Genomic DNA, 49,027 nt, shown 5'->3' with positions numbered 1-49,027 from the left:
CCACCCGCTACGGGCAACGCGCCCAGGCCGAGACCACCATCAGCATGCTCAAACGCCTCCTCGGGCCCCAGCTGCGAGCACGAAAAAAGCCCATGCAGCGACGCGAAGCCGCCCTCAAGACCCTCACTCTCAACCTCATGATCCTCTAAACATCTAGAAGCTTTCTACAGAGCTACAAAAGTCCGCCCCCGGTTTCCCCGGCGGATCGCTCAAGCACCTTGTTTTGTAGGGTATTCGCGTCTCTCTCCTGAAGGTGCTCCCCGACTTTTGTCCAGCGTGTGCGCCCCACAGGGACAAAAGTAGGTCGGACCGATTCTTAGCCTATCAACCAGCCGATCGCCGCCCGACGGCGGCTGAAGTCCAGCAGGCAACACCCCCTATTAGACCGCGCTGGGTGGCCGGTTTCTACAACGAAATCGGGGAAGTACGGCTCTCTGGTCAGGGGCATTCGATCGCGCGTCGTCGTACGGTCCTAAGAGGCCGGGGAGGCGAACCGGCGTTTCTAACTCACACAACGATGGGGTCCTATCTCACGCTCGACAGGAAGCCTTGACGCGCAGGCACCGCGGCTCTAATATTTCGCTACTTGGCGAAATGACGCATCGGAGAGCGGCCGTGAGAGACCTACTAGCAATCACCAAAGCGCTGGCCGACGAGAACCGCCTCCGCGCGCTGGGGCTCCTGCGTGGGCAGGAACTCTGCCTTTGTCAGGTTGTCGAGGTCCTGGGTCTCGCATCGTCGACCGTGTCGAAGCACATGTCGATCCTGCACCAGGCGCGCCTGGTGGAGTCCCGCAAGCAGGGGCGGTGGGCCTACTTCCGGCTGGCCGACGACGACGCGCCCGGCGAGGCCCTCCAGGCCCTGGAGTTGGTGCTCGCGAGCCTGCAGCAGGACAAGCAGGCCAAGGCCGACCAGCGGGCGCTGAAGGCCGTGCTGAAGCTAGAACCCGAAGAACTCTGTCGAAAGCAGGCGAACTGCAAATGTTGAAAGTCTTGTTCCTCTGCACGGGCAACTCGTGCCGCAGCCAGATGGCCGAAGGGTGGGCCCGCTCGCTCAAGGGCGACTCCATCGAGGCCTACTCCGCCGGCGTCCAGACGCACGGCATGAACCCCAACGCGGTGGCGGTCATGGCGGAGGCCGGCGTGGATATCCATTCGCAGCATTCCAAGCACGTCGACGATCTGTCGGGCGTCGAGTTCGACTACGTCGTGACCGTGTGCGACAACGCGGCCGAATCGTGCCCGGTGTTCCGCGGCGCCGCCCGCGTGGTGCACCAGCCGTTCGACGACCCCCCGCGGCTGGCCCGCGAGGCCGCGAGCGAAGCGGAGGGGTTGGAACACTACCGGCGCGTCCGAGACGAGATACGCAACTACGTGGCGACCCTCCCGGGCGCCCTGACCGGAGGCGACCATGGCGACTGACGCGACCACCAACTCCTGCCCGTCCGCGGCATGCCCGGACGGGCGGCTGGGCTTCCTCGACCGGTTCCTGACGCTGTGGATCTTCCTGGCGATGGCGGTGGGCGTCGCGTGCGGCAGGTTCGTGCCGGGCGTGGAGGCGTTCATCGACCGGTTCCAGGTGGGGACCACCAACGTGCCGATCGCGCTGGGCCTGATCGTGATGATGTACCCGCCGCTGGCCAAGGTGCGCTACGAGGAACTGGGCGACGTGTTCCGCAACTGGCGCGTGCTGGGCCTGTCGCTCGTGCAGAACTGGGTGATCGGCCCGGCGCTGATGTTTGTGCTGGCGGTGGCGTTCCTGCGGGATTACCCCGAGTACATGACCGGCCTGATCCTGATTGGACTGGCGCGGTGCATCGCGATGGTCATCGTGTGGAACGACCTCGCCAAGGGCGACGCCGAGTACGCCGCCGGCCTGGTCGCCTTCAACAGCGTGTTCCAGGTGCTGTTCTACAGCGTGTACGCGTGGTTCTTTATCACCTGGCTGCCCCCGCAGCTGGGGCTGGAGGGGAGCGTCGTGGCGGTGGGCGTGGGGCAGATCGCCCAGAGCGTGTTGATCTACCTCGGCGTGCCGTTCCTGGCCGGGCTGGTCACGCGGCTGGTGCTGCTGCGGGCGAAGGGCCGCGAGTGGTACGAGCAGAAGTTCATCCCCCGCATCAGCCCGCTCACGCTGGTGGCGTTGCTGTTTACGATCCTCGTGATGTTCAGCCTGAAGGGTGACCAGATCGTCCGCATCCCGGGCGACGTGCTGCTGATCGCGGCGCCGCTGCTGATCTACTTCGTCGCGATGTTCCTGGTGAGCTTCCTGATGGGGCGGCGGATCGGCGCCGACTACTCGCAGACCACAGCGCTGGCGTTCACGGCCGCGAGCAACAACTTCGAGCTGGCAATCGCCGTGGCCGTGGCCGTGTTCGGGATCGACTCAGGGGCCGCGTTCGCCGCGGTAATCGGTCCGCTGGTTGAAGTGCCCGTGATGATCGGACTGGTCAGCGTGGCGTTCTGGCTGCAGCGGAAGTGGTTCGCCGCGCCGGCGCCCGCCGCGGCGGGCGAGCGGGCGGCCTAGCGGCGGGCCCCGTTCGGCTCGTGTCCCTGCGTTGCCCGATGCGAACTTCATTGAATGAGGCTCCACCTATGAACAACAAGCCGTTGGTCCTGTTCCTCTGCACCGGCAACTCATGCCGCAGCCAGATGGCGGAGGGCTTCCTGCGGTCGCTAGCCGGCGACCGCTTCGACGTGCTGAGCGCCGGCACGAGCCCCGCCTCGTCGGTGCACCCCCTGGCCGTCGAAGTCATGGCGGAGCGGGGGGTCGATATCAGCGATCAGCAGCCGCAGGACTCCGCCGACTATCTCGGGCGGATCTCGGTCCGCCACCTCATTATCGTTTGTGCGGGCGCCAACGAGACGTGCCCCCGGATCTTCCCTGGGATGCTCAACCGCCACTTCTGGCCGTTCGACGACCCGGCGTCGTTCGAAGGCGCGCCCGAGGCGGTGCTGGAACGGTTCCGCACGGTGCGTGACGAAATTGAAACACGGATCACCGACTGGCTGGAGGACGAAGCATGAGCCTGCAAGACACGGTTAAGTCGAAATACGGCAGCGTCGCATCGAGCGGACTGTCCAGCTCTCACGAAGGCGTCAAGGCGGTCGCTCAGGCGTTCGGCTACTCAGCGGAAGAGCTTGGCTCGATCCCCGCCGAAGCCAACATGGGCCTTTCGTGCGGTAACCCCACAGCGTCGGCGTCGCTGCGCCCAGGCGAGGTGGTGGTCGACCTTGGCTGCGGCGGCGGACTCGACGTGTTTCTGGCTGCCCGGCGGGTGGGGCCAACCGGCAAGGCGATCGGCGTGGACATGACTCCGGAGATGCTGGAGCTCGCGCGCCGCAACGCCGAGCGGTCGGGGGCAAGCAACGTCGAGTTCCTGCACGCGCTCATCGACAACCTGCCGCTGCCCGACGAATCGGTCGATTGCGTGATCAGCAACTGCGTGATCAACCTAGCGCCCGACAAGCCCGCGGTGTTCCAGGAGGTCGCGCGGGTGCTCAAGCCTGGCGGCCGGTTGGCGGTCAGCGACATTGCGCTCAAGGCGGAATTGCCGCCCGAGCTAGGAAGCGACCTGATGGCCTACGTGGGGTGCATCGCCGGTGCGATCCCGATCCACGACTACCGCGCCGGGCTACTGCGGGCCGGCTTCGCCGCGGTAGAGATTGTCGACAGCGGCAGCGACCTGAACGCCTACGCCAAGGTAGAGAATCAGTCAGGCTGCTGCGGCGCTTCTGACGAGGCGGGCCTGCCGGTCGTCTCGGCCGGCGACGACGGCCTGCACTCGCGTCTGAAGGACCTGCTGTTGCGCTACAACGTAAACGACTACGCCGCCAGCGTGAAGGTGTTCGCGGTTAAACCTGAGGGGCCCCGTGCGGAGCCCTCTGCGTGATGTCTTACGTCACAGCCCACGGCTGGTTGGGATAGAGCTGCTCTCAGAAGTCGACTCGCCGCAGTGAGATCTCCGAGCTTTCTCAAGAGTTTGAGACAGCCTGATCCTTGCAGGCGATTTTGCCTTCGACTGCGGGATCGGAGCTGGTCGTCTGCGGCGGAGTTAGCGCGTCCGCCTGATTCCTGCTGTCGCTGGGCTAACGCCCATCGACGCGGGCCGCTGCCGCGGCGCCACGGCCGAGCCGTTCGAACGCGGCGAGGTACTCACCCAGGTCGGTCTCGACGGGCGTGACCTGGTCGGCGCGGACGAAGCCGATTGTGCCGCTCCACGGGTCGGGCGCGCCGGGCAGGTAAATGGTCACCTGGCCGGCGGCCGTCCGCTCGATCTCCAGCACCGGGCGGGTGACGCCCTCGATGTGCACCAGTGCCGGCTTCATGCGGCCCTCGAGCGCCGCGGCGTTGAGCCCGCCGGCCAGCTGGTCTTTGTAGATGGAGTACCGCGGGAAGATGAGCGTCAGGTTCCGCTCGATGAAGCCTCCGATCCGCTTGCCGATGGTCCACCGCGCCACGATTCCGGCGGCGAAGCAGAGCAGGACGATCACCGCAACCGAAAGTCCCAGCAGGATCAGGTAGCCGGTGGCGGACTGGAACCCGAGGGTCTCGTTGAGCGTCTTGGCGATGCTCAGCACGACGGGGACCAGCTTGCCAACCAGGTAGCCGATCACGATCAGCGGCAGCAGGAAGACCAGCCCGCCGATGGCGGTGGTCTTGAGGAACCCAATCTTGCGCGTGACGTGGTGGATCATCGGCTTGTCCTGCGGGGCGGCGAGCACAGGACAAGATACGGCGCAGCGTGGGATCGGGCGATAGCGGTCTCGGCCCGCTCCGTGCCGGCTGTCAGTCGGTCGCGGCCAGAAAGCAGAATCCGCCGGGCGGGAGCTGCGCCTGCGAGCCGGGCGGGTAGGGCTCGCCGGTCTGCAGGTTGTACAGCGTGGCGTCCAGCTGGGGCACGTCGAACGACTCCTCGTCCGGCGAGAAGTTGACCACCGTCAGGATCCGCTGGGCGCCGTCGACCGCGGTCCGGAGGAACGCGAGCACGCGGTCGTTCGCGAGGTCCACGACCCGCTGCTTCGCCTCGGGGTGGAACGCCGGCTGCGCGATCCGCAGGGCGAGCAACTCGCACAGGCCGTCGTAGATGAGCCGCTGCAGTGAGCCCGGGTGCGAGAGGTGCTCGTCGAGCTCGGGCAGGTTGTACTTGTGGCGGTTGATGCGGCGGTTCTGCCCGCTCGCCTCGACGCCGGCGTAGTCGTTCCGCGTGCCGACCAGGCTGTGGAAGTAGACGGCCGGCATGCCCTGCAGCGCCAGCATCACCGCCTGGGACGCGAGGAACCGGCGGACGTGGAGCTCGGCGTCCACCTGGCCGTCGGCGCCCGGATCGGGCGCCATGGCGTCGACGTAGGCGATGTTCAGCTCGTAGGGCGTATCGGTCCCGTCGGCGGCGCGGCGGGTGTTGATCTTGCCGCCGCGGGCCTTCACCGCGGCGATCACCTTGTCGAACCGCTGCGGCGAAACCAGCCCTTCCAGCGGCCGCACGCCGACGCCGTCGTGCGAGGCGGTGAAGTTGAAGAACGTGCAGCCCGGGGGCGGCGGCGCTAGCTTGCTCAGCCACGCGCGGATGGCCGTGGCGTCGCCGTTGACGAACGCGTCCAGCAGCAGCGGCGGCAGGCTGAAGTTGTAGACCATGTGGGCCTCGTCGCCCTGGCCGTCGGCGGGGTCGACCTGCCCGAAGTAGCTGACGTTCTCGGCGTGGGGCACGTTGGTCTCGGTGAGCACCAGCGTGCGGGGAGAGGCGGCCTCCAGCAGGTCGCGGCACAGCTTGACGATCTCGTGCGTCTGCGGCAGGTGCAGGCAGCTCGTGCCGATCTGCTTCCACAGGAACGCCACCGCGTCGAGCCGGACGATCCGCGCCCCACGCGCCGCGTACTCCAGCAGCACCCGCAGCATCTCGGCCAGCACGGCGGGCTCGCCGTAGTTGAGGTCGACCTGGTCGGCGCTAAACGTGGTCCAGACGTGCTTTTCGCCGCCCGCGGTCTGGTAGGGCGACAGCAGCGGCAGGCTGCGGGGCCGGACCACCTGCGACAGGTCCTGATCGGGCGAGGCGTCGATGAAGAAGCGGTCGTAGGGTGGCTCGCCGCGGAGGTAGGCCTGGAACCACGCGTTCTGCTGGGAGCAGTGGTTCAGCACCAGGTCGAACATGAGCTGGAAATCTTCGCCGAGGGCGGCGATGTCTTCCCACGTGCCCGCGTCCGGGTCCACGGCCAGGTAGTCGACAACCGAGAACCCGTCGTCCGACGTGTACGGGCAGAACGGCAGCAGGTGGACCGTGTTGAGCAGCCCGTCCAGCCGCTCGCGCTTGAGCCAGCGGTGCAGGGCGCCCAGCGGCGTGGCGTCGGCGGAGCTGAGCTGATCGGCGTAGGTGATCAGCACGATGTCGCCCTCGGACCAGCGCGGGGCGGCGTCGTCCGCGTCGGCGGCTTGGGCGAGGCGCTCGGCAACCGGCGCTATCGCTTGTTCGACCAGCGCGGCGCCCTCGTCGGCGCGGGGACCGTAGACTTTTTGCAGTCGCTCGACGACCGGACGCGGCAGCGGCGTAGCAGGCAAGGCGGGGCTCCTGGGGCGGAGGGCTTCAGCAGGCGGGGCCGGTATTGTTGCACATCCTCCCGCGGTTGGCGATGCCCTCGCCCGCGGCTATCCGCCTGGTCGGCCTCAGCCGCCCGCCTCGACCGCCTGCTCGACGCAGTAGAGCCGGTCGGACGAGCGGATAAAGATCTGCCCGTCCACGATGGCCGGCGTGGCGCTGTACTGGCCGCCGTCGGAGTCGAAGCGGTTGGCGGCGAGCTGCTCGAAGTCGTCGCCTAGGGCCAGCACAAAGCAGGTGCCGCCGCGGTTGACGAAGAACAGCTTGCCATCGGCGGCGACCATGGAGGAGTAGTCCTGTCCGCGTCCCCGACCGCCGCCCGAGCCGCTGTTCAGGCGTTCCTGGTACACCTCGGCGCCGTCGGCGAGCCGGATGCAGTTGGCCACGCCGTTGGCGACCCAGTACAGGTTGTCCCCGTGCGCCACCGGCGAGCCGATGCGGGCGCGGTGGCGCTCTCGCCACACGACGTGCGAGTCGGAGACGTCCCCCTTGCCGCCGATCTTGACCGCGATCGAGCCGCCGTCGCGACCGCCGACAAAGTACACGACGCCGTCCTTAACCACCGGGCTGGCGCAGGCGGAGTTGGAGTCGACCGACTCGCAGTACCACCGCAGCTTGCCGGTGTCGGGGTTGATGCCCCAGATCTCGTAGGGGACCGCCAAGACCAGCTCGGGCCCTTCCGGTCCTTCTACAAGGATCGGGGTGCTCCACGTGCCCGCCAGGCTATCGGCTTCCTGCTTCCAGACTTCCTCGCCGTTCTTCTGGTCGAGCGCGATGATCGACTTGCTCTCCGCGGCGGCGGTGATGATCACCATGCCCTTGTAGAGGACCGGGCTGGACGAGGTCCCCCAGCCCATCATGCCGTCGCCGACGCCGACGCTGGCCTGCCAGAGCTTCTCCCCGTCCATGTCGAAGGCGATGACGCCCGTCTTGCCGAAGAAGGCGAACACGCGCTCGCCATCGGTCACCGGGGTGTGCGAGGCGTAGCCGTTCTCGGCGAACATGCCGCGGAAGGGCTCCTCGGGCTGCACCGCGGCGACCTCCTTGGTCCAGATCGTCTCGCCCGAGTTCCGGTCGATGCAGACCAACGCCCGCTTCAGGTCGTCGATGTTGTCGCTCGAGCCCTCGCCGGCGGCGTAGCCGGTCCAGCTCGTGAGGAACACGCGGTCCCCGTGCACGACCGGACTGGAGAGGCCGGGGCCGGGCAGCTCGGCGGTCCAGCGGAGGTTCTTGGTCTCGCTCCACTCGGTGGGGACCGGCTTGCTGTCGGGGCTGACGCCGTCGCCGTCGGGGCCACGGAAGCGGGCCCACTCCGCGGCGTCGACGCCGCTGGGGATGGCAAGCAGAAGCAACGAGGCGAGGGTCAAACGCATCGGTCCATTCCTCCGGTGAAGAGCAGTCGCCAGGACACCGCGCAGGCGCGCAGTTTGGCTATAGAACCCGGGGCCTTGCGGACGGCGCCGCAGAAAATGCGGCCTGATGAGAATCGCGGAATGAATTCAGTTTCAGCGCGGCAGCGTGGCGGCCCGCCGCTGGGGCCGACGGCGCGCCGCAGTCGCGGCCGACGCCAGCATCAACAGGGCCGCCGCGGCCGGTTCGGGCGCCGCAGCAGCGGTGGGCGCCGTGCTTGTGCGGCCCAGGTTGTCACGCCAGACGGTGTAGTCCGCCGCGTCGACGACGCCGTCGCCGTTCCCGTCGGCGGCAAGGCCGCCGGATTGGCCGTACCGCGAACGCCACTCGGCGTAGTCGTCGGCGTCCACCGTGCCGCTGCCGTCGTAGTCGCCGGGGATCTGGATGGAGGTGTCAATGCGGAACACGCCGCCGCCGCGGGCGATGACGTACACGTTCCCGTCGGCGTCCTCGCCGAACGACGTGGGGATAAAGATGTCGTTGCCGGGGTCGAGCAGCGACTCGATGTTCTGCACCGTGCCGTCGGGGTCCGAGGGCTCGAACGACCACAGCCGAGAGCTGTTGGAATCGGCGAAGAAGTAGCGGCCACGCACTTCGGGGTCGGCGCCGCGGTAGACGTACCCGCCGATCACCGCCTCGCCGCCGAAGGGGAACGATCCGTTCGATACGTAGTCGTACACGGGGCCGACGTGCCCTGGCGGCTCGGGGCCGCCCACGCCGCCGGTCGGGGTGGCGATGTCGCCCTCGCGGAGGCGCCACCCGTAGTTCTCGCCCCCCGGGCTGTCGGCGGGCTGGAAGTTAATCTCTTCCCGCGCAAGCTGGCCGACGTCGCCGATCCAGAGGTCGCCTGTCTGGCGGTCGAAGCTGGCCCGGTAGGGGTTCCGCAGGCCGAAGGCCCAGATGTCGTCGAGCGTGCCGGGCGAGCCGTCGACAAACGGGTTGTCGGCGGGGACGGCGTAGTTCTCGGTGCTGTCGGCGGGGAAGTCGTCGCCGTGGACATCAACGCGCAGGATTTTGCCCAGGCGGGTGTTGAGGCTCTGCCCGCGGTTGTTGGGGTCGTCGCCGCTGCCGCCGTCGCCGGTTGCGATGTAGAGGTAGCCGTCGTTCGGGCTGAACCCAATCCAGCCGCCGTTGTGGTTGCTGAAGTCCTGCTCGAAGTCCAGCACCGGGGTGCGGCTGCGCGTGCGGGCCAGGGTGTCGGTGAGCGGGTCGGTCAGCTGGTAACGCTCGATCTGCGTCAGGTCGGGCCCGGGCCCAGGGTCGCGCGTGTAGTTGACGTAGAAGTAGCCGTTGTTGACGAAGTCTGGGTCGAACGCCAGCCCCAGCAGACCCTGCTCGTTGGCCGCGTCGTCGACTAGCGAGGTGATGTTCAAGAACGGCGTGCTGTTGAACTCGCCGGACTGCAGATTGAGGATCTGGATCATGCCCCGCTGATCGACCACGAACAACTCATCGGGCCGCCCCGGCGCGTGGGTGGCGAACACCGCGCTGACGCCCGACCCCGGAACCGTGCCGACGAGCGAAGCCCCCGTGACCTCGGCCTTTGCGGTGGAGGTGGCCGACAGAACCGTCGCGCACACCCCGAGCACCAATGCCTTCCACTCTTGCCGCACACCCAACATAGCGGTTCGCCTTCTGTTCCCAGCTGTGGTCGTTCCTTGCCGGCCCTGAGGCCGGCGTCGTCACTAAGCAGCCTAGAGTCGCGGAAGTTGCGAGTCAACAAATCCAAGCGGCGATCGACCGACGCGTGCGGGCTAGCGCCGACGCGCGGAGTTGACAAGCCCTTGCTCGACCCAAGTTGGTTGGCATGAGCTTTGCCCCTCAATTCACCTACGCGGAATCTTCACAAATGGGTCTATCCGAATGCACAGGAGGTAAGCACCGATGTCAAAGCGACTTAACACTAAGAAGATAGCGGTCCTCGCGACCGATGGTGTCGAGCAGATCGAACTTGAGCAGCCGTACAATTCGCTCATCGACGCGGGAGCCAAGGTCGAGCTGGTTTCCCTCAAGGCAGTTTCCATTCAGGGCGTCCACCATGACCGACCCGGAGACAGGTTCGGGGTCGACAAGACCATCGATGAAGTTAGCGCCGAAGACTACGACGGCCTCGTGCTGCCGGGCGGGGTGTTTAACCCCGACGCGCTCCGCATGAACGACACCGCCGTGGACTTCGTCCGCGACTTCTTCAAGCAGGGCAAGCCGGTCGCCGCCATCTGCCACGGACCGTGGATGCTCGCCGAGGCCGACGTGCTCGAAGGCCGGCGGGTGACGTCGTGGCCGAGCATCGAGACCGACCTGCAGAACGCCGGCGCCAACTGGGTCGACCAGGAGTGCGTCTGCGACAACGGCCTGGTAACCAGCCGCAAGCCCGACGACCTTGACGCGTTCTGCGACAAGATGATCGAGGAGTTCGCCGAAGGCGTGCACGAGGAGCAGGCCGTGTGACCACCGCACGCCGCAGATGTAAGACCCCTGAACGTCGCCCGTTGCAGCGGGCGACGTTTTTTTTATTAGTCGCCCAGTCGCAGTTCCTTGGGCCGGTAGAACAACGCGATCGGCAGCATGATGGCGGCTGTCGATAAGAAGACTAGGTTGCGCGGCGCCTGGAGGTGCTCGAGCAGGCTCATGACCACCCCGAACAGCAGCGCGCCGAGCAGGATGCCCACCCAGTTGGACTGGTTCATCAGCGCGATCATTCGGCCCTTGTCTTCCGGCGGTGGTAGCACCTGCAGCGACACCTGGATCGGCACTACGAACATCCCTGTGCAGAACCCGAGGATGATCAGCACCGGGACGCTGCCCCAGAACCCGAGCAGGTGCCCCTTGGGACCGCCGGGCAGGCTGAGCAGCACCAGCGTGATCACGATCCCCACGGCGCCGGTGACAACCACCCGAGGATTGATGCGGTCCTGCGAAAGCCGCCCTCCCAACAGGCACCCGAACGGGATTCCCACGCCGAGCATCGCGGTCAGGATGCTGGTGCTGTCGCCCAGTCCGAGCTGGGTCTTGCCGAGCGCGTTCACGCCCGCCTGCACCATGCCGCCCAGCATCCAGAAGCTGCTGGTGACCACTAGCGCGAGAAGCAACTGCCGGTCACGCAGCACGAGCCGCAGCATCTCCGGCGGCACGAAGAGGTCGCTCGAGCGCAGCTTGGCGCCGGGGTTGGCGATCCTGGTAGGCCGCACGAACAGTGAGGTAAACGTCCCAATGACGGCCACCACAATGCAGAGGACGCCAACCCTCCACGCGTGGGCCGGGTTGTTCCCAAACAGCGCCACCAGCGCCGTGCCGAAGATGATCGCCAGGAAGGTGAACATCAGGAACACGCCGTTCGCCTTCGGCAGGTCGTGGTCGTGCAGCATCTCCGGTAGGATTCCGTACTTCGGCGGGCCGAAGAAGGCGCTCTGGATGCTCATCAGGAACAGCACCAGCATCAGCCCCGTCAGGCCGAACGAGTCGTAGTAGATGAACGCGAACAGGCCGAGCGCCATGATGACGATCTCGGCGACCTTCGACCCGATGATCAGCTTCCGCTTCACGGTCCGGTCGGCCAACCAGCCGGCGAACCCGGAGAACATCAGGAACGCGGTCGCCATGACCGCCAACGCGATCCACTGCTTGTCCTCGCCCGGCTCGGCGGCGCCGGGCGTGGCGAGCAGCAGCAGCCGCTGCTTGAACAGGTTGTCGTTGAACGCGCCCAAGAACTGCGTCAGGTTCATCCCCCAGAACGACTTGTCCCGCATCAGCGGGGGGAGCGCGCCCTCGACTCGGGTCGAGGAGGGCGCGAGGGGCGACTCGTGGGGGGCGGCGTCGGACATGCGGCGGATTATCGGCGCAAACCACCGTGTGGGGAAAGGGTGATTGGGGAAACGCTGTCACCCCCGCTTCCCCCGCCTAATCGCCGTACCGCTCACGCATCGCCCTGCGGACCTCCTCGAGGGGGTAGTCCTTGATCGGCAGGTCCTGGTGCGCGAGCTCACGCAGGCGTCGCCAGCCGCGGGTGACGAGCCCTTCTTCGGCGGCGACAAACGCCGGGTCGAGCTGGCGCTTGTCGAACACGCCCTCGCACACGATCGGTTTGAACTTCTCGTCCACAATGTACTGCGACAAACTGGGCACGCACCGCAGGTGACGCTCGGGCGAGGTGTGCAGCACCTCGGGGTCCACCCGGCCGATCACGTACCGCAGGTAGAGGTCCGAGTCGACCATCGCGCCGACGTCCTGCCCGCAGACCTCGCAGAGGTAGCCCTCGTCGCATTTGGCCATGAGTGGGCGGTTGGAAGTTGGAGGTTGGGGGTCGGTAGGGCGCTGATGGTGGTTGGCAAGCAACCTCCAGCCGACAGCTCTCGTATGAGAGCCGCTATCTCAACCCCAGCACGTCCTGCATGTCGTACAGGCCGGCGGGCTTGCCCTGCAGCCACTTGGCGGCCGTGAAGGCGCCGGTGGCGTAGCAGTCGCGGTTGCTGGCCGCGACGCGCAGCTCGATCGTCTCGCCGAGCAGGCCAAAGATGATCGTGTGCTCGCCCGGGTTGTCGCCGGTGCGGACCGCGTGGTAGCCGATCTCGTCGCGGGGCCGTTGGCCAGGCCGGCCGCTGCGGCCGTGCGTGGTGCCGGACAGCCCCATCGCGTCGCCCACGATCTTGCCGAAGGCGAGCGCCGTGCCGCTGGGGGAGTCTTCCTTGTAGCGGTGGTGCCGCTCGATGATCTCCACGTCCACCCCGGAGCTGTGGTCCTTGAGCGTGCGGCCGGCGATCTCGGTCAGCTTCATCGTGAGGTTGACCGTGGCGCTCATGCTGGCGGCCTTCACGATCGGGATCACTTCCGCCGCCGAGCGGATCTTCTGCTCCTGCTCGTCCGAGAGCCCGGTCGTGGCGAACACCAGCGGCCAGCCCCGCTTCACGCACTGCTGGATAAGCGCGTCGGTCGCCTCGGGCACGGAGAAGTCGATGACCGCGTCGCAGGCGTCGGGGTAGTCGGAGGCCAGCGGCAGCGCGAGCTTGCCGGCCCCGGCCAGCTCGCCGGCGTCCTGACCCAGCTTAGGCGACCCGGACGCGTCGACCGCTCCTACCAGTTCGACGTCCCGGTCTTGGGCGCCGACCGCGATCAGCCGCTGGCCCATCCGTCCGCCGGCGCCGTGGATAACTGTTCTGACTGGCATGGCTCGCTTGTTATTCGCTCAGGTCGCGGAGGCGGAGGTTGCGGAACTCAATCGTCATCGGCGGGCCGACGTGCACCTGCACGCCCAGCTTGCCGTCCAGGCGGCGATTGACCGGGTCATTGTCTACCACACGGCTCGCCAGCACGCCATTGACGTAGTGTTCCAGCCGCGGGCCGCGGGCGACAATCCGCAGCTTGTTCCACCCTTTCGGATGGACCTTGGCCCGCAGGTCGTCGGCCGAGTGGGGCAGGGGGGTCACCTCGCGGACGGACCAGGCGTTGCCCTCGACGTGGGCCAGCTCCTTGGCGCCTTCAGACGGGGGGACGACCGCCGACTCGCCGATCCGCGCCAGGGTGGTGCGGCGGCGTTCTTCGTAGTTGCTGCCGGTGTAGCGGAGCCCGCCGTCGATGTCGCACTGGTAGCCGCGGAGCGCGTGGAAGTCGACGCCGTCGACCACCTCGCTGCGGTAGTTGACGCCGCTGTTCCCCCGGGGCGAGACGCGGTACTCGGCCTGGAACTCGAAGTCGCCGGGCAGCTCGCCCTGGTAGATCAGGAAGCGGTTCTTGTCGATCCGGGTCGCGTCGGTGATGCGTCCCACGATGGCGCCGTCCTTCACCGACCAGTAGGTCGGGTCGCCCTCCCAGCCGGCCAGCGTCTTGCCGTCGAACAGCGGCCGGAAGGACTCCTCGCCGTCCGCTGGTGAGCCAACTAGGAGCAGGGCGGCCAGCAGAGCAATCCGGGAGACGACAATCATGCTATCTGTCCAATCGGTGGTTTGGCCGGGCTCACGCGGCCGCCGAGGTGGTTGCGCGGTCGACCGCCAGGGTCGGCACGCTGCACAGCACCCGCAGGCTGAGGAAGAGACAGACAACGCCGATCGGGCGCGTGGCCAGGGCGATGAATGGCCCCACCTGTGGCAGGGCCGGCATGCCGAAGTAGCAGACCAAGAACAGCAGGAACGCGTTCAACGACAGCCGGTGCCGACGCGGGTCGCTGATTCGGTCGCGGAAGAAGGACGCGGCGATGAACGCCGCCGCCATGATCAGGGCCAGGCCCGTAAAGAAATCCATCGTCGCTCGAAGGGGTGGGGGGAGCGCGCCGAGGGGAGCCGCCCGGGCTGATCGGCGCGGGCGGGCTAAGCAATGCTTAGAGATGTCTGCGAAGTGTCAGGCCGGCTGGGTTCGAGCCAGGCCCAGGTGGAGTGCGAGAGCATTACTCAATCCCACTTAGCTGTTCAATTGGATCGCTCGCACGATCTCGTCGAGGTTGTTTTCGACCTGCACGGCGCGGTTGGCGAACGCCGCCCGGGTGACGCCGCGGCTGCCCAGCACGCGGTTGAACTCCTCCTGGTCGGCCGTGTGGTACGCGACCGTGGCGGTGGGGTCCTTGAGCTGGTGCCCGGTGAGGATGCACACAACCCGGGAGTCGGGGTCGATGACCCCCTCCTCGCGCAGCTTCTTGGCGCCGGCCACGCTGGCCGCGCTGGCGGGCTCGCAGCCCATGCCGCTCGCTCCGACCTGGGCCTTGGCGTCCAGGATTTCCTGGTCGGTCACCTCGCGGACGACGCCGTCCATCCACTCGAGCGCCCGCAGGCACTTCTCGAGGTTCACCGGGCGGTTGATCTCGATGGCGCTGGCGATGGTGTCCGCCCGGCGGCCGCCCGTGTCGAGCTCGACCGCGTAGCCGTCGATGATCTTCTGATCGGGCTGCCCGTTATTCCAGCGGAGGCCGCGCTTCTCGTAGAGCTCGTGCAGGGTGTTGGCGCCGGCGGCGTTGATCACCGCCAGCCGCGGCATGCGGTCGATCAGGCCAAGCTGCTTCAGCTCGTAGAACGCCTTGCCGAACGAGCTGGAGTTGCCCAGGTTGCCGCCCGGCACCACGATCCAGTCGGGGACCTGCCAGTTCAGGCTCTCCAGCACGCGGAGCATGATGGTCTTCTGGCCTTCGAGCCGGAACGGGTTGACGCTGTTGACCAGGTAGATGCCCAGCTGCTTGCTGACCTGTTGGACGCGCTGCATGGCGTCGTCAAAGTCGCCGGCGATCTGCACGGTCAACGCCCCGTAGTCGAGGGCCTGGCTCAGCTTGCCGTAGCTGATCTTGCCGCTGCCGATAAAGATCACCGCCTGCATCAGCTTGCTGCTGCAGCAGTACAACGCCAGCGAGGCGCTGGTGTTGCCGGTCGACGCGCACGCGGCCCGGGTCGCGCCCACTGTGTGCGCGTGCGTGAACGCGGCGGTCATGCCGTTGTCCTTGAAGCTGCCCGAGGGGTTCATCCCCTCGTACTCCAGCAGCAGGTTGCCGCGGTTCATCCCGATGTACTCGCCCACGCCGTCGGTCATGATCAGCGGGGTCTGGCCCTCGCCGATCGTCACGACCTTGTCCGCCGGGGCGAAGGGGAGCAGCTCGTGGAACCGCCAGACGCCGCTGCGCGCGAGCGGCTCGTTGCGGCGCGACCACTTCTGCTCGAACCAGCTCAGCTTGTCCGGCACCGGCAGGGCGTCCCAGTCGTATTGCACGTCGAGCAGGGCCCCGCAGGCATCGCAGCTCGTGCGGACCTCCTCGACGCCGTAGCTGGCGCCGCAGCCGGGCATAATGCACTGCTGGTAGGCGAGCCGGGTGCTGGTCGTGGGGGCGGCGGCCAAGGTCTGGTTTCCTTCGAACGGGCGGCGGCAACGGCCGGGGTTAGGCCCCGTGGGGCCCGGCTTAAGGCTATATCGTCTAGGAACTTACGGCCATATTAGCCCACCTTTCCAGGTGGGACAACCTAACCGCTACAAACCGATAACCTAGACCGATATTTTGCCGCGGATTATGATAGATGATCTATGCCCAATGCGTGAGCACGCACCGGGCGGTTTGCTACCGGATGGTTTAGGAACACGACGCCAGATGAAGACAGCGGACCTGAAAATCTACAAAGAGAAGCTCCTTATCCTACGTGCTCGGCTGCGCGGCGATGTCAGTGCGATGGAGAACGCCGCCCTGCGGAAGGGCGGCGATGGCGAAGGCCACTCGATGCCCATCCACATGGCTGAACTAGGGAGCGACAACTTCGAGCAAGAGTTCACGCTGTCTCTCATGGAGACCGAAGGCGACACGCTGGCGGAGATCGAAAACGCCCTGCAGCGCATCGAGAGCGGCGACTACGGCAAGTGCGACGACTGCGGCGGGGTGATCCCCAAAATGCGGCTCAACGCTTTGCCCTTCGCCCCGCTGTGCGTGAAGTGCGCGTCGGCCCGCGAGGTCTAGCGGCCGGTCTAGCTTGGCTCACCCCTCCTCTTCATTCATTGGCCGGCCCCCGGCTGGGGCGCCAATTGCACTACGGGTACGGACGCCGTTCTGCTAGAAACGGGCGTTCTGACCGCCCAGGGCGTGTCGCCCACCTTGCTCGCTCCAGAGTCCCCTTTTCATGCCCGTCGTGCCTCGAAGCCGGATCGCGCTGTTCCTGGTCGTCGCGGCGTTGGCGACGCTGGCCGATCTGTGGTCCAAGCACGCGGTGTTCAGTTGGCCACTGCTGCGAACCAGCGAGTACTGGCTGGTGCAGGACCACGCCGGGTTTCAGCTGAGCCTGAATGAGGGGGGGCTGTTCGGGATGGGGCAGGGCGCCCAGTTCTGGTTGGCCGGGTTTAGCGTGCTCGCGGCGCTCGCCATCCCCATCTGGCTGTTCCGTTACAAGGCCGCCGAGGACCTGGTGCTGACCGTGACGCTCGCGTTTGTGATGGGCGGCATCCTGGGAAACCTCTACGACCGGCTCGGTTTGCACGGCTTGATGTGGGGCGCCTTCTCACCCAACCGGGCCGGTCCGGTCTATGCTGTGCGCGACTTCATCCTGCTCGCATGGCGGTGGGACCCGGACCCCATGAAGCGGGTGGTGTGGCCCAACTTCAATGTGGCCGACTCGTTCCTGGTGGTCGGCGCCGCCGTGCTCTTCTTCCGCGCCATGGCAAAGCCTGATGGCGCGAAGCCGCCAGCCGATTCCGAGCAAGGTTGAGAACGGTTCTCGTCTGTCGCTGCGCACCGACCAATTGCCGCAATCCTCGTGTGATTCGTGGCTTAAGGCGCCTCAACTGGAGTTGAGTTCGTCGCTGCGCTTCCCAACCCCGTCGGGCCGATTCCGCACGCCGGCGGTTAATGGGGGAAATTTATTGCTACCCGGCGGAAAGAGATTTGACATCCAGCTCTAATATGTACATAAGTGCTTGCAGGCCGGGTCGCTCATCTCTCATCGGCTGAAGGTTATCTCATCTTGCTTGGCGGCCGTGGTCGCTTGCTGCTCGTCAGAGCCCTGCTGGCTAGTCTGTTCGTGGCGCTGAAGGCCGGGTGGTTGCCCTGCGCCCAGAGACTGCGGCTCCTTTGGCGAGGCGTTAGACACGGGGCATAAGTGTTCTAGCGAAAGGACGAGTCATGAAGGTTTCTCGCACAGTGACCTACGCCGTGCAGGCGCTGCTCCAGCTGTCCCAGTACCAGGGGGGCGCGCCGATCCCGTGCAACCGGTTGGCGCGCGAGGGGCGGATGCCCGAACGGTTCTTGCTGCAGATCCTGCGGGACCTGGTTAACAGCGGGATCTTGCAGTCCGTCCGCGGCGTCGAAGGCGGCTACCGCCTCGCTCGATCAATTGACGAGGTCACGCTGGAGGACGTCTTCGAGGCCGTCGACAGCCCGCTCATCGCCAGCGTGCCGCCCCTCGATGAGATGCCCGACAAGGCCCGCGAGACGATGCTGCGCACCGTGAACCAGATCGCGGCTAGCGTGCGTGAGCAACTCCGCAGCGTGCGTCTTGCCGACCTGGTCGACAGCCAAGCGGAAGAGCAAAAGAGTGCGGTGCTGCGGGCGATCTAGACCCCGCCCGACGTGCAACGCAACCTACTGGGCGGCAGACTGGCTGCCCTCGGGAGACCCGCCGATCAGGATCCCCTCGGGGAGCGGGCGGCCCGCGGTAGGGTACCCCAGCTCGTACAGCGCGCGCTTGAGCGTGCGGAATTCGTTGAAGCTGTCCGGGTAGGTCCAGACGGTAATGGTGGTCGTGGCCGGCCGCGCCTTGACCAACCGCATCAGACGCGAGTCCGGCAGCACGGCCTGCTCGACCGGTTCGCCCTGGGCGGTGGCGTCGGGCAGCAGGCGCCAACGCTCCAGCCGGATCAAAGTCCCCGATGCGCCGGATCGCGCGGTGAAGTTTGCCCTGCGGAGGGTGTAAACCAATCGGAACCCGTCGATCGGGCCGATGCTGACGCTGGCTTGTTCCCGTGACTCTAGCCGCCACAGGTTCGCCTGGGCGTCCTCCTTGAAGTCGGCCAGGAGCTGATCGAGTGGGATCACCGCCGCATGGCCGTCGGCCAGGCGGATGTGCAGCTCGTCGCCGCTAACGGTTTGGGCCAGCGGCGTGGGCAGGCTCTCGATCGACTCAACCTGCGGCTTGAACGCGGCGAGCGTCACCTGCGTGCGGGCCAGCTCTTCCAGTTCATCCTGCGCCGCAACCAGCTTGGTGCGGAGCTCCAGGTCCCGACGCTGGTCGCTGCTGAGCTTGAGCTTGGTGTCCTCGAGTTCTGCTTTGGACTCTGCGACGAGCGTCGCAACCGCCACGCGTTCCTCGTCTTGTTGCTGCAGCTCGGCGCGGGACTGGCGGGCGCGGTCAACGGCCTTGGCGGCCAGCACGTATTGTTTCTGGGCCTCCTGCTGCGCCGCGGCGACTTCCTCCGAAGTAACGGCCGGCGTCTGGCTCGCCGTGGTTTCGGTGGGCGCGTGCGTCTCTCGCGACACGCGCAGGCCGACCACCATCACCAGAAGGATCAGGATGCCGACGATGTTCGCCACCACGTCCAGGAACGAGTCCTGGCCGGCGACCTCACTGTCATCGATGTCTCTACCGCGCGCCACTGGCTGGTTCTCCGTTGGTGCGGTTGGCGGTCTTTACCGGTTCGATGTCGACGCCCGAGCGGGTCAGGATCCGCTCGATCTCGGCGGCCCGCTGCTCGCCGCCCTGGCGGACGTCGAGCTTGATAATTGGCCGCCAGTACAGCCCGCTGCCCGCCAACCCCCACGACTCGATCTGCTGCTTTACGCTGGCAACGAACTCGTTGATGTGCACCGAGGTTGGCCCGGGCATGGCGAGCGGCGTTGGCTGCTGCCCAACGAGCAGGCGGTCGGAGAACACCGAAACCTTTACCGTGCGGCGGATAGCGACGTCGTCCGGGCGTTGCTTGGCGTTGAGCGACGCGACCGACCCGTTGCTCCCGCCCACGCTCATCGAGACGCCCGACGAGCTCGCTGCCCCTCCGCCGGCGCCGGCCGACGCGTTCTGCCCGCCGCCCGCCGCGCCAGCCACAGTGCCGTCCATCGATCCGCCGGGCGAGGTTGGCGATCCGGATTGTTCGATCCCCTCGGCGCCCCCCATCGCTTGGCCGCTCGGCCCGCCTGCGGCGGTCTGGGCGGCGCTCGGACCTCCGGGCCCGTTAAGCGCATCTGAGCCGCCGTCAGGGTAGCCTTCCTGCGCGGGGCTGAGCGATCCCGTAGCGGCCCAGCCGCCAGAGCCTTGCTGCCCGGCATCCGCTTGTGCCTGCTGGTGTTGATCGAAGCCGGGCTGGCTCGGCTGGCCACCGCCGTTGGGCTGTCCGGGCCGCCCAGACCCGGACCCGGCCAATCCACCGCCGCCCTGACCGGACCCATGGGGTCCGGATCCGTAGGGCTGCTCCGAGTAGCCTTGGGAACCGCCGGCGAGTCCGCCCTGGTGCGTCCCCGCGCCGCTCCCCATGCCCGTCGCGCCCGCGACCCCGCCCCCCAGTACCGCGGGGTCGTAGGGGTGCTCGCCGGGGAGCGGGTCTTCCTCGACCGGGATCGCGAACGTCCCGCCGCCGCCGGAGAACGCGCTCGGTGCGGCGGAAGCCAGCACCTCGCGGCGGAGGCGGGCGTTGTTGATTGCGCGGAGCTCGACGTTCGCGAGCTGCGGGTCGGGCGGGGCGAAGGCGAGGTCCCAGTCGCCGTCGATCATCTCGTAGCCGAACTCGGCGTCCCACGAGCGGATCGCCTCGCGCACCCGGTAGTAGGCGCCGATGCCTGCGGGGCGGACCAGGATCAGCGGGTAGGGCTCCGCGTCCGGGTCGGCGCCGGCGGACGGGTTCTCGCGGACCATGTGGTCGCGCGCCGCCCGCAGCGCCGCCGCGAGCGGGTTGCCAACGCCCAGCGGCGGGGCAAAGTCGTCGGGGGTCAGCTCGATCCCCTCGGGCTGCAGCAGCACGCGGTCCGCGGTGCACTCGATGTAGATCGGTTGCCGCTTCGTGCCGCTGGCGCCCCGGTAGGGCACCACGGCGAACGATTGCTTCGTGCCCTTGGTCTTCTGACGCTGCCGCTCGATCTCCAGCTTGGTGTCGTCGACGAGCTGCTCCAGGCGGGCGAGCTCACGCTCGGCCTGGGCGCGGTCGTCGTAGCGTTGCGACTTGTCCGCCTCAAGTTCCTGCGCGGCCACCAGGACCATCCGCATCTCGTCCTGCAGCTTTCGGACGTGCTCCTCCACCTGGGCTAGGCGGAGCTGGTCCTGCCGGACGGACTCCTTGGCCTCGGCCTCGCGGCGGGCGTATTCGGCGGTCCGTTCCTTGAGCTCCGCCAGGCGGGCGAGCGCCCCGTCGTCCGGCGCGGCCACCGCGGCGGCCGCCTCGGCCTTGGCCTTCTCGCGTTTGGCCATCTCACGCGAGACGTGCGAGACCGCCACCAGCAGCACCACCAGACCCCCCATCGTGCAGAGCAGCACGGCGAGGAACGGGAACAGGCTTACCGAGGATGAGTTGTCACGCGAGGGCGAACGCCTCATGCCGCTTGTCCTGTGATGCCGCCTACGGAGGGGACGTCGCTGCGGGCGCCGCTGGTCGAGCTGACCCGGGCGCTGAGCAGCTGGATGGCCGCCGAGAGGCTGAGCAGCGTCTCCTCAAAGTTGTGGGCGCGTCCCAGCGAGTTCAGGTTCTGGTTGAGGGCTTCTTCCAGCTGACGCACCTGGCCGGTTGACTCGACGACCTTCAGCAGGACCTCGCCCTGGCGGACGAGCTGCTCCTGGTGCTGCACGGTGGCGCCCGCGGCCGAAACCAGCGCGTCCTGCATCTCTTTGAGCAGGGTCTCGCTGCGGCCGATCAGCTTCTCCTGGCGGTCGGCCGACAGCACCATCGCCTCGCCGAGGGCGGCCTCGACCTCGCCCAGGTGGCGGCGGTTCTCAGTGGCCAGCTCCTTCTCGGCGGTGGTGAGCGCCTCTCCGTGCTGCCCCAGGGCCTCGACCAGCAGCTCGGCCATCCGCTCCAGCCCGGCGCGGAGGTTGCCGAGCAACCCGTCGGCGCCCTGGTTGAGCTGTTCGGCGTGCTGCGCGACGCTCTGGCTCATCAGCTCGGTCTGCTGCAGCACGCTGCTGCTGAGCTGAGTGGTCTGCTCGGCGATGCCCTTGCCGAGCGACTCTACCTGCTCGCGGATGCCGGCGGCGAATTCCTCGTTTTGCGTCGTGAGGCTGCGGTTGAGGTCGCTGAGCTGGCTCTCGACGCCCACGGTCAGCCCGGTGGCGTGGTCGCGGAGGCCGTCCTTGAGCCCGGTCACCAACGCCTGCTTGAGCGTGTCGGTGGTGGCGGCGGTGACGTTGGCCCACTGGTTGTGGGTTTCGCTGACCGCCTCGGCCCACAGGTCGATCTGTCGCGCGGAGAGGGTCTCGACGGCGCGGACGACCTGCTCGCACATTTTCAGCACGGCGGCCGCGTTGGGGTCGTTGGCGCCGCCGTACAACTGGAAGCGGCCGACGAGCTCTTCAATCGCTCGTTCGTCGACCTGCGTCAACAGCGCCTCCTCCCGGCTCTTCACGAAAAACATCATGAAGGTCAGCACCAGCGATAGCGCCAGCGCGATGGCGGTGGTGTCAAACGCCACGCTCAGGCCGGCGGTGACCGCGTCGAGCGAGCTCTCCAGCGCCTCCGGCGACAGCTTGCCGATGGCGATCGTGATGCCGATGACGGTGCCGAGGAAGCCGAGGATGGGGATCGCCCACACGATGATCTTGGTCATCGCGTAGCCGCTGGCCATCCGCTCGTACTCGGACGCCTCGAGCCGGCGGAGGTCTTCTTCCAGCGACTCGGCGGAGTCCTTGCGGCGGACCTGCTCCAGCGACTGCCGCAGCCGGCGGATCATGTACGTGCCCTGCAGGTACGACGGCTGGTCCCGCAGCTGGGCGAGGAGCGAGTCGGCGTCCCGCGCCTGCTGGCCGCCGGGCGTCTTGGGCTCGATCAGCCGGCGGTGCATCACGCCGAGCTGGCCGGCCAGCCCGATCAGCCGCATCACCATGGCGGTGCAGCCAATGAAGAACATGACCGTGATCGACAGCTTGATCAGGTTGCCCAGCTCAGCCGAGCCGAAGCCGCCGAAGTACTGGTTCAGCACCTGGTTGTTGACGCTCGCTAGCATCGCGTAGAACGTCAGGCACGCGATGGCGCCCCAGATGATCGGGAGCTTCAGCAGCCAGTCGGCGGCAGAGGAGATTCGCGACACGGCAGGCATCCTTTCAGGTCGTGCTAGCAATTTGCCGGCGGGCGCACGCAACCTGCATGGGCGTGCAGCCTCAGCCTTACCGTCGAGATCGGCACAACCGGCAAAGTTTGTTTAGTCGAACTTCACGCCTTGCCGCCCGCCGAATGCAGCCGGCGCCAGCATCGCGCGATATCCGGCGCGGGGTCCGCTACACCCGCAGAGAGTTGCGACGACGTGCGTAGTGTGGCTCGACTGCTTCCCGGCCCTGAAGAAACGAATAAGCAGCGTCGGACGTCACGCAGGAGCGCGGTGTGTGTTGTGATTGGTGGTAGATGGCGAGGCGACTCTACGATCACGCTCATCGAATGCCGCCGCCGAGCAGCCCGCCTGCGACCACGGCGCGGCCTTAGTATCCGTTCGTGTGACAGGGAGCGTTGGCGGGTGACTCTGCCCAACCGCAAAAGTCAAACTTATCAGCAAAGTCAACGACCCGACGGTCCGATACTTCTACCTGTCACCAAGCCCGACTGCTCTTCTTCTCGCTCGGGCACAGAAGATACACCTGGCTGCCAGCCTTGCGGAACGAGGCGGCGCCTTACAGGCACACCAGGGGGGGCGCGGCCCGGTTGCGTGCGAATCGCATCAACCGGGCCGCTTTTTTTATGCGCCCTCAGGCGCGATCTACGCGTCCGTGTAGGTGGCGAAGCACTTGGGCGTTTCCCACAGCCGCGCCTCGACGATGGGGAAGCCGGCGTCCCGCGTGAAGTTGTAGATCAGCTGGGCGATCGACTCGGCGGTCGGGTTCTGATCGATCAGGTGGAGCGGCTCGCCGAGCTCCTTGAGTGCGGGCACCGCGGGGTCGTCGCGGTGCAGGATCATGCGGTGGTCGAGGTTCTCGTCGATCCACGTGCTGACCACCTTCTTGATGTCGCCGAAGTCGAGCACCATGCCGCGCTCGTCGAGCGTCGGGGCCTCGATCGTGATGACCGCCTTGCCGTTGTGCCCGTGCAGGTGGCGGCACTTCCCCTCGTAGTTCAGGAGGCGGTGGCCGTAGCAGAAGTCGATCTCGCGGGTGACTCGGTACATGGCGTAGAGCGGTAGGGCGGGGTGGGGTGAGCCTTGCGGACGGGAATCGATCACAACATATTGACCCTCCCCCCGCAACCACCGCCGTCCCGCCTTGATAGGTCCCCCGATGTCGAATCACGCCTCCCGCCGCGACAAGCTCCGCCGCCTGATCCGCAAGGCTAAGGCCGACGCCCTGCTGGTCACCAGCTTCACCAACGTGACCTACCTGACCGGCTTCACCGGCGACGACAGCTACCTGCTGGTGACCCTGGACTCCGAGACGCTCATCTCCGACTCCCGCTTCACCACTCAGCTGGAAGAGGAGTGCCCGGGCGTGCCCGTCGTGATCCGCGGGCCGGGGGAACGGATGCTCCCCACCACGGCCGATGTGGTAGCCGACGCCAAGTTGGAACGGCTGGCCTTCGAGGCCGACGCCCTGACCGTTGGCGCCTACAACGAGCTGGGGGAGCTGGCCGAAGGCGTTGAGCTGCTGCCGGCCAGCGGGCTGGTGGAAGAGCTGCGGGCCATCAAAGACAAGAACGAGATCGCCGCCACCCGCGTCGCGTGCGACCAGGCGCGGCGGGCGTTCGAGGTGGTCCGGGCGGGCCTGACCGACGCCATGACCGAACTGGAGGTAGCGGCGGAACTAGAGCACCAGGCCCGCCGGTTTGGCGCCAAGGGCCTGAGTTTCCCGCCGATCGTGGCCGTGGGGTCGCGGGGCGCGCTGCCGCACGCCAACCCGACCAGCAAGCGGATCGGCGAGGACGATTTTACGCTGATCGATTGGGGCGCCAACGAGGGCCTGTACGTGAGCGACCTCACCCGCATGGTCGTGACCGGCAAGATCTCCGCGCGGTTCAAGAAGGTCTACAACATCGTGCTGAAGGCCCAGCTCGCCGGCATTGCGGCTATCCGGCCGGGGGCGAAGTGCCAGGACGTCGACAACGCCGCCCGCAAGGTGATTGAGAAGGCCGGCTTCGGAAAGGAGTTTGGTCACGGCCTGGGCCACGGGGTGGGGCTCGAGGTCCACGAGGGCCCGCGCCTGGGGAAGAACCAGGAGGACGAGCTGAAGCCCGGCATGATCGTGACGGTGGAACCGGGCATCTACCTGCCCGGCTGGGGCGGCATTCGCATCGAGGACGACATCCTGGTCACCCGCGGCGGCCACGAGGTGCTGACGAGCGTGCCGAAGCAGCTCGAGGAGTGCGTGCTCGGATAAGAGGTGTGTGAGCCTCGGTTTGCGCGGCTGCGGGAAATGGCGTTGAATCGCCCCAAGTTGTTCCTCAGGCAGGGGTTGCACACTGCGGGCGGCCTAGATTAGGCTTGCGGGATTGGCAAGGGGCCGCGACAGGCGGCCTGGGCGTGTCGGTGTCTCTTGTGGCAGACGGTGCGAACGATGGCATCCAAAGACAAATCTTCCAATTCAGATAGCGCGGAGAGCGATATGGCAAGTGGCGCCGGCAGCGGATCGGGCGACGTGTTTGACGTCCGCAAGGTCCGCAAGCTCGTGGAGCTGATGGACGAGCACGACCTGGCTGAGATCGTGCTGCAGCAGGGAGAGCAGAAGATGAAGCTGCGTCGGGGGCCCGAGCAGGGGACCCTGACCGGCGTGCCCGCCCCTGCCTACATGCCGGCGCCCGCCGCCCCCGCGCCAGCGCCGGCGGCGCCGGGCGGACCGGCCCCCGCCGCCCCGGCGGCCGAGGCGGCGCCCAGCGGCCCGGTCATCAAGAGCCCGATGGTGGGGACGTTCTACGCGTCGCCCAACCCGGAGTCGGGCGCCTTTGTGAAGGTCGGCGATCAGGTCGGCCCAGAGACCATCATCTGCATCGTCGAGGCGATGAAGGTGTTCAACGAGATCCCCGCCGAGTGCTCGGGCAAGATCGCCGCGGTGCTGGTCGAAGACGGCGCCTCGGTCGAGTTTGGGCAGCCGCTGTTCCAGCTCGAAGGCTAGCCCGCCCCGCCGCCACCCGCACCCCTGACGCCACCCTAGCTCTGCCTGATGTACCAACGCATTCTGATCGCAAATCGAGGTGAGATCGCCCTGCGGGTGATCCGGGCCTGCCGGGAACTGGGCATCGGCACCGTGGCCGTCTACAGCGAGGCGGACCGCGGCGCGCACTACCTGGACCTGGCCGACGAGGCCTACTGCATCGGCCCGGCCAAGGCCGCCGACAGCTACCTCAAGATCGCCAGCATCATCAGCGCCGCCGAGGTCGGCAACGTCCAGGCGATCCACCCCGGCTACGGCTTCCTCGCGGAGAACGCGCACTTCAACGAGGTCTGCCGCAGCTGCAAGATCGACTTCATCGGGCCGTCCCCCGAGGCGATGGCCCAGCTCGGCGACAAGAACTCCGCCCGCGATATCGCCCGCTCCGCCGGCGTGCCGGTGGTGCCCGGCAGCGACGGCCTGATCAACAGCGAGGAGGAGGCCCTCAAGTTCGCCCACGAGGTCGGCTTCCCGGTGCTGATCAAGGCGGTGGCCGGCGGCGGCGGCAAGGGCATGCGGGTCGCTTCGAACGACCTAGCCCTCAAGTCCTCGCTGCAGCAGGCCAAGGCCGAGGCCGAAGCCGCCTTCGGCAACGGCGCGGTGTACCTGGAGAAGTACATCCAACACCCGCGGCACGTCGAGGTGCAGGTGCTGGCCGACGGCCACGGCAACGCCGTGCACCTGTGGGAGCGTGATTGCTCGGTGCAGCGGCGTCACCAGAAGCTGATCGAGGAGAGCCCGAGCACGAGCGTCTCGCCCGAGACCCGCGCCGAGATGGGCGAGGCCGCCAAGCGGCTGATCCTGCAGGCGGGCTACCAGAACGCCGCGACCGTCGAGTTCATCGTCGACGGCGACGGCAACTACTACTTCATCGAGGTCAACGCCCGCATCCAGGTAGAGCACCCGGTGACCGAGATGGTGACCGGCATCGACCTGATCAAGTCGCAGATCCAGATCGCTTCGGGCGACCCGCTGCCGTTCTGCCAGGAGGACATCACCAGCACCGGCCACGCGATCGAGTGCCGGATTAACGCCGAGGACCCGGCGCGCAACTTCCAGCCGTCACCGGGCAAGATCGAGCGGCTGATCGTGCCGGGCGGGCTGGGCGTGCGGTTCGACTCGCACGCGCACAGCGGCTACGTGGTCCCGCCGTACTACGACTCGATGATCGGCAAGCTGATCGTCCACCAGCCAAGCCGGCAGGAGGCGATCGCGTGCATGCTGCGGGCGCTCGCCGAGCTGCGGGTCGACGGCATCAAGACGGTCGCCCCGCTGCACCAGGAGATCCTCAGCCACACGGCGTTTGTCGAGGGCCGGATCGACACGACCTTCGTCGAGCGGACCTTCATGGCCGGCTAGGGCCGCCGCCCGCCGCGACCATTAGCGCCCCGCTGGTCCGCCGCTAGAATACCAGCTCCCGTTTCCTCCCCCCGCCTGCCGCCCGCTGCGGCAGCCACCCCAACCGCCTGCTATGTCCGAGAAAATCGAGAACACGCTCAGCCGCCCCGCGCCCCAGGAGCACAGCTTCAAGAAGGCCGCCATCCTCTTCGCCGGCGGTCCCGCTCCGGCCGCCAACGCGGTTATCTCGGCCGCGGCGGTGTCGTTCCTGCGGAACGGCATCGAGGTGGTGGGCGTCAAGCACGGCTACTCCAGCCTGATCAACTTCTCGGCAGACAAGCCGCTGGAGGAGGGCACGGACTACGTGATGATCGATCACCCGATGCTGAGCCGGACACGCAACCGGCAGGGCATCATGATCGGCACCGCCAGAGCGAACCCCGGCAAGCTGGTCTCGAGTCCCGAGCACCTGAAGGACCCCGAGCGGGTGGCGCCGCTTAAGAACGTGTACGAGGGCCTCCGCTCGCTGGGCGTTGACGCATTGGTGTCGATCGGCGGCGACGACACGCTCAAGACCGCCAACAAGTTCAAGCTGTACCAGGACAGCCTCCCGGAAGGCTCGCCGCGGATCCCGGTGGTCCACCTGCCCAAGACCATCGACAACGACTACTGCGGCATCGACTTCACCTTCGGCTACTTCACGGCGGTCGACTTCCTGGCCCACGAGGTGCGCAACCTGCTGGCCGACGCCGAGGCCAACCGGAACTACTTCCTGGTTGAGTCGATGGGCCGCAGCGCGGGCTGGCTGGCGTACGGCGTGGCGATCGCCGGCGAGGCGAGTCTGGTGGTCAGCGTCGAGGACATCCGCGGCAAGTTCCGCTCGAAGGAGGAGTACACCGACTCCAACGGCGAGACCCACTCCCGCGACGTCATGAACATGGACGAGGTGGTCCGCCGCATCGTCGCGACCATGACGACCCGCGAGCGGGAGGGCAAGAAATACGGCGTGATCGTCATCGCCGAGGGCCTGGCGGAGCTGCTCCCCTACAAGTACGTCGAAGGCGTGTCGCGTGACGACCACGGCCACATCAACATCTCGGCGATCAACCTCTACGAGCTGTTCGCGGAGCTGATCGCCGCGGAGTACGAGCGGCAGACCGGCAGCAAGCGGTCCGTGAAGCCCGTGCAGCTAGGCTACGAGGCCCGCTGTGTCGAGCCGCACGCGTTCGACGTGATGCTCGGCAGCCAGTTGGGCGTGGGCGCCTACCGGGCGCTTGTCGAGAACCGCCTGGACGGTGTGATGGTCTCGGTCGAGGGGCAGCTGCAGCTGGTTTACGTTCCGTTCGAGAAGCTGGTCGACCCGGAGACCCTGGTTACCGTGGTCCGCTACATCGAGCCGCACAGCGATTTCCGCAAGCTGACCCGGTTCCTCGAGACCTACGTCAACGAGGAAGACGTCGCCCCGTAGCCCCTCAAGCGGCTGCAGCTGCGTAGGCGAGCATCCTGGTCCCCTTGCCCCATTAGCAATCGCATGTCGTTTCCCGAGCCGTTCTACCGCTGGCGTCCCCACCCCTGGCACGGGCTCGAGGCGGGCCCAAGCCCCCCCGAGCTGGTTCAGGCTTACATCGAGCTGACGCCGTTCGACCGGGTCAAGTATGAGCTGGACAAGCAGACCGGCTACCTGCGCGTCGACCGGCCGAACCGCACGTCGGCGTTCTCGCCGACGCTGTACGGGTTCATCCCACGCACGTTCTGCGGCAAGCGGGTGAAGGGGCTGATGCCGGGCGCCAAGGCCGGCGACGGCGACCCGTTGGACATCTGCGTCATTAGCGAGCGGCCGATCACCAACCCCGAGATCATCCTCAAGGCGAGGGTGGTGGGCGGGCTGCCGATGCTCGACAACGACGAGGCCGACGACAAGATCATCGGCGTCTTGGCCAATGACGCGATGTGGGGCGAGGTGCAAGAGGTGGAGGACCTGCCGAAGGTGCTGGTTGACCGCCTGCGGCACTACTTCAGCATCTACAAGTCGCTCACGCCGGAAGAGGCCGCCAAGGTCCGGATCGACCACGTCTACGGGCGGGAGCACGCGCTGGAGGTGATCAACGCCGCGATGGCCGACTACCTCGAAGAGTTCGGCGAGTAGTCGGACGACGACGCAGCGACTCTAGAAGCCGATCTGCACCTGCGCCCGCACCAGCAGGCCGTCGTCGCCCGGCAGGAAGTCGGCGGGCCCGCTGCGCACCGGCGAGCGGACGATGTCCGCCACGTCGAGCGTCAGCTTGTTGACGCGGTCGTTATCGCCGTTGCCCCAATACCAATTGATTGCCCCGGACCGCTCGAAGCCGTCCCCAAACAGCCCCGAGACCTGGGACAGCCGCGCGTTGATGTCCAGCCGTTTGGGGATCAGGAAGCAGCCCACCTCGGCGTGGTAGCCGTAGTCGTACAGCTGCTGGACATCGAGCGGGCCGGTCGCGGTGAAGTCCTGCAGCGACCGGATGAAGTACTCGCCGGTAAAGCTCCACCCCCGCCACTTCAGGCCGGCGTCGAACGAGGCGACCATCGTCTCGACGCCCAGCACCCGCTCGCCCGGCGCCAGGGCGCCGGTCTCGTTCAGCAGGGTGCCGTCGCTCAATCGCAGAAAACTGTCGTCGCCGATGGCGAAGCCCGCGTCTTCTCGATCGCGCGACTTGCTGAACGCGAAGCTGCCGCCGACCCGCACGACCGGCGAGCAGTGGTAGGCGTAGTCGACGTCGCCCGGGCCGAACGGGCCCAGGGGGTCGAAGTAGACCGAGCAGGCCGCGGACAGGGCGTCGTCGATTGCGAACGCCGGGTGGGATGATGTGCGTAGCCCGTTGGTGAGCGACCACTCGTAGTGGCACGCGTCTCCGATGTCGCCCCACAGCCAGACCCCGTCGCTGAACGCTGGCCGGAAGTACTCCGTGGCCAACGAACGGTCGACCATCCTCATGAACCGGGAGGATAGCAGCCACTGCCGCACGGCCGCCACCTTCCACCGACCAACCGCGATCTCCACCCCCTCGGCGCACTCGTAGGCGAAGAAGTAGACCAGTTGGTCGACCTGCGAGGCGCCGTCGGAGTCGCCGTCGAAGATCAGGTAGTACCGGAGCTCGGGCAGCACCGCGGTCCCCGAGATATTCAGCCGCAGACGCTCCGCGTCAAACTCGCTCCGGTTGCGGACGTCGCGGGTGACGCCCGCCGCGTCGGTCCAGGTCGATTGATCGCGCGCGAAGCCGGTGTAGCGTAGCTGCAGCCGGCCGCCGATGTACATCGCGTACGGGCGTTCGTCGAGGTCCGTCGACCGGATGTAAACGCCCTTGTCGAACTGGGCGCCGATCTCGAACAGGGGCTCCCCGGACGCGTCTTGTTCCAACGCAACCCAGGGCCGTTCGACCTTGTCGCACTCCTCGCAGGCTACGGCTGGCGCCTCTTCCTCTACTGGCGGAAGCGGCAGCACGGCAGGGTCGGGCGGCGTAGCATTGATGGTTGCGCCAGCCAAGCAGCACCATGCGGTGGCTGCAAGCACCAAACTTCGGTGGGCCAGGGAATCCATTTGGGGCAACTCTCGGGGGCGCGCCTGCGTCAGCCAGACGGCATTGGCCCTGGCAGTAAGCGGTATCGACGCGCGCGGTTGCGACGATTACCCGTTCATTGGCGCCCAGACGTGTCCTGGCGGTTTAGCAACCGTCAACCGAGAAGGTGTGCCGGTTGGGCAAGGAAGTCGGGGCCCGCAGACCCGCCCTAAACCGGGCGTTTGGGTCCTCAATTGCCGGCCTGCTAGCCGTCTAGCGAGCCCTTGGTGCTCGGCACGCCGGTCATCCGGGGATCGGACTCGACCGCCATCCTGAGAGCCCGCCCGGACGCCTTGAAGATGGCTTCGGCTATGTGGTGGCTGTTCCGGCCGTGGTGCAGCAGGATGTGCAGGTTGCATAACGCGTTGCCGCTGAACGCCCGCCAGAATTCCTCGACCAGCTCGCTGTCGAACTCGCCGATCTTGGCCGAGGGGAAATCGGCCTGGAAGTGAAGGTACTGGCGGCCGCTGAGGTCGATCGCCACCGTGGCGAGGGTCTCGTCCATGGGCAGCGTGAAGTGGCCGTACCGGCGGATGCCGGCCTTGTCGCCGGCCGCCTGCCGCACGGCCTGGCCCAGGCAGATGCCGACGTCCTCCGCCGTGTGGTGCTGGTCGATGTGGAGGTCGCCAGCGGCTTTGACGGTGAGGTCCGCCGCCGAGTGCTTGGTGAACAGCGTCAGCATGTGGTCCAGGAACCCGACGCCGGTCTCCACGTCCGATTGCCCCGTGCCGTCCAGGTCGAGCTGGAGGGTGATCTGCGTCTCGCTCGTCTGGCGATCGATCCTGGCGGTGCGGTTGGGCATTCGTCGAGAGTAAAGGTTGGTAGATTGGGCGGTTCTGGGGCCGCCCTGAATGGTAGCAAGCCGGACGCCCGTGGACGACCGGAATGCCCTTATCCCAGGGACAGGGGCCGGGCCGTTGGGGTTACCACCGCTGTTTGCGTTATAATCGGGACCCTCGTCCGCCCGGCCCGATTGGGAGTCCCCACCGTGAGCCCGATGAAGAAATCACCGTCCGAGTCCTTCCAGCAGCTTACCGGCGCGGTGTCGCTTGGTGCGGTAGCCCGGCGGACCGGATTGCCACGCCGGCAGGTGCGGCGGCTGGTGCAGCAGGGCCAGCTGCCTTTCGTCCAGGTGCGGGGGCAGATCTGCGTCCCCGCCAAGGCCGTGCGCGAGCTGAGCAGCACGCCACGCTACAGCTGATCCGTAGTTCGTCAGGCCGCGTGTAGCCGGCCGGGGAGCCCCCGGCCCCGGCTGACTAGGCCCACTGGCTAGGCCCAATCGAGGCCGGTCTCGCCCTTGACGCGTTCCTCGAATTCGCCGAGCAGTCCGCCGATCACGTCCCAGCCCTGAGGGCGCCGGACCTCGATATCGCCCTGTGGGTTGATGCGGACGATCGTGCCGTCCAGCACGCCGGCGGAAGCGAGGTCGTCGTGGTGCAGTTCGTCAGCGGCGATGATGCGATCCAGCGTGGCGCCGGTCATCTCGATGAAGGGCATCGCGTGGGTCTCGAATATGGTGCAGTTTCCGCCTGGATAATTCCCCTAGCATAACGCCGCAGGGGTAATCGCGGCAAGGTTTCCGCGTCGCCGGCTGGGGGCTGCCGCCCAACCAGGTCCGGGGTCCAGAAACGCACGCCGGCGCAGGGATCTGCCGCCGCTGCTCACTCAGCGTCTACTCGCCGTAGCCGCTGCCGTTGAGCGGCAGCAGGGCCACGCGGGGCGTCCGCGGCTCGCCCTTGGCGGACTCTGCGGTTGTCGGTTGGTCGGCGGCGCGGGCGTCGACGATGTCGCTGCAGCCCGGGCAGCAGTACTCGACCACGCACTTGTAGACCGGCTTCTCAACGACGTACGCTTCCTTGACGAGCCGCTTCACCGTTCGGCAGACGCCCGTGCGGGGAGGCGTGTCGCACTGCGTGCAGGCGTCGCAGCAGTCGCCGTCGCCGCACCCGTCACAGCAGCCGGCCCCCGGGCCGCCCTTGCCGAAGAGGCCGCACAACTTCCCCGGCAGCAGGGTGCAGACGTCCTCGCACTCGCACTTCCAGCGGTGCTTGGTGATCTTCTTCATCTCGCACACGATGCGGGTCTTCTTGCCGCAGCGGCAGCGCCGCTCACACTCGCAGCAGCAGCCCGGCTCGCCGAACACGACCAGCTCGAGCGGGCCGTCGGGACCCTTGGTCGCGTCGAGCCGCGTCGCCTGCCCGCGGGCGGCGGGGTCGCGGGGGGGCGGGTCGGAGGCGGACAGCGTTGACGTGGCGATCAGGGCGACGGCGAGGGCGGCGGCTAGCAGGTGACGCATAGCGGGCTCCGGGATTGTTCGTTGGGCTGGGCGGAATCGACGCGGACGCGGGGAATGCGGGCCTACAGGTTGAACTGCATCCGCATCTGGACGATGTCCAGGTCTCCCCCGTTGGCCACGGTCGTGTCGGCGTCGGAGTGGATGAAGTCGAGCATCGCCCGGGTGTACGGCGACAGGTACCAGTTGAGGCCGAGCTGGTGGACGCCCATCCGGCCGCCCTGGATGGTGGTGTCGTTGAGGTCGTTGTAGGCGTAGCGGTAGGCCAGCTCCCACGCCCCCCAGCCGGTGCAGGTGCTGCACTCGCCGGTCCGCACGCGGAAGAAGTTCTCCAGCGGGACGATCTTGTTGGAGAACGAGCCGGAGCGGCGGTTGTAGAAGCGGTTCTCGCCGGTCAGGAAGTAGCTGGTCTGGATGTAGGCGCCGTCGAGGTACTGCGAGCCAGGGCCGAGCGTGTTGACCGACGCGCCCTGGTACTCCGCCTGCACCGCGAACGAGCCGTAGGCGTAGGCGGCCTCGAGGCCGAGCAGCTGGTAGTCCGAAGCCGCGACCACGCCGGTGTCGATCACGACCGGCGCCATGTAGGACTCGGGGCGGTGCTTGAACTCGGCGGTGTCGTCCGCCAGATTGCGGTAGCTGCCGCCGACGCCCAGGTGGAACACCCCGCGGCCGTCGGTCGCCTCGTCGTACCACGGGAGCCAGGTCAGCCGTCCGGTGATCGCCGTGGCGTCGTTGTCGTCTTGGAACCGGGGCGGCTTGGAACCCTGCTCCGAGACAAACACGCCGAGGCCGTAGGTCCAGTTGGCCTGGTCGTCGTCGGAGTGGGCCATCACGCCCGTGTTGCGGCCGAGGTTGAACGCCGAAGCCCGCTCCATGAAGGTCAGGTACTTGTTCGGCGTCAGCTGCTCCATGCCGAACGGCTCGAAGAAGTGGCCGACCCGCACGTTCTGGGCATACGGCAGCTCGGCGAAGTCGAGGTAGACGTCCAGCAGGCTGACCTGGCCCGCCAGGTCGAACCAGATGCGGTAGGAGGTGTTCTCCATGACCTGGCCGCCCATCTCGATCCACGCCCAACGCAGGGCCACCGCGTTCTCCGCGTTGCCAACCTGGGCGACGCTCTCGGCGTTCTGGCTGAAGTTGTAGGCGTCGAAGAAGAACCGCCCCTTGAAGCCAATCGTCGGGGCGAGCGCGGCCTTGGCGGCCGCCTTGGCCTCGGCCTTCTCGACCGACTCACGCCACTCCAGCAGGCTGTTGAGGTCGTCGACGAACTCGGTCGAGATGCCGTCGGAGAAGGTCACCTGGTTGGCGTCGTAACCGTCGGACGACTGCAGCTGGATCTGCTCACGCAGCAGATCGTTCTGCGTCTTGAGCGCCTCGACCTGGGAGGCCAGCAGCGAGTCGTACGACGGCTCCGCGGTGGCGGCTGGCGCCAGCCCGGCGGCGTCTTCAGCGTGGCTGGTGCTGAACGTGGTCGCCACGAGGGCGGCGATAAGTATTGTTCTCATGACTCCGTCAGCGGTTCGTTGGTAGGGATGGCTGCGACGAGAGGCTGTGGAAGGCCGAGCCCGGTTGTGAACGTAGTTCGGGAACTACGGACGTGGAAAACCACCACCCGGATGGAGCTTTCGGCGATCCCCCCTCGGGCGCCCGTGCGACCTTGCCGGTTGTGCCGGCTGGCGGACAGGGCCTGGGCCGTCCGTTGCGGCCGCTGCTCGATTGGAAGTCGCCGGGAGGGGCCAATGAACGAAAAAAGGCCGCCACGGTCGAAACCGTGGCGGCCCTTGAGCACGCGGTGCCCGCTGGGGCAGCGGGCTAGTAGCGGAACTGGCTGAGGGTTTCCTCCAGCCGGTTGGCCAGCTCGGTCATGCGGTTGCCGACGTCGCCCGCCTGCGCGGCGTCCTGGGCGGTGCGTTTGGCGACTTCGTCCACCTTGATGATGTTCTGGGTCGCTTCGACGCTAGCAACGGACGACTCGTCCAGGCAGTGGGTGACCGTCTGGACCCCCTCGGTGACGCTCTGGAACTGCTGGCAGATCTTGTTCGCGACGTTGCGCTGGTCCTCGACCGCGGCGGCGATGCTGGTCGAGATGGTCTGTACGTTCGAGACCACCTCGTTGACCTGGGTGATCGAGTCGACCGCTTCGTCGGAGGACTTCTGGATGCCGGCTACCCGCCGGCGGATGTCGTCGGTCGCCTCGGCGGTCTGCTTAGCCAGCTCCTTGACCTCCGCGGCCACCACGGCGAAGCCCCGCCCAGCGGCGCCGGCGCGGGACGCCTCGATCGTGGCGTTCAGCGCGAGCAGGTTGGTCTGCTCGGCGATCTCCTGGATCACCTCCGTCACCCGGCCGATCTCGGTCGCGGACTGGCGGAGCACCATCATCTTGTCGTGGCTGGCGTTGGCCACCACGGACGCGTCGCTGGCGATCGACGAGGACTGCTCCGTGTTGCCGGCGATGCCGGAGATGTTCTGCGTCATCTCGTCGACGGCCTCGGAGACGGCCTTGAAGTTGTTGTTCATCGTCTGCGTGGTCTGGAGGATCTGCGCCATCGAGACCGACGTCTCCTCCGACGAGGCCGCCACCGTCGACGACCGGAGCGACGTGTCGGCGGCGCCCTCGGCGAGCCGCGCGGCGGCCTCGTTGAGCTCGGCGGCCGAAGCCACCAGCACCTTCGAGTTCTCCGCCACGTGGGTGACCGTGGCCTGGATCTTCTCGATGAACCGGTTGAACGCCTTGGCGAGCGTGCCGAACTCGTCCTTCCGGTTGGTCGCCATCCGCTGCGTCAGGTCGCCGCCGGCCTGGGCGATGCCGTCGAGCATCGCGATGGTGGCCATCAGCGGCTTGATTAGCGACCAGGAGATGAGCACGCCGAGCGTCGCGGTGATCGCGATCGCGGCGCCGCCCACCGCCAGGAAGCCGGTCACGGCCTGCGAGGCGGACAGGCGGGTCTGACCGGCGGTCGCGACCACGGCCTCGCGGCTCTCGGCGGCCCGTTGCTCGCTCTCGTTGATGCGGTCCTTCTTGGCCTTGATCGCGGTCACCGCGTCGGCGATGTCCAGCTGCAGGGTCTCCTTCGCGACGTCCAGCGGGCCGCGGAACGCGTCGAACGCCTCCATCGCCTGCTGGCTGAGCGACTCGATCTGCTCGACGTCCGCGTCGGCGCCGGCCGACGCGAGCTGCACCAGCTCCTGCGTGGCGATCTTCCAGTCGTTGAACTTCGCCAGCGAGACCGCCAGGCTCTCCTTCGAGGCGTCGCTGAATACGCCGTCGGACGCCTTGGTGACGCGGGTATGGATCTGCGACAGGTTCTCCTCGTGCGCCGCGACCAGCTCGGTGTACTTCTCCTGGTCGAAGTCCTCGCGGCCGGCGAGCTGGCGGATCTCGACCTCGGCCAGCAGCGACTGGTAGGCGTCGCGGTCGGCGTCGATCAGCATCGCGATGCTTTGCTGCATGGCCATGGTCTCGACGAAGTCCTCGTTGATGACCGGCAGGATCTCGTCCTGGATCAGCGGCGAGATCTCCTCGTCCAGCAGTACGAGGAAGTGCTGGTCGACGATGTCGTTCAGGTGGGTCACCTGCTGGGACAGCGAACGCCACCCGATTCCGATGAGCAGCAGGAGGGACAGGCAGCTGACAGCGACAAGGACCGCGATTTTTTGTTTTGTGTTCATCACTAGTACCGGGCGACGGCGAAGGAGGCCAAGACGGGCAGAAACCGTACTGGAGGGGGTGTTTCCCACCATGCAAGACCGTAGCCCACGGCGATGTGGGGGCCCGGAAGTATGCACGCTTCCGTACCCCCGACGCGGAGGGGCCGCTGCGCCGCAGGAACGGGCGGAACATCCGGCGCTACCGGACGGCGGGCGATGGCCGGTTTTCCGCCCGCCTCGGGCCGGTTGGCGGCGTGCGGGGCGCGTTAGAGCGACCAGTCGGGCGCCTTGGCGCGGACCAGCTCGGTGAAGCGGAGCAGCGTGGGGATGTCGATCTGCTCGGTCCGCGCGTCGGGGCCAAACTCCATCGCGGTCATCAGCTGGTCGACGTCTTCCTTGCTGAGATGGCGCTTCATCGCCGACACCACGTTCGCACGCAGGAACTTGCGGCGGTGCAGGAACAGCGCCTTCACGAACTGGTGGAAGTACCGCAGGTCGGGGATCTGGGCCCGCATCTCGGGGTCGACGGTGATCCTCACAATGGCCGACGTCACCTTGGGGGGCGGCCAGAACACCTTGGGCGACATCTCACGGACGATCTCGGTCTTGGCCTGGGCCTGCATCCACACGCTCAGCGCCCCGTAGTCCTTGCTCCACGGCTGGGCGACGATGCGGTCGCCCAGCTCCTTCTGGATGGTCGCCACCATCATGTGCGGCAGGTGCTCGCACAGCAGCAGGTTCGAGAGGATTGGCGTGGCGACGTTGTACGGCAGGTTGGCCACTAGTTTGAGCCGGCTGTTCGGCACCTCCGACAGCGCCTGGCCGACCGCGTCCATCACTACCGGCGAGAACGTGTTCTTGTTCTTCAGCGCGTCGGTCTGCAGCATCTGGACGTTCGGGAAGTCGATCAGCTGCTCGCTGGCCAGCTCGAACAGGTTGCCGTCGATCTCAACCGTAACCACACGGCCCGCCTTGGGCGCCATGAGCGTGGTGAGCGAGCCGGTGCCGGTGCCGATCTCCAGCACCACGTCCCGCGGGCCGAGGTCGGCCGAGTTGACGATCAGCTCCACCAGGTTGAGGTCAATCAGAAAATTCTGCCCGTGCCGCGACGCCGGCGCAACGCCGATCTCGCCGAGGCGTTTCATCAGGAACGATTTGGTTTGTCGCGGGCTCGACATGGACGCGGGCGGTGGTTGGGGGCTTGGGAGCAGCGGGTCAGGCGCCGGGGCGGCCGGACAGCTGCCGCTCGACGTACTTGGCCAGGACGTCGGTCTCGATGTTCACGCGGTCGCCCGGTTGGCGGCCGCCCAGCGTGGTAGCCTGCAGCGTGTGGGGGATCAGCGCCACGCTGAACCGTTCTTCCTCGACGTCCACCAGCGTCAGGCTGACCCCGTCGACCGTAACCGAGCCCTTGCTAGCCATCTGGCGGGTCAGCGATTGCGGCACGCGGAACCAGAACTTGGACCAGTCGGAGTCGTCGTCCCGGCGGTCAACGGTCCCGAGCGCGTCGATGTGGCCGGTCACGTAGTGCCCGCCGAGCGGGTCGCCGGCGCGGAGCGAGGGCTCGACGTTCACCCGGTCGCCCGCCTTCAGCTGGCCGAGGTTGGTGCGGGAGAGCGTCTCCTCGCCGGCTTGGAAGTCGACGCGGTCGTCGTAGTTCGCGACGACCGTCAGGCAGCAGCCGTTCAGCGCGATGCTAGCGCCGAGGTCCGAGTCGTCCTCCAGACCTGCGCGGTCGATCGTGATCGTCACGCCCGGTCCGTCTGGGGTGACCGAGATCACTTCGGCCAGTCCGCGTACGAGTCCAGTAAACAAGGCAGGGGGTCCGATGGGGCCGTGAGCCGGCCGGTGTGACGCTTGCTCAGGCGTCGCGGCGTGGGCGGGCGAGAGGGCGCCGCGCCGGGGCGGCCGCGAGCCATAGGGGCGAAACTATAAATAGACCAGAGATCACCAGCGGGGCGTAGCCCCCGAACAACGCCAACGCCCCCGAAATACCGGCCACAACGGCGAGCCTGGCCTGACTGCCGTGCGACGCCAACCGGGCCATAGGATGGGCGTACGGGACGGGACTGACCAGCAGCAGCCCCAAGCCGGCTGCCGCGGCCGGCGCCACCGCCGCAATGGCGGCGGACAGGCTGGCGTAGGCGTCAGCCTCCAGCCGCGGGTGAGCGTACGCCAGCGCGATCGCCGCGGCTGCCAGCAGGGCGGCCGCGGCGGGGCAGGGGAGTCCCTGGAAGTCGCGGCGGCGGTCGTCCGGGGCGGCCGAGAACCTCGCCAGCCGCAGCGCCGCGGCGCAGGCCAGCCAGGCCGCCGCCACCCACGCTAGCCGGCCCGGTTCGCTCAGCCTTACGACCAGCAGCGCGGGCGCGACGCCAAAGGTCACCAGGTCGGCCAGGCTGTCGAGCCGGGCCCCGAACTCCGAAGCAACGCCCAGCCGTCGGGCGGCGGCGCCGTCGACCCCGTCGAGCAGCAGCCCCAACAGGATCAGGCAGGGCGCGATCCACGGCAGCCCGGCTGACTCGTGGACCGCCAGCAGCAGCGTCGCGTAGACGCCGCACAGCAGGTTTCCCAGCGTCAGCAGCGTGGGCAGCAGCAGGATCGGGTTGCGTGTCATCGGGAGCGGGCTAACGCCTGGCGAGTATCGTCGACCCGCCGTGCACGCGGTCGCCTGCCTTAACGGCGATCTGCACGCCCGCGGGCACGATCAGCTCTGTGCGCGAGCCGAACTTGATCATGCCAAACCGCTCGCCCCGGCCGTAGTGGTCGCCGGGCGAGAGGGGGCAGACGATCCGCCGCGCGACAGCGCCGGAGACCTGACGAACGGCGAACCGCGCGCCGCACGGCTCCTGCCAACCGACCCACTGGCTCTCGTTGTGGTCGGTCGCCTCGGGCGTGCGGGCGTCGTGACGCGCGCCCTCGGCGTAGTGCGTCTCGACGACTTCGGCTTCGGCCGGCACGCGGTTCACGTGCACGTCCAGCACCGACAAGAAGATGCCGACGCGGGTCGCAGGCCCGCCGAAGAAGTGGTACTCGTCCAGGTGCGTGACGTCGGTCACGCGGCCGTCGGCCGGGGAGACGTACGCCGCCTCTTCGACTGGGATTGCGCGGGGCGGGTCGCGGAAGAACCACAGCAGCGCCGCCAGCAGCACGCCCGGCACAACCGCCAACGGCGCCCACGGGCCGGCCAGCGTGGCGATCAACACGGTGGCGATCAGCAGCGGCAGCCCGATCAGCAGCAGCTCCCGGCGGCCCCACGGCGCCAATTGGATGCGGTAGCCGTCCGGCAACGTGTGCGTTTGCGGGACCCCCATCAGTGCAAGACTGGACATATGTCGAACCAGTTCCTTCCCTGTGCGCTCATCCATTCGGTGCACTCCTGCGGGCCCCAGAAGCCCGGGTCGTACATGTAGAGCGTCGGTTTATCGCCTGACTGCCATGCCTGTAGGATTGGGTCGCAGATCTTCCACGCCGCCTCGACCTCGTCGGCGCGGGCGAAGAGGCTGGCGTCGCCCTCGATGGCGTCCAGCAGCAGCCGCTCGTAGGCCTCGGGCATGCTGCGGCCCTTGAACTCGCGCTGGTAGTTGAAGTCCAGGTCGGTCTGACGCATCTTCATGCCGGCGTCGGGGACCTTGGTCTCGAAGTGGAGCTGGATGCCCTCGTTGGGCTGCACCTGGATCACCAGCCGGTTGGCGTCGGTGACGCTGCGGGGGCCGTCGTTGAACAGCATGTGCGGCGGCTGGCGGAACTGGATCACGATCTGCGTGGTGCGGCAGCTCATCGCCTTGCCGCTCCGCAGGTAGAACGGCACGCCCTGCCACCGCCAGTTGTGGATGCACAGCTTGAGCGCGGCGAACGTGGCGGTGCGGCTGCGGGCGTCGACGCCGTCGTGGCCGGTGTAGCCGCGGTACTGCCCGCGGAACGTGTCGCGGCGGAAGTCGTCGCCCTGCATCGGCTTGACCGCCTGCAGCACCTTCACCTTCTCGTCCCGCACCGGGTCGGCCGCGTAGCGGACGGGCGCCTCCATGGCGGTGATCATCAGCAGCTGGAGCAGGTGGTTCTGGATCATGTCCCGCACCACGCCGGCGTGGTCGTAGTAGCCGGCCCGCTTGCCGACCTCCACCTCCTCGGCCACGGTGATCTGCACGTGGTCGATGTAGTTGCGGTTCCAGATCGGCTCGAAGATCGTGTTGGCGAACCGCAGCACCATCAGGTTCTGCACGGTCTCTTTGCCGAGATAGTGATCGATACGGTAGACCTGCCGCTCGTCAAACGAACGGTGCACCACCTCGTTCAGCTCCTGGGCCGTGGCCAGGTCGGTGCCGAAGGGCTTCTCGATCACCACGCGGCGGCTGCAGTCGTTGGTCTCGCCCGCCATGCCGGCGGCGCCCAGCTGCTCGACCGCGGGCCCGTAGAACTGGGGCGCGGTGGACAGGTAGTACACCCGGATCGAGTCCTGCCCGGCCTCCAGCTCGTTGAGGAATCCCTTCAGCTTGACGAAGTCGTCCGAACTGCCGATGTCGCCGGGCTGGTAGAAGACGTTCTCGGCAAACGCCTGCCAGACCTCCGGGTCGAAGTTCTCGCCGGCGAACTTGGCGGTCGTCTCGGCGAGGCTGGCCCGCCACTCCTCGTGCGTGAACGCCGTGCGGCTCACGCCCACCACCTTGGTGTCCTCGGGCAGCCGCCCCTTGCGGCGCAGGTTGTAGAGCGCGGGGATCAGCTTGCGGCTGGTCAGGTCGCCGGAGGCGCCGAAGATCACGAACGTGTGGGGCATTGGTCGCGTGCGGGGGGCAGGTGGGTAGCGGGGAGGGGGCGCCTGTCGTGGCCCTCATTTTTAACGGAATAGCCGTTTCTTCAATAGCAGCGATTTCCCCGCCCCGCACAGGTTGCTGTGCTTCGCCAGAACTGTTGCTTGGACGGAGAAACGCAATCAGAGGGAGAAATCCCGCGGCCCGGTCCAGGCATAGCGGCATTTGGGGCACGAATTCGGGGGGCGCAGAGAGCACACGGTTGGCCGCCTGCACTTTCTCGACCAGCGCGACAAGAAGGACGCGGTGTAGCTGGGGTCGCTCAGACAGCGGCCCCGCTCTGACAGCGGTTAGCGAGTTGGCGCCGGCGTCGACTCTAGCAGCGTAGGATCGCCGTAGAGCTTCTGCTGATCGCCCTGAGACTGCATCCAAGCCTCCACCCGGTTACGCATCGCCTTGACCCGGTTGGCGTGGGTGGGATCGGACGCGAGGTTGTGCTGCTCGTGGGGGTCGGCCTCGAGGTCGTACAGTTCTTCGGCCGGGCGTTGGCGGTAGCGGCTGACAATCGACGCGGCCCGCTCATCGCGTTTGGCGGCTTCCAGCCAGGTGGCCCAGTAGCCGGCGCCGTCGACGTTGCCGGCCCGATTAATGTGGGTGGCGTAAGCGAACTCCGGGTGCAGGTTGAGGACGAGTTTCCAGCGGCCGTCGCGCACCGCCCGCATCGGGTAGACGTTGAAGTTGCCGTCGCCGGAGTGGGTGGTGTAGATCTCGTCGCGGTGGCTGTCGGCCTCGCCCCGCAGCACGCCAGCGAACGAGCGGCCGTCGACCTGCTCGGGCGACTCGGGCGCCTTGCCTCCGGCCAGCTCAACCAGCGTCGGCAACAGGTCGACCCAGCTCACCATCGCGTCGGTCCGCACGCCGGCCTTGACCCTGCCGGGCCACGACACGATCAGCGGCACGCGGACGCCCTCCTCGTACAGGTTCCACTTGCCGAAAGGCCATTGGGCGCCGTGGTCGCTGGTGAACACGAACAGCGTGTCGTCCCCCAGCTTCTCCCGCGCCAAGTCGTAGACCGTGCCGAGCATCCGGTCGGCCCTCGAGACCGACGTGTAGTACTGCGCGCGGAACCGCCGGGTAGTGGGTGTATCGACATGCGTTGGGCGGAGCGTGACCGAGTCGTCTTGGTAGGTTGTCTTCTTCGGCCAGGGCACGTGCGGCTGGTGCGTGCCGAACAGGAAGCAGACCGGCTTCTCGCCCGTATACGCGTTGAAGTACTCCTTGGCGGCCTTCATGTTACCCTTGGCTAGCCATTGGCCCGCGGCGTGCTGGTCGAATCCGTAAAGCTCCGCCTGCTTGTAGTGCGCCACCTTGCCGAACGCGACAACCTCGTAGCCAAGCTCCTGGAAGTAGGCGGGCCACTTCTTGATGTCGGGGCGGGGCCGGCTGTGGTTCGGCTCGGCGCCGTTGCGGGCGGGCATCAGTCCCGTCAGCAGCGCCGCGCGGCTCGGCGCGCAACTCGGCGACGCCACAAACGCCCGGTCGAACGTCATGCCGGACTGGGCCAGCCGCTGCATGTTCGGCGTCCTAACATCCGTGGCGCCGTAGGCGGAGCAGTCGAGCTGGCTCTGGTCGTCGGTGATGAACACGACGATGTTGGGGCGTTGGTCGGCCTCCGCCAACACGCTCGTCGGAAGCAGAGAGACCAGCAGGGCGAGGAAGGCTTGGCGAAATATGCTCATGAAGGTTGCTCGGGCAACGGTGGACGGGATGGCGGATGAGATTGAGCAGACGCGGCCGGAGCCGCGTCCCGCCTACTGTATCGCTTCAACGGGCGAGATCTGCGTCAGAATCAGGGCAGAATCAGCGGGAAACTGCCGCTCGGCCAGAACCTTGGCTGGTCCTTGAACTCATCTGGTCAGCGACGCACCCCTGTCGGCCGGCGTCACCACCTCCAGACAAACTCCCCCTGACGGTTAATGTACCCGAACCGGTCGAAGTTCCGCGGGTGCTGCACGGCGGCCAGCTCTCCCTCGAACGGCTTGGCAAAGCCGCACTTCATCGGCGGGATGGCGACCGTGCCCTGGCGGTCGATGTAGGCGTAGCGGTCGTGATCGTCGATCTGCACCGCGGCGAGGCCGTCGGAGAACGGCTGCGCGCCGAGGAACGTCTGCTCGATCGCCTGCTTGCCCGACCGGTCGATGTAGGCGAACGTCTGCGGCTCGCCAGGCGCGCGGGACCCGCCACCGGCGGCCGGGAGCTCGACCGCCGCGAGGCCCTCGCTGAAGTTGCCCCCCTGCGGGTAGGTTGGCGGGATAGCCCATTGCCCATCGGTATCCAGGTAGCCGGTCAGGCCCGACCTGAGGACCCCCGCGCGGCCTTCCTGGAACCCGCCCGCGGCCGTGCACTCGACCTCAAACGCCACCGAGCCGTCGGGCCGGAGGTACGACCAACTCCGCTTCTGTTCGCACGGGATCAAGCCGTCGCCGCACCCGCCCAGCCGGGCGCCGGCCATCTCGAACACGACCTCCCCCTGGCGATTGATCATAGCCATGGTCTTGGCGTTGAGCTCAACCGGGGCGAGTCCCTCTGAGAACTCCCATGCGACGCGGAATCTCGGCTCGATCGCCATCCGGCCACTCAGGTCGAGGTAGCCCCACTTCTTGCCGAGTTGGACCGCGGCCAGGCCGTCGGAGAACTCGCGCGACTCCGCGTAGGCCGGCTTGGCGATCCAGTCGCCGGAGTCGTTGATGAAGCCGTGCAGCGCCGACGGCCGGCCGCTGTCGTCGGGCGGGCCGCTCCACATCCACACTCCGGCGACGCCCTCACGGAATCCGCCGGCGACGTCAAACTTGGGATCGATCACGACCTGGCCCGCCGAGTCGATGCACCCAAACCGCCCGTCGATGCGGGTCGGGTAGAGCTGTCGGTTCTCGGAGCAACGGGCCATGGTTCCGACCTGGGATTCGCAGGAAGAGCTGGGCCCCGATTCTACCGCTTCTGGCACTTGGGGCACGCATAAATCGTGCGGGCGGCGAGCTGCCACGATTTGACCTTGGTCTGGCAGGTTGTGCAGCGGTCCTGCTTGTAGACTAGCAGGCGCTCGCTGCGGCTCATGCGGCCGCGGGGTTTCCCGACCGTCGCCGGGTCGGCGATGATGATGCGGTTGTACCGCAGACCGATCTCCATCAGCTCGGTGAGCTTCTCCCACAGCCGGTCGAACTGCTCGCCGCCAAGCTCGCGGCCGGGCGTTTCGGGGTGGACGCCCAGCAGGAACAGCACCTCGCTGCGGTAGATGTTCCCCACGCCGGCGATCACCTCCTGGTTCATCAGCAGCGCGCCAATGGCGGCCCGGCTGCGGCTGATCCGCTGCCATGCGAGGTCCGGGTCGGCGTCGTCGCGGAGCGGGTCGGGGCCGAGCCGCGCGAGGATCACCTCCTCTTCCTGCTTGGTGACCAGGTGGCACGCGTTGGGGCCGTTGAGGTCGAACGCCTGTTCCCTGCCGATCGCCCGCAAGCGGACCTGGCCGACCGGCTCGGGTGGTGGGGCGGGGTGGCTGCGGAACTTGCCGTACAGCCCGAGGTGCACGTGCAGCCGCTTGCCGCCGGTGAAGCGGTAGAACAGGTGCTTGCCGTAGGCCTCGACCACGTCGAGCCGGCGCCCGCTCAGCGCCTTGGCGCCGTCCGCAAATCGCCCCTGCGGCGAGAGCACCGTCAGCTTCTGCCCGGCGAACTGCTTGGTCTGGTCGCGGGCGATGCGGTGGATGACGTGGCCTTCGGGCATGGGGGATTCTAGCCGCCGTTGGCCGATAGGCTAGCCGGCTCCCCGTACGCGTTGTCGTGCACCTCGGTCCGCTCCTCCGCCGAGACCGCCGCCGACGGCGAGTCGTGGCGGACGAACCAGTTGTGGCGCACGTCGCAGGCCTCCTCGGGCACGCCCCGCACCTTGATCGGCAGCCGGGTGGACCGGAAGGTGTTGTTGGCGATCTCGATGCGCGTGCCGGCGGTGTTGGTGCCGTCGCCCCGGTCGTGGCCGCCGTGCATGTCGAAGCAGTGGCTGAGCGACTCGCCGAGCTCAACGTTGTGCCGGGCCACGTAGCCGCAGGACGGCCGCCCGGTGCCGGCGATGGAGTGCCGGTTCCAGTCGAACAGGCACCGCTCGATCAGGCTCGACGCGCGGTCATGGCACACGCCGTAGCCGAGTCCCTGGTACTGGCAGTGGTGGATCGAGCAGTGGTGCACATGGTGCCCCACGCCCGCCCGCAGGTGCACGCCCGCGTGGGCGAAGCCGCTGATCTCGCAGTTGTCGACCTCCAGGCGGTCGTGCTTCGTGACGACGCCGTCGGACGTGGGGAGCTTGTAGTAGTACTCGCGGAAGTCCTTGCCGTGCAGCTCGCGGGCCCGGGCGTGGTGGTCCAGGTACCGCTTGGTGTTGGGCCCCCGCAGCCGGATGCCGGTGATTCGCACGCCCGGCCCCTGCGGCTCGATCACGACCGGCGTGTCGAGCGCGTCGCTGGTGAAGAGGGCGCCCGGCGAGGTCTTGCCGTCGCGGTCGGCGCCGCGGTCGCTGGCCAGCGTGACGCCGGGGGGGACCTTGAGCACGAGCTTCTCGATGTAGATCCGTGCTGTGAGGTCGATCTGGGCGTCACCGGGGACGAACACCACGTCGCCCGCCTTCGACTCCTGGAGGGTGGCGAGCAGCTCGTCGAGCGTCGTCGCCGTGCGATCACCCTCCGTGACGGTCCGCGTGTAGCCCTCCCCGCCGCCGATCGGGCCGACTTCGTCGCCCTGGGCGCCGTAGAGCTGCCCGTCGAGCTCAACGAAGGTCGGTTCGGTGGCTGATGCGACTAGCGCACCGCACGACAAAGTGATTAACGCGGCGGTGAACCATGGGCGCAAGGCAATGACGGCTGGTGACACGGTGGGGCTCAACGGGGAGGGGTGATCGGGGGCTCTCTCAGCACTTCATGGTAGTGCAGCGAGCACACCCTCGTCGAGCGGCGACGTCGTAGGGTCGCGGTCGCTAGTGCCTCCGTCCGCCGGCCCATGCGAGATTTGTTCCCGCTTCGCAAGTCAGCCGCGCGGAGGTTCGCCTACTTCCAGTCGTAGACGGCCAAGGCGTTGAGCTCGCGAACGAAGATCTTGCCATCGCACACCGCTAGGTGCGCCCAGGTCTCGTCGTTGGCGACCTTGCGGCGGTCGAGCACCTCGAACGCTTCGGGGGTCGCACGGAACAGGATCAGCTCGCCGTCCGACCGCAGCGCGAGCACGTTGCCGCCTACCACGACGAGACTTTGGTACTTCCCTTCGGGCCTGCTCCGCCAGGCCTCCTCTCCGGTGCGGAGGTCGACACACTGCAGACGCTCGTTCTTCAAGTGCATGTACAGGTAGTCGCCCACCACCACGGGCGATGACATGTACGCCTGTGCGCTGTTTGACCACCGCTCATCCAGGGTAGGGTCGGCGCCCTCTGTGACTTGCCAGAGCTGCGACCGGCCCGAGTGGGCGCTCGTGAAGAACTGATCTTCGTAGACGGTGGGGGTCATGATGTTCATCCCGCGGTAGGCCTGGATCGGCTGCGACCAACGCACCTGGCCTGAGTCGGGGGCGATGCCGAGCAACTCCTCACGCGCCTGCACGACGAGAAGCTGCTCGCCGGCTACCGAGCCGATCCACGGCGAGCTAAACGCGTCGCCCGACTTGTCGGCAATCCGCCAGATGGTCTTGCCGGTCTGCGCGTCCACCTTCACGATGCTGTGCCCCATCTGTGCGTACAGGGATCCCTCGTGCAGTAGCGGCGAGGACGCGGCGCCGAACTGCGGCGGCTCAACGGATAACTCGGCAGGGAAGTCGACCCGCCAGAGTTCCTCGCCGGACTCAACGTCGATCGCCACAAGCACGTCGAGCATGCCGACGACAGAGAGCGTCTGTCCGTCGCAGGCTGGCGTCGCACGGATCCAGCTGCCGTTGGACGCGGCAAAGAACGGGACCTGCATCGCGCCGGGCCACTCCAACTCCCACAGCTTCTCGCCGGTGTTGCGGTCGTAGGCCGACGCAACTTCGGTTTTTTCGCCGCGTGTCTCGGTGGTGAACACACGATCGCCCACGACAATCGGTCCGGAGTAGCTGGGACCGAGTTCTTTCCGCCAGGATAGCTGAAGGTGTTCCTCGCCGAGTGAAGTCGGCCACTTGCCGTCCGGTGCGTGCGCGTCGCGGTTCGTGCCCCGCCACTGCGGCCAGTCGGCTTCGGCCCGGACGACCAGAATCGACAGGGAGAGCGCCGCGATGCTGAGGCAGGAGAGCGTCCGGAGAGGGGGCATGGTTTGCTTTCCGTGGGCTAAGGGATCGGGCGAACACGGCAAGGACGAGACCGGGTGGGTCGAGCTGCGGTCGGCCTAGTCGGCCTGGCCACGTGGCCCACTCTTCTTGACCGTAGGGTCCACGCTCGATTCGGACAGTAGATAACCACGGGCACAATCAAAAAAGGCGTCCGGTCCTGCGGGACGCAGGACCGGACGCCTTTGGGTCTGTTCGCTTGCCAGGGCGCGCCGACGCAGAGGATCCGTCGGCCGTTAGGCCTGTGGAAGCTAGGAGGGCTCCTTACGCAGGTCCAGCCACTCGGTGTGGAACATCTCGCCCCGCGGCTTGTCGGTGCGCTCGTACGTGTGGGCGCCGAAGTAGTCCCGCTGGCTCTGCAGCAGGTTGGCCGGCAGGATCTCGCGGCGGAAGCCGTCGTAGTAGGCCAGAGCGGTGTAGAACGCCGGCACGGGGATGCCCAGCAGGGCGGCCTGCGACACCACGTGACGCCAGGCGTCCTGGCACTTGTCGACCGCGCCAGCGAAGTAGAAGTCCAGCAGCAGGTTCTCCAGGTTCGGGTTCTTGTCGAACGCCTCCTTGATGCGGTCGAGGAACACGGCGCGGATGATGCACCCGCCCCGCCACAGCATGGCGCACTCGCCGTAGTTGAGCGGCCAGTCGTGCTCGGCGGCGGCCGCCTGCAGCTGCACGAAGCCCTGCGCGTAGCTGACGATCTTCGACGCGTACAGCGCCTGGCGGACCTGCTCGATGAACTGCTTGCGGTCGCCGTCGTACTTGGGCGAGGGGCCCTGGAGCACCTTGGCGGCCTTGACGCGCTCGTCCTTGCGGGCCGACAGGCCGCGGGCGTAGACCGCCTCGGTGACCAGCGTGCTGGGCACGCCCAGGTCGAGCGCCAGCTGGCTCATCCACTTGCCGGTGCCCTTGGCGCCGGCGCGGTCCAGCACCAGGTCAACCATGAACTGGCCGGTCTCGGGGTCCTTGACGCTGAAGATGTCGCGGGTGATCTCGATCAGGTAGCTGTCGAGGTCGCCGGTGTTCCACTCGGCGAACACGTCGTACAGCTCGTCGTTGGTGAGGCCCAGGCCCTCCTTGAGCATCGAGTAGGCTTCGCAGATGAGCTGCATGTCGCCGTACTCGATGCCGTTGTGCACCATCTTCACGTAATGCCCGGCGCCGCGGGGTCCGACCCATTCGCAGCACGGGATGTCGTTGTTGGGGCCCACCTTGGCGGCGATCGCCTGGAAGATCGGCTTGAGGTGCGGCCAGCTGTCGGGCGATCCGCCCGGCATCATGCTGGGGCCCTTCAATGCGCCCTCCTCGCCGCCGGACACGCCGGTGCCGGAGTACAGGAAGCCTGCCTCCTCGACCTCCTTGGTGCGGCGCTCGGTGTCGGCGTAGTAG

46 protein-coding genes (1 of these 46 only partly in view) are annotated in these 49,027 nt (G+C 67.3%); 15 read left to right on the top strand and 31 right to left on the bottom strand.

From position 1 onward, the window contains the following. Positions 1-615 precede the first annotated feature (615 nt). The 5 genes from KOR34_RS05555 to arsM all read left to right on the top strand — a co-directional run bounded on the left by KOR34_RS05555 (position 616) and on the right by arsM (position 3,889). Entirely contained in the window at positions 616-987 is a 372-nt protein-coding gene (locus tag KOR34_RS05555; protein WP_197531174.1) for an ArsR/SmtB family transcription factor, read from the top strand. Then, a complete protein-coding gene (locus KOR34_RS05550; protein WP_197531173.1) occupies positions 981-1,421 on the top strand; it encodes an arsenate reductase ArsC in 441 nt (146 codons plus the stop codon). Before KOR34_RS05555 ends, KOR34_RS05550 begins: the two co-directional genes overlap by 7 nt. After that, on the top strand, positions 1,411-2,523 hold the full coding sequence (gene arsB / locus KOR34_RS05545; RefSeq protein ID WP_146562952.1) for an ACR3 family arsenite efflux transporter: 1,113 nt from the start codon (positions 1,411-1,413) through the stop codon (positions 2,521-2,523). The genes KOR34_RS05550 and arsB overlap by 11 nt, the downstream gene beginning before the upstream one ends. A gap of 68 nt (positions 2,524-2,591) precedes the next feature. Continuing rightward, the gene (locus KOR34_RS05540; RefSeq protein ID WP_146562950.1) at positions 2,592-3,023 is read left to right on the top strand and encodes an arsenate reductase ArsC; all 432 of its coding nucleotides are present in this window, start codon (positions 2,592-2,594) and stop codon (positions 3,021-3,023) included. Beyond that, positions 3,020-3,889, top strand: a complete 870-nt coding sequence (gene arsM, locus KOR34_RS05535; RefSeq protein ID WP_146562948.1) for an arsenite methyltransferase — start codon at positions 3,020-3,022, stop codon at positions 3,887-3,889. Before KOR34_RS05540 ends, arsM begins: the two co-directional genes overlap by 4 nt. Before the next feature lie 196 nt (positions 3,890-4,085). On the opposite strand, the gene KOR34_RS05530 is transcribed toward arsM, so the two are convergent. The 4 genes from KOR34_RS05530 to KOR34_RS05515 all read right to left on the bottom strand — a co-directional run bounded on the left by KOR34_RS05530 (position 4,086) and on the right by KOR34_RS05515 (position 9,618). Further along, complete coding sequence (locus KOR34_RS05530) at positions 4,086-4,694, bottom strand: hypothetical protein (protein WP_146562946.1); 609 nt, start codon at positions 4,692-4,694, stop codon at positions 4,086-4,088. A gap of 91 nt (positions 4,695-4,785) precedes the next feature. After that, positions 4,786-6,549, bottom strand: coding sequence for an alpha-amylase family glycosyl hydrolase (locus tag KOR34_RS05525; protein ID WP_146562944.1), 1,764 nt, complete (start codon positions 6,547-6,549; stop codon positions 4,786-4,788). 105 nt (positions 6,550-6,654) lie between these two features. Beyond that, positions 6,655-7,959: a PQQ-binding-like beta-propeller repeat protein gene (locus KOR34_RS05520; protein WP_146562942.1), complete on the bottom strand. Its 1,305-nt coding sequence runs from the start codon at positions 7,957-7,959 to the stop codon at positions 6,655-6,657. Between the two features lie 132 nt (positions 7,960-8,091). Then, entirely contained in the window at positions 8,092-9,618 is a 1,527-nt protein-coding gene (locus KOR34_RS05515; protein ID WP_146562940.1) for a PQQ-dependent sugar dehydrogenase, read from the bottom strand. 262 nt (positions 9,619-9,880) lie between these two features. On the opposite strand from KOR34_RS05515, the gene KOR34_RS05510 reads away from it, so the two are divergent. Continuing rightward, the gene (locus KOR34_RS05510; RefSeq protein ID WP_146562938.1) at positions 9,881-10,444 is read left to right on the top strand and encodes a type 1 glutamine amidotransferase domain-containing protein; all 564 of its coding nucleotides are present in this window, start codon (positions 9,881-9,883) and stop codon (positions 10,442-10,444) included. Positions 10,445-10,509: 65 nt separating this feature from the next. Here the strand turns inward: KOR34_RS05510 and KOR34_RS05505 are convergent, their stop codons facing one another. The 6 genes from KOR34_RS05505 to thrC all read right to left on the bottom strand — a co-directional run bounded on the left by KOR34_RS05505 (position 10,510) and on the right by thrC (position 15,748). Further along, positions 10,510-11,817: an MFS transporter gene (locus KOR34_RS05505; protein WP_146562936.1), complete on the bottom strand. Its 1,308-nt coding sequence runs from the start codon at positions 11,815-11,817 to the stop codon at positions 10,510-10,512. Positions 11,818-11,893: 76 nt separating this feature from the next. Beyond that, positions 11,894-12,265 carry a hypothetical protein gene (locus KOR34_RS05500; protein WP_146562934.1) on the bottom strand — a complete coding sequence of 124 codons (372 nt, stop codon included), beginning with the start codon at positions 12,263-12,265 and terminating at the stop codon, positions 11,894-11,896. A gap of 94 nt (positions 12,266-12,359) precedes the next feature. Beyond that, on the bottom strand, positions 12,360-13,157 hold the full coding sequence (gene dapB / locus KOR34_RS05495) for a 4-hydroxy-tetrahydrodipicolinate reductase (protein WP_146562932.1): 798 nt from the start codon (positions 13,155-13,157) through the stop codon (positions 12,360-12,362). Between the two features lie 10 nt (positions 13,158-13,167). Next, positions 13,168-13,911 (bottom strand): 3-keto-disaccharide hydrolase, encoded by a 744-nt coding sequence (locus tag KOR34_RS05490; protein WP_197531172.1) that lies wholly within the window; start codon positions 13,909-13,911, stop codon positions 13,168-13,170. Between the two features lie 31 nt (positions 13,912-13,942). Next, entirely contained in the window at positions 13,943-14,227 is a 285-nt protein-coding gene (locus KOR34_RS05485; RefSeq protein ID WP_146562930.1) for a hypothetical protein, read from the bottom strand. 156 nt (positions 14,228-14,383) lie between these two features. Beyond that, positions 14,384-15,748: a threonine synthase gene (gene thrC, locus KOR34_RS05480; RefSeq protein ID WP_146565836.1), complete on the bottom strand. Its 1,365-nt coding sequence runs from the start codon at positions 15,746-15,748 to the stop codon at positions 14,384-14,386. A gap of 298 nt (positions 15,749-16,046) precedes the next feature. Between thrC and KOR34_RS05475 the strand changes: the two genes are divergently transcribed. From KOR34_RS05475 to KOR34_RS05465, 3 genes are all read left to right on the top strand, one after another. Continuing rightward, positions 16,047-16,406 carry a TraR/DksA family transcriptional regulator gene (locus KOR34_RS05475; protein WP_146562928.1) on the top strand — a complete coding sequence of 120 codons (360 nt, stop codon included), beginning with the start codon at positions 16,047-16,049 and terminating at the stop codon, positions 16,404-16,406. 169 nt (positions 16,407-16,575) lie between these two features. After that, positions 16,576-17,148, top strand: coding sequence for a signal peptidase II (locus tag KOR34_RS05470; protein ID WP_197531171.1), 573 nt, complete (start codon positions 16,576-16,578; stop codon positions 17,146-17,148). Between the two features lie 413 nt (positions 17,149-17,561). Then, positions 17,562-17,996, top strand: a complete 435-nt coding sequence (locus KOR34_RS05465) for an RrF2 family transcriptional regulator (protein WP_146562924.1) — start codon at positions 17,562-17,564, stop codon at positions 17,994-17,996. Between the two features lie 24 nt (positions 17,997-18,020). On the opposite strand, the gene KOR34_RS05460 is transcribed toward KOR34_RS05465, so the two are convergent. The 4 genes from KOR34_RS05460 to KOR34_RS05445 all read right to left on the bottom strand — a co-directional run bounded on the left by KOR34_RS05460 (position 18,021) and on the right by KOR34_RS05445 (position 23,726). Beyond that, the gene (locus KOR34_RS05460) at positions 18,021-19,031 is read right to left on the bottom strand and encodes a hypothetical protein (RefSeq protein WP_146562922.1); all 1,011 of its coding nucleotides are present in this window, start codon (positions 19,029-19,031) and stop codon (positions 18,021-18,023) included. Continuing rightward, positions 19,018-20,958: a hypothetical protein gene (locus KOR34_RS05455; protein ID WP_146562920.1), complete on the bottom strand. Its 1,941-nt coding sequence runs from the start codon at positions 20,956-20,958 to the stop codon at positions 19,018-19,020. Before KOR34_RS05455 ends, KOR34_RS05460 begins: the two co-directional genes overlap by 14 nt. Then, entirely contained in the window at positions 20,955-22,661 is a 1,707-nt protein-coding gene (locus KOR34_RS05450; RefSeq protein WP_197531170.1) for a MotA/TolQ/ExbB proton channel family protein, read from the bottom strand. The genes KOR34_RS05455 and KOR34_RS05450 overlap by 4 nt, the downstream gene beginning before the upstream one ends. Positions 22,662-23,321: 660 nt before the next feature. Next, positions 23,322-23,726 carry a 6-pyruvoyl trahydropterin synthase family protein gene (locus tag KOR34_RS05445; RefSeq protein WP_146562916.1) on the bottom strand — a complete coding sequence of 135 codons (405 nt, stop codon included), beginning with the start codon at positions 23,724-23,726 and terminating at the stop codon, positions 23,322-23,324. Between the two features lie 109 nt (positions 23,727-23,835). On the opposite strand from KOR34_RS05445, the gene KOR34_RS05440 reads away from it, so the two are divergent. From KOR34_RS05440 to KOR34_RS05420, 5 genes are all read left to right on the top strand, one after another. Further along, complete coding sequence (locus tag KOR34_RS05440) at positions 23,836-24,927, top strand: M24 family metallopeptidase (protein ID WP_146562914.1); 1,092 nt, start codon at positions 23,836-23,838, stop codon at positions 24,925-24,927. A gap of 225 nt (positions 24,928-25,152) precedes the next feature. Continuing rightward, on the top strand, positions 25,153-25,659 hold the full coding sequence (accB, locus tag KOR34_RS05435) for an acetyl-CoA carboxylase biotin carboxyl carrier protein (RefSeq protein ID WP_146562912.1): 507 nt from the start codon (positions 25,153-25,155) through the stop codon (positions 25,657-25,659). Positions 25,660-25,707: 48 nt separating this feature from the next. Continuing rightward, entirely contained in the window at positions 25,708-27,054 is a 1,347-nt protein-coding gene (accC, locus tag KOR34_RS05430; protein ID WP_146562911.1) for an acetyl-CoA carboxylase biotin carboxylase subunit, read from the top strand. A 112-nt stretch (positions 27,055-27,166) separates the two neighbouring features. Continuing rightward, on the top strand, positions 27,167-28,501 hold the full coding sequence (locus tag KOR34_RS05425) for a 6-phosphofructokinase (RefSeq protein ID WP_146562909.1): 1,335 nt from the start codon (positions 27,167-27,169) through the stop codon (positions 28,499-28,501). 63 nt (positions 28,502-28,564) lie between these two features. Further along, positions 28,565-29,179 (top strand): inorganic pyrophosphatase, encoded by a 615-nt coding sequence (locus KOR34_RS05420; RefSeq protein ID WP_146562907.1) that lies wholly within the window; start codon positions 28,565-28,567, stop codon positions 29,177-29,179. A gap of 21 nt (positions 29,180-29,200) precedes the next feature. Here the strand turns inward: KOR34_RS05420 and KOR34_RS05415 are convergent, their stop codons facing one another. Then, positions 29,201-30,607, bottom strand: coding sequence for a hypothetical protein (locus KOR34_RS05415; RefSeq protein WP_146562905.1), 1,407 nt, complete (start codon positions 30,605-30,607; stop codon positions 29,201-29,203). Between the two features lie 224 nt (positions 30,608-30,831). Continuing rightward, positions 30,832-31,428, bottom strand: a complete 597-nt coding sequence (hisB, locus tag KOR34_RS05410; protein ID WP_146562903.1) for an imidazoleglycerol-phosphate dehydratase HisB — start codon at positions 31,426-31,428, stop codon at positions 30,832-30,834. A 195-nt stretch (positions 31,429-31,623) separates the two neighbouring features. Between hisB and KOR34_RS05405 the strand changes: the two genes are divergently transcribed. Next, the gene (locus KOR34_RS05405; protein ID WP_146562901.1) at positions 31,624-31,827 is read left to right on the top strand and encodes an excisionase family DNA-binding protein; all 204 of its coding nucleotides are present in this window, start codon (positions 31,624-31,626) and stop codon (positions 31,825-31,827) included. 68 nt (positions 31,828-31,895) lie between these two features. On the opposite strand, the gene KOR34_RS05400 is transcribed toward KOR34_RS05405, so the two are convergent. The 15 genes from KOR34_RS05400 to gnd form a co-directional block, all read right to left on the bottom strand. Then, positions 31,896-32,123 carry a hypothetical protein gene (locus KOR34_RS05400; protein ID WP_146562899.1) on the bottom strand — a complete coding sequence of 76 codons (228 nt, stop codon included), beginning with the start codon at positions 32,121-32,123 and terminating at the stop codon, positions 31,896-31,898. Between the two features lie 175 nt (positions 32,124-32,298). Beyond that, positions 32,299-32,922, bottom strand: a complete 624-nt coding sequence (locus KOR34_RS05395; RefSeq protein ID WP_146562897.1) for a hypothetical protein — start codon at positions 32,920-32,922, stop codon at positions 32,299-32,301. A 62-nt stretch (positions 32,923-32,984) separates the two neighbouring features. Beyond that, positions 32,985-34,424: an OprO/OprP family phosphate-selective porin gene (locus KOR34_RS05390; RefSeq protein ID WP_146562895.1), complete on the bottom strand. Its 1,440-nt coding sequence runs from the start codon at positions 34,422-34,424 to the stop codon at positions 32,985-32,987. Positions 34,425-34,731: 307 nt separating this feature from the next. After that, positions 34,732-36,588 carry a methyl-accepting chemotaxis protein gene (locus KOR34_RS05385; RefSeq protein ID WP_197531169.1) on the bottom strand — a complete coding sequence of 619 codons (1,857 nt, stop codon included), beginning with the start codon at positions 36,586-36,588 and terminating at the stop codon, positions 34,732-34,734. Positions 36,589-36,833: 245 nt separating this feature from the next. Continuing rightward, on the bottom strand, positions 36,834-37,745 hold the full coding sequence (gene rsmA, locus KOR34_RS05380) for a 16S rRNA (adenine(1518)-N(6)/adenine(1519)-N(6))-dimethyltransferase RsmA (RefSeq protein ID WP_146562892.1): 912 nt from the start codon (positions 37,743-37,745) through the stop codon (positions 36,834-36,836). A 37-nt stretch (positions 37,746-37,782) separates the two neighbouring features. Next, the gene (locus tag KOR34_RS05375; protein ID WP_146562890.1) at positions 37,783-38,382 is read right to left on the bottom strand and encodes a riboflavin synthase; all 600 of its coding nucleotides are present in this window, start codon (positions 38,380-38,382) and stop codon (positions 37,783-37,785) included. Between the two features lie 46 nt (positions 38,383-38,428). Further along, positions 38,429-39,181, bottom strand: coding sequence for a CDP-alcohol phosphatidyltransferase family protein (locus tag KOR34_RS05370; RefSeq protein ID WP_146562888.1), 753 nt, complete (start codon positions 39,179-39,181; stop codon positions 38,429-38,431). Positions 39,182-39,191: 10 nt separating this feature from the next. Continuing rightward, on the bottom strand, positions 39,192-39,896 hold the full coding sequence (locus tag KOR34_RS05365; RefSeq protein WP_197531168.1) for a phosphatidylserine decarboxylase: 705 nt from the start codon (positions 39,894-39,896) through the stop codon (positions 39,192-39,194). Beyond that, positions 39,878-41,338, bottom strand: coding sequence for a glucose-6-phosphate dehydrogenase (gene zwf / locus KOR34_RS05360; RefSeq protein ID WP_146562884.1), 1,461 nt, complete (start codon positions 41,336-41,338; stop codon positions 39,878-39,880). Before zwf ends, KOR34_RS05365 begins: the two co-directional genes overlap by 19 nt. 324 nt (positions 41,339-41,662) lie before the next feature. After that, positions 41,663-43,051 (bottom strand): sulfatase family protein, encoded by a 1,389-nt coding sequence (locus KOR34_RS05355; RefSeq protein ID WP_146562882.1) that lies wholly within the window; start codon positions 43,049-43,051, stop codon positions 41,663-41,665. Between the two features lie 203 nt (positions 43,052-43,254). Beyond that, on the bottom strand, positions 43,255-44,259 hold the full coding sequence (locus tag KOR34_RS05350; RefSeq protein WP_146562880.1) for a WG repeat-containing protein: 1,005 nt from the start codon (positions 44,257-44,259) through the stop codon (positions 43,255-43,257). Positions 44,260-44,300: 41 nt separating this feature from the next. Further along, positions 44,301-45,092, bottom strand: a complete 792-nt coding sequence (locus KOR34_RS05345) for an Fpg/Nei family DNA glycosylase (RefSeq protein ID WP_146562878.1) — start codon at positions 45,090-45,092, stop codon at positions 44,301-44,303. An 8-nt stretch (positions 45,093-45,100) separates the two neighbouring features. Next, complete coding sequence (locus KOR34_RS05340) at positions 45,101-46,228, bottom strand: right-handed parallel beta-helix repeat-containing protein (protein ID WP_197531167.1); 1,128 nt, start codon at positions 46,226-46,228, stop codon at positions 45,101-45,103. A 173-nt stretch (positions 46,229-46,401) separates the two neighbouring features. Next, entirely contained in the window at positions 46,402-47,628 is a 1,227-nt protein-coding gene (locus tag KOR34_RS05335) for a PQQ-binding-like beta-propeller repeat protein (RefSeq protein ID WP_146562874.1), read from the bottom strand. A 267-nt stretch (positions 47,629-47,895) separates the two neighbouring features. Next, positions 47,896-49,027, bottom strand: the 3' portion of a protein-coding gene (gene gnd, locus KOR34_RS05330; protein WP_146562872.1) for a decarboxylating NADP(+)-dependent phosphogluconate dehydrogenase. The gene runs 314 nt beyond the window's last position; the window shows 1,132 of its 1,446 coding nt (coding positions 315-1,446); the start codon falls outside the window, past its right edge; its stop codon occupies positions 47,896-47,898.

It is taken from the genome of Posidoniimonas corsicana, assembly GCF_007859765.1.
In the GTDB taxonomy this organism is placed as follows: Bacteria; Planctomycetota; Planctomycetia; order Pirellulales; family Lacipirellulaceae; genus Posidoniimonas; species Posidoniimonas corsicana.
This window is presented reverse-complemented; position numbering and strand designations above follow the sequence as displayed.

Coding starts and splice junctions, on each gene's coding strand:
- accB (WP_146562912.1), top strand. CDS start 25,153: ATGGCAAGTGGCGCCGGCAGCGGATCGGGCGACGTGTTTGACGTCCGC.
- KOR34_RS05485 (WP_146562930.1), bottom strand. CDS start 14,227: ATGGATTTCTTTACGGGCCTGGCCCTGATCATGGCGGCGGCGTTCATC.
- accC (WP_146562911.1), top strand. CDS start 25,708: ATGTACCAACGCATTCTGATCGCAAATCGAGGTGAGATCGCCCTGCGG.
- KOR34_RS05365 (WP_197531168.1), bottom strand. CDS start 39,896: ATGTCCAGTCTTGCACTGATGGGGGTCCCGCAAACGCACACGTTGCCG.
- KOR34_RS05390 (WP_146562895.1), bottom strand. CDS start 34,424: ATGAGAACAATACTTATCGCCGCCCTCGTGGCGACCACGTTCAGCACC.
- dapB (WP_146562932.1), bottom strand. CDS start 13,157: ATGCCAGTCAGAACAGTTATCCACGGCGCCGGCGGACGGATGGGCCAG.
- KOR34_RS05540 (WP_146562950.1), top strand. CDS start 2,592: ATGAACAACAAGCCGTTGGTCCTGTTCCTCTGCACCGGCAACTCATGC.
- rsmA (WP_146562892.1), bottom strand. CDS start 37,745: ATGTCGAGCCCGCGACAAACCAAATCGTTCCTGATGAAACGCCTCGGC.
- KOR34_RS05355 (WP_146562882.1), bottom strand. CDS start 43,051: ATGAGCATATTTCGCCAAGCCTTCCTCGCCCTGCTGGTCTCTCTGCTT.
- KOR34_RS05400 (WP_146562899.1), bottom strand. CDS start 32,123: ATGCCCTTCATCGAGATGACCGGCGCCACGCTGGATCGCATCATCGCC.
- arsB (WP_146562952.1), top strand. CDS start 1,411: ATGGCGACTGACGCGACCACCAACTCCTGCCCGTCCGCGGCATGCCCG.
- KOR34_RS05440 (WP_146562914.1), top strand. CDS start 23,836: ATGTCGAATCACGCCTCCCGCCGCGACAAGCTCCGCCGCCTGATCCGC.
- KOR34_RS05370 (WP_146562888.1), bottom strand. CDS start 39,181: ATGACACGCAACCCGATCCTGCTGCTGCCCACGCTGCTGACGCTGGGA.
- KOR34_RS05455 (WP_146562920.1), bottom strand. CDS start 20,958: ATGAGGCGTTCGCCCTCGCGTGACAACTCATCCTCGGTAAGCCTGTTC.
- KOR34_RS05335 (WP_146562874.1), bottom strand. CDS start 47,628: ATGCCCCCTCTCCGGACGCTCTCCTGCCTCAGCATCGCGGCGCTCTCC.
- KOR34_RS05415 (WP_146562905.1), bottom strand. CDS start 30,607: ATGGATTCCCTGGCCCACCGAAGTTTGGTGCTTGCAGCCACCGCATGG.
- hisB (WP_146562903.1), bottom strand. CDS start 31,428: ATGCCCAACCGCACCGCCAGGATCGATCGCCAGACGAGCGAGACGCAG.
- KOR34_RS05505 (WP_146562936.1), bottom strand. CDS start 11,817: ATGTCCGACGCCGCCCCCCACGAGTCGCCCCTCGCGCCCTCCTCGACC.
- KOR34_RS05395 (WP_146562897.1), bottom strand. CDS start 32,922: ATGCGTCACCTGCTAGCCGCCGCCCTCGCCGTCGCCCTGATCGCCACG.
- KOR34_RS05475 (WP_146562928.1), top strand. CDS start 16,047: ATGAAGACAGCGGACCTGAAAATCTACAAAGAGAAGCTCCTTATCCTA.
- KOR34_RS05385 (WP_197531169.1), bottom strand. CDS start 36,588: ATGAACACAAAACAAAAAATCGCGGTCCTTGTCGCTGTCAGCTGCCTG.
- KOR34_RS05425 (WP_146562909.1), top strand. CDS start 27,167: ATGTCCGAGAAAATCGAGAACACGCTCAGCCGCCCCGCGCCCCAGGAG.
- KOR34_RS05420 (WP_146562907.1), top strand. CDS start 28,565: ATGTCGTTTCCCGAGCCGTTCTACCGCTGGCGTCCCCACCCCTGGCAC.
- arsM (WP_146562948.1), top strand. CDS start 3,020: ATGAGCCTGCAAGACACGGTTAAGTCGAAATACGGCAGCGTCGCATCG.
- KOR34_RS05515 (WP_146562940.1), bottom strand. CDS start 9,618: ATGTTGGGTGTGCGGCAAGAGTGGAAGGCATTGGTGCTCGGGGTGTGC.
- zwf (WP_146562884.1), bottom strand. CDS start 41,338: ATGCCCCACACGTTCGTGATCTTCGGCGCCTCCGGCGACCTGACCAGC.
- KOR34_RS05490 (WP_197531172.1), bottom strand. CDS start 13,911: ATGATTGTCGTCTCCCGGATTGCTCTGCTGGCCGCCCTGCTCCTAGTT.
- thrC (WP_146565836.1), bottom strand. CDS start 15,748: ATGCCCGGCTGCGGCGCCAGCTACGGCGTCGAGGAGGTCCGCACGAGC.
- KOR34_RS05405 (WP_146562901.1), top strand. CDS start 31,624: ATGAAGAAATCACCGTCCGAGTCCTTCCAGCAGCTTACCGGCGCGGTG.
- KOR34_RS05465 (WP_146562924.1), top strand. CDS start 17,562: ATGAAGGTTTCTCGCACAGTGACCTACGCCGTGCAGGCGCTGCTCCAG.
- KOR34_RS05500 (WP_146562934.1), bottom strand. CDS start 12,265: ATGGCCAAATGCGACGAGGGCTACCTCTGCGAGGTCTGCGGGCAGGAC.
- KOR34_RS05445 (WP_146562916.1), bottom strand. CDS start 23,726: ATGTACCGAGTCACCCGCGAGATCGACTTCTGCTACGGCCACCGCCTC.
- KOR34_RS05510 (WP_146562938.1), top strand. CDS start 9,881: ATGTCAAAGCGACTTAACACTAAGAAGATAGCGGTCCTCGCGACCGAT.
- KOR34_RS05350 (WP_146562880.1), bottom strand. CDS start 44,259: ATGGCCCGTTGCTCCGAGAACCGACAGCTCTACCCGACCCGCATCGAC.
- KOR34_RS05345 (WP_146562878.1), bottom strand. CDS start 45,092: ATGCCCGAAGGCCACGTCATCCACCGCATCGCCCGCGACCAGACCAAG.
- KOR34_RS05530 (WP_146562946.1), bottom strand. CDS start 4,694: ATGATCCACCACGTCACGCGCAAGATTGGGTTCCTCAAGACCACCGCC.
- KOR34_RS05520 (WP_146562942.1), bottom strand. CDS start 7,959: ATGCGTTTGACCCTCGCCTCGTTGCTTCTGCTTGCCATCCCCAGCGGC.
- KOR34_RS05550 (WP_197531173.1), top strand. CDS start 981: ATGTTGAAAGTCTTGTTCCTCTGCACGGGCAACTCGTGCCGCAGCCAG.